Annotated in this window: 55 protein-coding genes and 1 pseudogene (2 of these 56 cut by a window edge); 28 read left to right on the top strand and 28 right to left on the bottom strand. The window is 65.0% G+C overall.

The genetic code is table 11. From position 1 onward, the window contains the following. Positions 1-707: the 3' portion of a tetratricopeptide repeat protein gene (locus CSQ99_RS13610; protein ID WP_141562668.1), read on the top strand. 196 nt of this gene lie to the left of the window's left edge; 707 of the gene's 903 nt are visible here — the last part of the coding sequence; its start codon lies beyond the left edge, outside the window; its stop codon occupies positions 705-707. A gap of 9 nt (positions 708-716) precedes the next feature. Here CSQ99_RS13610 and CSQ99_RS13605 read toward each other — a convergent pair whose 3' ends face one another. Further along, the gene (locus CSQ99_RS13605; protein ID WP_099039561.1) at positions 717-1,223 is read right to left on the bottom strand and encodes an NUDIX hydrolase; all 507 of its coding nucleotides are present in this window, start codon (positions 1,221-1,223) and stop codon (positions 717-719) included. A 120-nt stretch (positions 1,224-1,343) separates the two neighbouring features. On the opposite strand from CSQ99_RS13605, the gene glnX reads away from it, so the two are divergent. The 4 genes from glnX to CSQ99_RS13585 all read left to right on the top strand — a co-directional run bounded on the left by glnX (position 1,344) and on the right by CSQ99_RS13585 (position 6,489). Beyond that, positions 1,344-2,663, top strand: coding sequence for a protein kinase G-activating protein GlnX (gene glnX / locus CSQ99_RS13600; RefSeq protein ID WP_099039560.1), 1,320 nt, complete (start codon positions 1,344-1,346; stop codon positions 2,661-2,663). After that, entirely contained in the window at positions 2,660-3,631 is a 972-nt protein-coding gene (locus CSQ99_RS13595; RefSeq protein WP_099039559.1) for a glutamate ABC transporter substrate-binding protein, read from the top strand. The genes glnX and CSQ99_RS13595 overlap by 4 nt, the downstream gene beginning before the upstream one ends. After that, a complete protein-coding gene (locus CSQ99_RS13590) occupies positions 3,631-5,904 on the top strand; it encodes a serine/threonine-protein kinase PknG (RefSeq protein ID WP_099039558.1) in 2,274 nt (757 codons plus the stop codon). Before CSQ99_RS13595 ends, CSQ99_RS13590 begins: the two co-directional genes overlap by 1 nt. A 183-nt stretch (positions 5,905-6,087) precedes the next feature. Continuing rightward, entirely contained in the window at positions 6,088-6,489 is a 402-nt protein-coding gene (locus CSQ99_RS13585; protein ID WP_176561017.1) for an STAS domain-containing protein, read from the top strand. Here the strand turns inward: CSQ99_RS13585 and CSQ99_RS13580 are convergent. Continuing rightward, entirely contained in the window at positions 6,473-7,603 is a 1,131-nt protein-coding gene (locus tag CSQ99_RS13580; RefSeq protein WP_099039556.1) for an acetate kinase, read from the bottom strand. The two genes, CSQ99_RS13585 and CSQ99_RS13580, sit on opposite strands and share 17 nt — an antisense overlap. Next, a complete protein-coding gene (pta, locus tag CSQ99_RS13575) occupies positions 7,600-9,672 on the bottom strand; it encodes a phosphate acetyltransferase (RefSeq protein ID WP_099039555.1) in 2,073 nt (690 codons plus the stop codon). The genes CSQ99_RS13580 and pta overlap by 4 nt, the downstream gene beginning before the upstream one ends. 326 nt (positions 9,673-9,998) lie before the next feature. On the opposite strand from pta, the gene CSQ99_RS13570 reads away from it, so the two are divergent. The 4 genes from CSQ99_RS13570 (at position 9,999) to CSQ99_RS13555 (ending at position 16,542) form a co-directional block, all read left to right on the top strand. Then, positions 9,999-11,465 carry a DUF2339 domain-containing protein gene (locus CSQ99_RS13570; protein ID WP_141562667.1) on the top strand — a complete coding sequence of 489 codons (1,467 nt, stop codon included), beginning with the start codon at positions 9,999-10,001 and terminating at the stop codon, positions 11,463-11,465. A gap of 157 nt (positions 11,466-11,622) precedes the next feature. Beyond that, the gene (locus CSQ99_RS13565; protein WP_425437821.1) at positions 11,623-12,885 is read left to right on the top strand and encodes a glycosyltransferase family 2 protein; all 1,263 of its coding nucleotides are present in this window, start codon (positions 11,623-11,625) and stop codon (positions 12,883-12,885) included. Further along, positions 12,885-14,822 (top strand): hypothetical protein, encoded by a 1,938-nt coding sequence (locus CSQ99_RS13560; RefSeq protein ID WP_099039553.1) that lies wholly within the window; start codon positions 12,885-12,887, stop codon positions 14,820-14,822. The genes CSQ99_RS13565 and CSQ99_RS13560 overlap by 1 nt, the downstream gene beginning before the upstream one ends. 127 nt (positions 14,823-14,949) lie before the next feature. Continuing rightward, positions 14,950-16,542 carry a hypothetical protein gene (locus CSQ99_RS13555; RefSeq protein ID WP_245908898.1) on the top strand — a complete coding sequence of 531 codons (1,593 nt, stop codon included), beginning with the start codon at positions 14,950-14,952 and terminating at the stop codon, positions 16,540-16,542. Positions 16,543-16,633: 91 nt separating this feature from the next. Here CSQ99_RS13555 and CSQ99_RS31775 read toward each other — a convergent pair whose 3' ends face one another. Together CSQ99_RS31775 and CSQ99_RS13550 are read right to left on the bottom strand one after the other, a co-directional pair. Then, positions 16,634-16,945 (bottom strand): endonuclease/exonuclease/phosphatase family protein, encoded by a 312-nt coding sequence (locus CSQ99_RS31775; RefSeq protein WP_342746699.1) that lies wholly within the window; start codon positions 16,943-16,945, stop codon positions 16,634-16,636. Beyond that, complete coding sequence (locus tag CSQ99_RS13550) at positions 16,915-17,613, bottom strand: endonuclease/exonuclease/phosphatase family protein (RefSeq protein WP_342746698.1); 699 nt, start codon at positions 17,611-17,613, stop codon at positions 16,915-16,917. Before CSQ99_RS13550 ends, CSQ99_RS31775 begins: the two co-directional genes overlap by 31 nt. Positions 17,614-17,625: 12 nt before the next feature. Between CSQ99_RS13550 and CSQ99_RS30985 the strand changes: the two genes are divergently transcribed. Beyond that, a complete protein-coding gene (locus tag CSQ99_RS30985) occupies positions 17,626-17,985 on the top strand; it encodes a hypothetical protein (RefSeq protein ID WP_176561016.1) in 360 nt (119 codons plus the stop codon). Here CSQ99_RS30985 and CSQ99_RS31360 read toward each other — a convergent pair. The 4 genes and pseudogenes from CSQ99_RS31360 to galE all read right to left on the bottom strand — a co-directional run. Beyond that, a pseudogene (locus tag CSQ99_RS31360) lies at positions 17,931-18,213 on the bottom strand (phosphate acetyltransferase); the annotation flags it as partial. The gene CSQ99_RS30985 and the pseudogene CSQ99_RS31360 overlap by 55 nt on opposite strands. Then, on the bottom strand, positions 18,198-19,559 hold the full coding sequence (locus CSQ99_RS13535) for an RNA-binding protein (RefSeq protein WP_099039551.1): 1,362 nt from the start codon (positions 19,557-19,559) through the stop codon (positions 18,198-18,200). The pseudogene CSQ99_RS31360 and the gene CSQ99_RS13535, both read right to left, overlap by 16 nt. A 104-nt stretch (positions 19,560-19,663) precedes the next feature. Beyond that, complete coding sequence (locus CSQ99_RS13530) at positions 19,664-21,655, bottom strand: hypothetical protein (RefSeq protein WP_141562666.1); 1,992 nt, start codon at positions 21,653-21,655, stop codon at positions 19,664-19,666. 97 nt (positions 21,656-21,752) lie between these two features. Then, complete coding sequence (gene galE / locus CSQ99_RS13525) at positions 21,753-22,721, bottom strand: UDP-glucose 4-epimerase GalE (protein WP_099039549.1); 969 nt, start codon at positions 22,719-22,721, stop codon at positions 21,753-21,755. A gap of 127 nt (positions 22,722-22,848) precedes the next feature. Between galE and CSQ99_RS13520 the strand changes: the two genes are divergently transcribed. The 7 genes from CSQ99_RS13520 (at position 22,849) to CSQ99_RS13490 (ending at position 32,521) form a co-directional block, all read left to right on the top strand. After that, on the top strand, positions 22,849-23,667 hold the full coding sequence (locus CSQ99_RS13520) for an FkbM family methyltransferase (RefSeq protein WP_176561015.1): 819 nt from the start codon (positions 22,849-22,851) through the stop codon (positions 23,665-23,667). A gap of 72 nt (positions 23,668-23,739) precedes the next feature. Then, positions 23,740-25,287 (top strand): lipopolysaccharide biosynthesis protein, encoded by a 1,548-nt coding sequence (locus CSQ99_RS13515; RefSeq protein WP_099039547.1) that lies wholly within the window; start codon positions 23,740-23,742, stop codon positions 25,285-25,287. Next, positions 25,288-25,971, top strand: coding sequence for a YveK family protein (locus CSQ99_RS13510; protein WP_099039546.1), 684 nt, complete (start codon positions 25,288-25,290; stop codon positions 25,969-25,971). Between the two features lie 8 nt (positions 25,972-25,979). Further along, positions 25,980-27,950: an O-antigen ligase family protein gene (locus CSQ99_RS13505; RefSeq protein WP_141562665.1), complete on the top strand. Its 1,971-nt coding sequence runs from the start codon at positions 25,980-25,982 to the stop codon at positions 27,948-27,950. A 33-nt stretch (positions 27,951-27,983) separates the two neighbouring features. Further along, a complete protein-coding gene (locus CSQ99_RS13500; protein ID WP_245908897.1) occupies positions 27,984-28,937 on the top strand; it encodes a hypothetical protein in 954 nt (317 codons plus the stop codon). A gap of 100 nt (positions 28,938-29,037) precedes the next feature. Continuing rightward, positions 29,038-30,150 (top strand): glycosyltransferase, encoded by a 1,113-nt coding sequence (locus CSQ99_RS13495; protein ID WP_245908896.1) that lies wholly within the window; start codon positions 29,038-29,040, stop codon positions 30,148-30,150. Further along, positions 30,140-32,521 (top strand): glycosyltransferase, encoded by a 2,382-nt coding sequence (locus CSQ99_RS13490; RefSeq protein WP_245908895.1) that lies wholly within the window; start codon positions 30,140-30,142, stop codon positions 32,519-32,521. Before CSQ99_RS13495 ends, CSQ99_RS13490 begins: the two co-directional genes overlap by 11 nt. On the opposite strand, the gene CSQ99_RS13485 is transcribed toward CSQ99_RS13490, so the two are convergent. From CSQ99_RS13485 to fgd, 3 genes are all read right to left on the bottom strand, one after another. Continuing rightward, positions 32,494-33,753, bottom strand: a complete 1,260-nt coding sequence (locus CSQ99_RS13485; RefSeq protein ID WP_342746697.1) for a glycosyltransferase — start codon at positions 33,751-33,753, stop codon at positions 32,494-32,496. The two genes, CSQ99_RS13490 and CSQ99_RS13485, sit on opposite strands and share 28 nt — an antisense overlap. A 164-nt stretch (positions 33,754-33,917) precedes the next feature. Next, positions 33,918-34,913: an endonuclease/exonuclease/phosphatase family protein gene (locus CSQ99_RS13480; RefSeq protein ID WP_099039542.1), complete on the bottom strand. Its 996-nt coding sequence runs from the start codon at positions 34,911-34,913 to the stop codon at positions 33,918-33,920. A 30-nt stretch (positions 34,914-34,943) separates the two neighbouring features. Further along, positions 34,944-35,954, bottom strand: coding sequence for a glucose-6-phosphate dehydrogenase (coenzyme-F420) (gene fgd / locus CSQ99_RS13475; RefSeq protein WP_099039541.1), 1,011 nt, complete (start codon positions 35,952-35,954; stop codon positions 34,944-34,946). Between the two features lie 34 nt (positions 35,955-35,988). Between fgd and CSQ99_RS13470 the strand changes: the two genes are divergently transcribed. The 3 genes from CSQ99_RS13470 (at position 35,989) to CSQ99_RS13460 (ending at position 39,118) form a co-directional block, all read left to right on the top strand. Continuing rightward, on the top strand, positions 35,989-36,729 hold the full coding sequence (locus CSQ99_RS13470) for an MBL fold metallo-hydrolase (protein WP_099039540.1): 741 nt from the start codon (positions 35,989-35,991) through the stop codon (positions 36,727-36,729). A gap of 209 nt (positions 36,730-36,938) precedes the next feature. Continuing rightward, positions 36,939-38,063 carry an acyl-CoA dehydrogenase family protein gene (locus CSQ99_RS13465; protein ID WP_099039583.1) on the top strand — a complete coding sequence of 375 codons (1,125 nt, stop codon included), beginning with the start codon at positions 36,939-36,941 and terminating at the stop codon, positions 38,061-38,063. Further along, on the top strand, positions 38,060-39,118 hold the full coding sequence (locus CSQ99_RS13460; RefSeq protein WP_099039539.1) for an LLM class F420-dependent oxidoreductase: 1,059 nt from the start codon (positions 38,060-38,062) through the stop codon (positions 39,116-39,118). The genes CSQ99_RS13465 and CSQ99_RS13460 overlap by 4 nt, the downstream gene beginning before the upstream one ends. Here CSQ99_RS13460 and CSQ99_RS13455 read toward each other — a convergent pair. Together CSQ99_RS13455 and CSQ99_RS13450 are read right to left on the bottom strand one after the other, a co-directional pair. Then, the gene (locus CSQ99_RS13455; RefSeq protein WP_099039538.1) at positions 39,043-39,516 is read right to left on the bottom strand and encodes a winged helix-turn-helix transcriptional regulator; all 474 of its coding nucleotides are present in this window, start codon (positions 39,514-39,516) and stop codon (positions 39,043-39,045) included. The two genes, CSQ99_RS13460 and CSQ99_RS13455, sit on opposite strands and share 76 nt — an antisense overlap. A 165-nt stretch (positions 39,517-39,681) precedes the next feature. Continuing rightward, positions 39,682-40,275 (bottom strand): sigma-70 family RNA polymerase sigma factor, encoded by a 594-nt coding sequence (locus CSQ99_RS13450; RefSeq protein ID WP_176561014.1) that lies wholly within the window; start codon positions 40,273-40,275, stop codon positions 39,682-39,684. Between the two features lie 295 nt (positions 40,276-40,570). Here CSQ99_RS13450 and CSQ99_RS13445 point away from each other — a divergent pair, with 295 nt between their 5' ends. Then, positions 40,571-41,005, top strand: a complete 435-nt coding sequence (locus CSQ99_RS13445; protein WP_099039536.1) for a hypothetical protein — start codon at positions 40,571-40,573, stop codon at positions 41,003-41,005. Positions 41,006-41,052: 47 nt separating this feature from the next. On the opposite strand, the gene CSQ99_RS13440 is transcribed toward CSQ99_RS13445, so the two are convergent. From CSQ99_RS13440 to CSQ99_RS13425, 4 genes are read right to left on the bottom strand one after another with little or no spacing between them, the layout of a single operon-like run. Beyond that, complete coding sequence (locus CSQ99_RS13440) at positions 41,053-41,373, bottom strand: EthD family reductase (protein WP_099039535.1); 321 nt, start codon at positions 41,371-41,373, stop codon at positions 41,053-41,055. A gap of 36 nt (positions 41,374-41,409) precedes the next feature. Next, on the bottom strand, positions 41,410-42,072 hold the full coding sequence (locus CSQ99_RS13435; RefSeq protein ID WP_099039534.1) for a GntR family transcriptional regulator: 663 nt from the start codon (positions 42,070-42,072) through the stop codon (positions 41,410-41,412). A 29-nt stretch (positions 42,073-42,101) separates the two neighbouring features. Continuing rightward, complete coding sequence (locus CSQ99_RS13430; protein WP_099039533.1) at positions 42,102-42,398, bottom strand: hypothetical protein; 297 nt, start codon at positions 42,396-42,398, stop codon at positions 42,102-42,104. Between the two features lie 39 nt (positions 42,399-42,437). After that, the gene (locus tag CSQ99_RS13425) at positions 42,438-42,899 is read right to left on the bottom strand and encodes a GNAT family N-acetyltransferase (protein WP_099039532.1); all 462 of its coding nucleotides are present in this window, start codon (positions 42,897-42,899) and stop codon (positions 42,438-42,440) included. A gap of 69 nt (positions 42,900-42,968) precedes the next feature. Here CSQ99_RS13425 and CSQ99_RS13420 point away from each other — a divergent pair, with 69 nt between their 5' ends. Continuing rightward, a complete protein-coding gene (locus tag CSQ99_RS13420) occupies positions 42,969-43,820 on the top strand; it encodes an SDR family NAD(P)-dependent oxidoreductase (RefSeq protein ID WP_099039531.1) in 852 nt (283 codons plus the stop codon). On the opposite strand, the gene CSQ99_RS13415 is transcribed toward CSQ99_RS13420, so the two are convergent. Further along, positions 43,817-45,325 (bottom strand): HNH endonuclease signature motif containing protein, encoded by a 1,509-nt coding sequence (locus CSQ99_RS13415; protein ID WP_099039530.1) that lies wholly within the window; start codon positions 45,323-45,325, stop codon positions 43,817-43,819. The genes CSQ99_RS13420 and CSQ99_RS13415 overlap by 4 nt on opposite strands. A gap of 93 nt (positions 45,326-45,418) precedes the next feature. Here CSQ99_RS13415 and CSQ99_RS13410 point away from each other — a divergent pair, with 93 nt between their 5' ends. Next, complete coding sequence (locus CSQ99_RS13410; RefSeq protein ID WP_099039529.1) at positions 45,419-46,282, top strand: SDR family oxidoreductase; 864 nt, start codon at positions 45,419-45,421, stop codon at positions 46,280-46,282. Here the strand turns inward: CSQ99_RS13410 and CSQ99_RS13405 are convergent. The 6 genes from CSQ99_RS13405 to CSQ99_RS13380 are packed head-to-tail and all read right to left on the bottom strand — an operon-like array spanning position 46,279 to position 50,407. After that, positions 46,279-46,692, bottom strand: coding sequence for a hypothetical protein (locus CSQ99_RS13405; protein ID WP_099039528.1), 414 nt, complete (start codon positions 46,690-46,692; stop codon positions 46,279-46,281). The two genes, CSQ99_RS13410 and CSQ99_RS13405, sit on opposite strands and share 4 nt — an antisense overlap. A gap of 9 nt (positions 46,693-46,701) precedes the next feature. Continuing rightward, on the bottom strand, positions 46,702-47,916 hold the full coding sequence (locus tag CSQ99_RS13400) for an O-succinylhomoserine sulfhydrylase (RefSeq protein ID WP_099039527.1): 1,215 nt from the start codon (positions 47,914-47,916) through the stop codon (positions 46,702-46,704). After that, entirely contained in the window at positions 47,913-48,326 is a 414-nt protein-coding gene (locus CSQ99_RS13395) for a rhodanese-like domain-containing protein (RefSeq protein WP_099039526.1), read from the bottom strand. Before CSQ99_RS13395 ends, CSQ99_RS13400 begins: the two co-directional genes overlap by 4 nt. Before the next feature lie 19 nt (positions 48,327-48,345). Further along, entirely contained in the window at positions 48,346-48,792 is a 447-nt protein-coding gene (locus tag CSQ99_RS13390; protein ID WP_099039525.1) for an Rv0361 family membrane protein, read from the bottom strand. Positions 48,793-48,795: 3 nt separating this feature from the next. Further along, a complete protein-coding gene (purT, locus tag CSQ99_RS13385; protein ID WP_099039524.1) occupies positions 48,796-50,055 on the bottom strand; it encodes a formate-dependent phosphoribosylglycinamide formyltransferase in 1,260 nt (419 codons plus the stop codon). Positions 50,056-50,077: 22 nt separating this feature from the next. Then, the gene (locus tag CSQ99_RS13380; protein ID WP_099039582.1) at positions 50,078-50,407 is read right to left on the bottom strand and encodes a UBP-type zinc finger domain-containing protein; all 330 of its coding nucleotides are present in this window, start codon (positions 50,405-50,407) and stop codon (positions 50,078-50,080) included. 41 nt (positions 50,408-50,448) lie between these two features. Here CSQ99_RS13380 and CSQ99_RS13375 point away from each other — a divergent pair, with 41 nt between their 5' ends. Next, the gene (locus tag CSQ99_RS13375) at positions 50,449-52,041 is read left to right on the top strand and encodes a Na+/H+ antiporter (protein WP_099039523.1); all 1,593 of its coding nucleotides are present in this window, start codon (positions 50,449-50,451) and stop codon (positions 52,039-52,041) included. Here the strand turns inward: CSQ99_RS13375 and CSQ99_RS13370 are convergent. Next, on the bottom strand, positions 52,028-52,477 hold the full coding sequence (locus CSQ99_RS13370; protein ID WP_425437820.1) for a MarR family winged helix-turn-helix transcriptional regulator: 450 nt from the start codon (positions 52,475-52,477) through the stop codon (positions 52,028-52,030). The two genes, CSQ99_RS13375 and CSQ99_RS13370, sit on opposite strands and share 14 nt — an antisense overlap. A gap of 93 nt (positions 52,478-52,570) precedes the next feature. Here CSQ99_RS13370 and CSQ99_RS13365 point away from each other — a divergent pair, with 93 nt between their 5' ends. From CSQ99_RS13365 to CSQ99_RS13350, 4 genes are read left to right on the top strand one after another with little or no spacing between them, the layout of a single operon-like run. Then, a complete protein-coding gene (locus tag CSQ99_RS13365) occupies positions 52,571-54,616 on the top strand; it encodes an MMPL family transporter (protein WP_099039521.1) in 2,046 nt (681 codons plus the stop codon). Beyond that, the gene (locus CSQ99_RS13360) at positions 54,564-55,370 is read left to right on the top strand and encodes an alpha/beta fold hydrolase (protein ID WP_099039520.1); all 807 of its coding nucleotides are present in this window, start codon (positions 54,564-54,566) and stop codon (positions 55,368-55,370) included. The genes CSQ99_RS13365 and CSQ99_RS13360 overlap by 53 nt, the downstream gene beginning before the upstream one ends. A 9-nt stretch (positions 55,371-55,379) precedes the next feature. Beyond that, positions 55,380-56,603 (top strand): cytochrome P450, encoded by a 1,224-nt coding sequence (locus CSQ99_RS13355; RefSeq protein WP_099039519.1) that lies wholly within the window; start codon positions 55,380-55,382, stop codon positions 56,601-56,603. Then, positions 56,600-56,791, top strand: coding sequence for a ferredoxin (locus tag CSQ99_RS13350; protein WP_099039581.1), 192 nt, complete (start codon positions 56,600-56,602; stop codon positions 56,789-56,791). Before CSQ99_RS13355 ends, CSQ99_RS13350 begins: the two co-directional genes overlap by 4 nt. Here CSQ99_RS13350 and CSQ99_RS13345 read toward each other — a convergent pair. Further along, the gene (locus CSQ99_RS13345; protein ID WP_245908893.1) at positions 56,788-57,432 is read right to left on the bottom strand and encodes a hypothetical protein; all 645 of its coding nucleotides are present in this window, start codon (positions 57,430-57,432) and stop codon (positions 56,788-56,790) included. The genes CSQ99_RS13350 and CSQ99_RS13345 overlap by 4 nt on opposite strands. Before the next feature lie 18 nt (positions 57,433-57,450). Further along, positions 57,451-57,671, bottom strand: the 3' portion of a protein-coding gene (locus CSQ99_RS13340) for a PaaI family thioesterase (RefSeq protein ID WP_099039518.1). The gene runs 415 nt beyond the window's last position; only the last 221 of its 636 coding nucleotides appear in the window; its start codon lies beyond the right edge, outside the window; its stop codon occupies positions 57,451-57,453.

Genomic DNA, 57,671 nt, shown 5'->3' with positions numbered 1-57,671 from the left:
ACCCCGCGGCGATGGGCAAGTACGCGTGGCAGTTGCGATTCGTCGAAAGCGATCCCGCCGCCCGCGAATGGTTCGAACGCGCCGCATCGGCCGGCGACCGAGTGTCGCTGAAGTGGTTGGCGGAGAACACCGCAGGCCAGGACGTCGCGTCCATCGCCCGAACCGAGGGGCTGCTGCGCGCCGACGCCGAAGGCGGTGACGTCGAGGCGGTTTCCGCGCTGGCCGCGTTCTTGTCGGACCAGGATCCCGACGCAGCGGTCGAGGTTCTCGAACGCGCGCACGCGGCCGGCGCTGACGACGCCGCCTACGACCTCGCGCGGCTACTCCAGCGTCGGGAGCGACTCGAAGAGGCCGAACACTGGTATCGGATCGCCGCCGACGGCGAAGGGCCGCTGGCAGATGTGGCGGCCGGACTCCTCGGCTGCATGCTGCTCGAGTCGCGACGTCACGACGAGGCCGAGCCGTTCCTACGCCGGGACATGTCGGGCGATCTGCATCTGGCGTGGCTGCTCGAAGGCCGTGGTGACGACGACGAAGCGTTGGAGGTGTACGGCAATCTCGTTCAGGACGACGACCAATTCGAAGCGAAGGCCGGCCTGGCCCGGATCTACCAGCGGCGGGGCGATGCCGACGAAGCCGCGTTCTGGCGCGAACAGGCCGAGGAGCAAGGCGCCGAGCCCGATTTGCCGCCGTTCGCAGGCCCGTGAAAAACGAGCTCAGGGCTGCTTGTCGACCAGCAGGGGGATCGATGCCGACTCCGTGCGCAACAGGGCCCAGCTGGCGGCGAAGCCGGGGTGCAACGGTAAGTCGGCGACATCGTCCTCGGCGACCCAGCGAAGCTCCGCACTCTCCCGATTCGGTGTGGTCGCCAGCTGCTGCGGCGCGTCGGCGATGACGGTCGTATAGCTCCAGTAGGAGTCGTTCTCGCCGAACACCTCTTTGGTGATGACCTTCGTCCGCACGGTGAGCTGGTCTTCGGACAGCCCGGCTTCCTCGTGTGCCTCCCTGATGGCGGCCTGCTCGACGGTTTCGTGGCTGTCGCGCGCACCGCCCGGCAGACCCCACGTTCCGCCCTGGTGACTCCACGCCGCGCGGTGTTGCAGCAGCACCGCGGCAGAACCGTCATGGTGCGGCGCCCGCAGCATCAGACCCGCCGCTCCGTGCCTGCCCCAGAACCACGAGCCGGAGTCGGATACCACCCAGCCGTCACCATCGCCGCGCACGCGTTCAGAATACGGACGCGCGTCTTCGATGAAGCTCTTAGGATTTTTTTATAGAGTGGAAGCGGTCAGGAAGATAGCCGGAAAGCACAATTCGAAAAAAATGATGGAGCCCGCGCACACGTGACTGTGGAGTTGGCGCACCCGTCGACGGAGCCTCTCGCGTCGCGGTCGCCCGCAACACCAGCGCACCCACGCTGGTGGTTCCTCTGGACCACCCCGGGCCGGATTCTGAGCATCGGTGTCGTGTTGTCCGCGTTGGTGATAGCCAGCGCCTTTGCCACCTCGACGACGATCAACGACCGGCAAGCCGCACTGACGACCGTTCTCAACCACACCGAACCACTGGCGTTCGCCGCCGGACGGCTCTACACGACGCTGTCGGTTGCCGACGCCGCGGCGGCGACGGCGTTCATCGCCGGCGCGGAACCGCGTGACGTCCGGCAGCGCTACGAGCAGGCAATCACCGATGCCTCGGTGGCCGTCACCCGGGCGTCGAGTGGGCTCACCGACGAGCCGATGGTGCAACTGCTCGGCCGGGTCAACGCCGAACTCGCCGTGTACACCGGGCTGGTCGAGACGGCGCGGACCAACAACCGGGCCGGAAATCCCGTCGGTTCCTCGTACCTGTCCGAGGCGTCGGCGTTGATGCAGACCCGCATCCTGCCCGACGCGCAGCGGCTCTACGAGGAAACCTCGAAGCGGGTGGACGCCGAGACGACAGCATCGACGAGGATTCCCGGTCCGGTGATTCTCATCGTCCTCGCGACGCTGTTGTTCGGCGCGTTCGCCAACCGGTGGCTGGCCCGCCGGACCCGCCGGCGGATCAACATCGGCTTCATCGCCGGAGGGATGGCGGTGCTGATCATGCTGGTGTGGGTGGGAACAGCGCTGATCATCTCGACCGCCGACAGCCGTAGCGCGAAAGACACTGCGGCCGAATCGCTCAAGACCGTCACCAATCTCGCGATCACCGCGCAACAGGCCCGCGCCGACGAGACCCTTTCGCTGATTCGCCGCGGCGACGAGGACGTGCGCAAGCAGTCCTACTATCAGCGCATCGATGTCATGCAGCAGCAGCTCTCGGACTATCTCGCGCGCGACGACGTGATCGACAAGGCCGATTTGGCCGACGCCGAGGCGCTGCTCAAGCGGTGGCGTGCGGCCGATGACCGGATCAACGCCTACATCGCGGTCGGCAACTACCAGGCCGCTACGCAGGTAGCGCTTGGCACGGGTGAAGACGATTCCACCCCCGCCTTCAACAAGCTCGACGACGCGCTCAGCAAGGGCATCGAGGAAAGCCGAAGTCAGCTCCGCAACGACATCGTCAACGCCCACCGCGTGCTGTCCGGCGCTACCGTCGGCGCCGCGGCGCTTTCGGTCGTGGCGGCGCTGGCGGTGGCACTGGGGTTGTGGCCAAGGTTGAGTGAGTACCGGTGACCGGAAAGCTAGGGAAGCTGACCGCCGTCCTCGCCACGACGGTGGTGCTGGCAGGCTGCGCACAGGCGTCGTCGGTGATTCAGACTCCCGGTCTCACGCTTCCTCCACCGACGCCGGCGGGTATGCAGGAAGTACCTCCCGAAATAGTGCGCGTACCAGCTGAGCCCGAAGACGAGTGTGACCGCACCGCGAGCCTGCGGCCGTTCAACAATCGGGCCGACGCCGAAGCCGCGGTCGACAACATCCGGAACCGCGGACGGTTGATCGTCGGCCTCGACATCGGTAGCAACCTGTTCTCCTTTCGCGATCCGATCACCGGTGAGATCACGGGATTCGACGTCGACATCGCAGGCGAGATCGCTCGCGATATCTTCGGCACCCCGTCGCAGGTCGAGTACCGCATCCTGTCCTCGGCCGACCGGATCGCCGGGCTGCAGAACAACCAGGTGGACGTCGTCGTCAAGACGATGACGATCACGTGCGAGCGCAAGAAGCTGGTCAACTTCTCCACGGTGTACTTCAATGCCAACCAGCGGATCCTGGCGCCGCGCGATTCGACGATCTCAGAACCGTCGGACCTGTCCGGCAGGCGGGTGTGCGTCGCGAAGGGCACGACGTCACTGCAGCGGATCCAGGAGATCACGCCGCCGCCGATCATCGTCGGCGTCGTCGCGTGGGCAGACTGCCTGGTGGCGTTGCAGCAGAGGCAGGCCGACGCGGTGAGCACCGACGACTCCATCCTGGCCGGGCTCGTGGCCCAAGACCCCTATCTCCACATCGTCGGGCCCAGCCTCAACGAAGAGCCCTACGGAATCGGGATCAACCTGCAGAACACCGGGCTGGTGCGCTTCGTGAACGGCACGCTGGAACGCATCCGCCGCGACGGCACGTGGAACACGTTGTACCGCAAGTGGTTGACGGTGCTCGGCCCCGCCCCCGCGCCACCAGTGGCAAGGTATTCGGGCTGATGGCCGAGCAGCATTCAGAAGAAATCGACGAAGCCGGACCGGGAACCCAACCGGCCAGCCTCGACGACCTCGATTTCGACAGCGCCGCCACGATGCGGCCGATGGCCACCCAGGCGGTCTACCGCCCGCACTTCGATGACGACTCAGAGGGAACGTCCGTCGGCACCGGCGAGACCGAACCACAGGATCACACGACGGCCACGCGGGCGTTGTCGCCGATGCGCCGCCTCGGCGGCGGCCTCGTCGAGATCCCCCGTGTGCGTGCCAAGGATCCGCTTGAAGCGTTGATGACCAACCCGGTGGTCGCTGAGTCCAAGCGGTTCTGCTGGAACTGCGGCCGCCCGGTCGGCCGATCTTCGGGGGACGGCGACGCGCTCTCCGAGGGCTGGTGCCCCCACTGCGGAAGCGCGTATTCCTTTCTGCCACAGCTGAGCCCGGGTGACATGATCAACGACCAATACGAGATCAAGGGCTGCATCGCCCACGGCGGTCTCGGCTGGGTGTACCTGGCCTTCGATCACAACGTCAACGAGCGCCCGGTCGTCCTCAAGGGTTTGGTGCATTCGGGTGACGCCGAAGCACAGAAGATCGCGATGCTCGAGCGCCAGTTCCTCGCCGAGGTCACCCATCCGGGCATCGTGAAGATCTACAACTTCGTCGAGCACGACGACAAGCACGGCAACCCCGTCGGCTACATCGTGATGGAGTACGTGGGCGGTACCTCACTCAAGCAGGCCAAGGGCGAGAAGGTGCCGGTCGCCCAGGCCATCGGCTACATGCTGGAGATCCTGCCCGCGCTGGGCTATCTGCACTCGATCGGCCTGGCCTACAACGACCTCAAGCCCGAGAACATCATGATCACCGAGGAACAGCTCAAGTTGATCGACCTCGGGGCGGTGTCGACCCTCAACTCGTACGGATACCTTTACGGCACACCGGGTTACCAGGCACCGGAGATCGTGCGCACCGGGCCGACGGTCGCCACCGACATCTACACCGTCGGCCGCACCCTGGCGGCACTGACCCTGAACATGCGCACCCGCAAAGGCCGATACGTCGACGGTCTGCCCGAGGACGATCCGGTGCTCACTGAATACGACTCGTTCGCCCGGCTGTTGCGCCGCGCCATCGATCCGGATCCGCGGCGGCGGTTCGCCAGCTCAGAGGAGATGACGAGTCAACTGCTCGGCGTCCTGCGCGAAGTCGTGGCCCGCGATACCGGCGTGCCGCGCCCCGGCCTGTCGACGGTGTTCTCCGCCTCGCGATCCACGTTCGGGGTCGACCTGCTGGTGGCCCACACCGACGTCTACCTCGATGGGCAGGTGCATTCCGAACGGCTGACCGCACAGGACATCGTCAAGGCGCTGCAGGTACCACTGGTCGATCCGACCGACGTCGGCGCGACCGTGTTGTCGGCGAGCGTGCTGACACAACCCGTGCAGACATTGGACTCGTTGCGCGCCGCCCGCCACGGAGCGCTCGATTCTGAGGGCATCGACCTGTCGGAGTCCGTCGAACTGCCGCTGATGGAGGTGCGCGCCCTGCTCGACCTGGGCGATGTCGCCAAGGCCACCCGCAAGCTCGACGATCTCGCCGAACGGGTCGGCTGGCGGTGGCGGTTGGTGTGGTTCCGCGCCGTGTCGGCGATGCTGACGTCCGACTACGACTCCGCCACAAAGTATTTCACGGAGGTGCTCGACACCCTGCCCGGCGAGTTGGCACCCAAGCTTGCCCTGGCCGCCACCGCTGAGCTGGCCGGCGCCCAGATCGATGAAGCCCCACAGCGCAAGTTCTACGACACGGTGTGGTCCACCGACAACGGCGTCATCTCGGCGGGCTTCGGATTGGCACGTTCGGAGTCGGCGGCGGGGAACCGGGACGCTGCGGTGCGGACGCTGGATCAGGTACCCGTCATGTCGAGGCACTTCACCACCGCGAGGCTGACGAGCGCCGTGACATTGCTGTCCGGACGGTCAATCAACGAGATCACCGAACAACACATCCGCGACGCGGCACGACGCGTTGAGGCGTTACCGGACACCGAACCGCGGGTGCTGCAGATCCGGGCGCTGGTCCTCGGGACCGCGATGGACTGGCTGGCCGACAACACCGCGAGCACCAACCACATCCTCGGCTTCCCGTTCACCGAACACGGACTTCAGCTCGGCGTCGAATCGTCGCTGCGCAGCCTCGCGCGCGCCGCGCCCACCCAGGGACATCGCTATGCGCTGGTGGATCTCGCCAACAGCGTGCGCCCCACCTCGACCTTCTAAGCTATCCACACAACGAAATCCGTAGTACAACGCGTGGAGAAAATGCCTGTTCAGCGGGAATTCCCTCATCAAGCTGCCATAGTCATTGCACGAAATCCGTAGTAGCGTCTACCTCAGGTTGAATTTTCCAACCAGTTCGGCGGCTTTAAGACAAAGGGCCCCATTCCACCTCAGGAGCCCATCGTGACGATAAGTACCTCCCGAATATTCAGACCCGACCCCGAATCCGTCGGCAAGCGCGAGGAGCACCACCGCGCGGCCTTCGAGGCGCACCGTGACGCTCCTTCGACAGTCACCGTCGTGGTCGAGGGCGAGATCGACGCGTCCAACAGTCGTGAACTCGCCGGCTATGTCCAACGCCACATCACGGGCGCGGAGCACGTCGTGCTCGACCTGCGGCTGGTGGATTTTCTGGCCACCGCCGGTTTCGCGGCGCTGCACAACATCAACGTGATCTGTTGCGGTAGCGATGCCACGTGGGAGCTGCAGGCGGGCCGTCAGGTGCGTCGCGTCCTGGCGATCTGCGATCCGGACGGTGCCCTACCTCTCGAGAAGGCACCGCAGCAGCTCACCGCAGCTCACTGACCAGCCGGGCGCAAGCCCTTGCGATCGCCAGCTCCTCGTCGGTGGGTATCACCAAGACGGTCGTTCGCGAGCTGACCGCCGAGATTCGTCGCGCCGCCTTGCTGGGCTCGACGTTGAGCTGCTCGTCGAGCTCGATGCCCAACGCGGACATCCCGCTCAGCGCGTCGCGGCGGACAACTGTGTCGTTCTCACCGACGCCCGCGGTGAACGTGATGACATCGACGGACCCGAGCACGGCGAGGTAGGCGCCGATGTACTTGCGTAGCCGGTGGATGTACACGTCGTAGGCCAATTGAGCTGAGGCGTCGCCGGATTCGATGCGTTCGCGGACCACCCGGAAGTCGATCTCACCGCCGAGGCCGAGCATTCCGGCGCGACGGTTGAGCATCGACTCGATGTCCTCGACGCTCATCTTGGCGGTACGCCACAGATAGGTGATGACGCCCGGGTCGATGTCGCCGGAACGGGTGCCCATCACCAGACCCTCCATCGGGGTCAGACCCATCGAGGTGTCCACCGGGCGCCCGCCGTCGATCGCCGAGGCCGATGCCCCGTTGCCGAGATGCAGCACGATCTGACGCACCGAATCCAAAGGTGCACCGAGGAATACGGCGGCCCGCTCGCTGACGTACCGATGCGACGTGCCGTGAAATCCGTACCGCCGGATATTCCATCGCGTGGCGATGTCGCGATCGATGGCGTATGTCGCAGCAGCGGGCGGCAGGTCGTGAAAGTACGCCGTGTCGAACACCGCGATGTGCGGAAGACCCGGAAGCGCCCTACGGGCCACCTCGATACCCAGCAGTGCAGGCGGATTGTGCAGCGGCGCAAGGGAAGAAAGCTCAACGAGCTTGGCAACGAGCGCGTCGTCGACGAGCGTGGGTTCATAGAGGTCGGGCCCGCCGTGCACCACTCGGTGCCCCACGGCCACCAGTCCGGCCATGTCGTCCGCCAACTCGTCGAACACGACCTGCAATGCCGCGGCGTGGTCGGGGATCTCGCCTTCCCCGATCCGCTCGACGATGCCATCAGCCATCGTGTCACCCGAATCCGCATCCACCACCGCGTATTTCAGCGACGACGAACCCGAGTTCACCACCAGAACGCGACTCACAGCGACTGCGCCTGGATCGCGGTGATCGCGACGGTGTTCACGATGTCCTCGACCAGAGCGCCCCTCGACAGGTCGTTGACCGGTTTCTTCAGGCCCTGCAGCACAGGGCCGATCGCGATCGCGCCGGCGCTTCGCTGGACGGCCTTATAGGTGTTGTTGCCGGTGTTGAGGTCGGGGAAGATCAGCACGGTGGCGCGTCCGGCGACTCTCGAGTCGGGCATCTTCGTCTTGGCCACTGACGGCTCGACCGCCGCGTCGTACTGGATCGGCCCGTCGACCAGCAGGCCCGGCTCCCGCTCACGGACGAGTTCTGTTGCGACCCTGACCTTGTCGACATCAGCGCCCGTTCCGCTGGTTCCCGTCGAATACGACAGCATGGCCACCCGCGGATCGATGCCGAACCTGGCGGCGGTGCGCGCCGACGAGACGGCGATGTCGGCGAGTTGTTCCGATGTCGGATCCGGCACGATCGCACAGTCACCGTAGGCGAGCACCCGATCCGCGAGACACATCAGGAAGATGCTCGACACCGTCGACACGTCGGGCAGCGTCTTGATGATCTCGAACGAGGGTCGCACGGTGTGGGCGGTGGTGTGGCGGGCGCCCGACACCATGCCGTCGACCATGTCGTTGTGCACCAGCATGGTGCCGAAGTACGACACGTCGTGGATGATCTCGCGGGCCTGCTCCACGGTGACGCCCTTGTGTTTGCGCAACTCGGCGTACTGTTGGGCGAACCTGTCACTCAGCTCGCTGGTCTTCGGGTTGATTACCGCCGCCGCCGACAGATCGAGGCCGAGTTCGGCTGCGCGCGCCCGGATCTGAGCTTCCTCGCCGAGGATCGTAAGGTCGGCGACGCCGCGCCGTAGCAGGCGTCCCGCTGCGGTGAGGATGCGATCGTCTTCGCCCTCGGGCAACACGATGTGCTTACGGTCCGAACGCGCCCAATCCAGCAGCTGGTAGGTGAACATCTGCGGAGTGACGACCGATGGGATCGCGATCGTCAACTGCGCCAATAAATCCGCGATATCGACGTGCTTGTCCATCAGAGCAAGTGCGGTGTCGATCTTGCGCAGCGAGGTTGCGGTGACCCGGCCCCGCGCAGAGGCCACCCGGCTGGCGGTCTCGAATGTACCGAATCTCGTGGTGATGATCGGCAACCGCAGGCGCAAGCCGGACACCAGCGATGCAATGGACGGATGCAACTCGTGACCGCCGTTGAGGATGAGGCATGACAGCGATGGAAAGTTTTCCGCGGCATGGGCGCTCACAACCGCCAGGACGACATCGGAGCGGTCGCCCGCCGTGATGACGGCAACGCTTTCGTGCAGCCGCTCCAGCACGTGCTCGGCGGTCATGCCCGCCACCAGCACATGCATCGCCTCGCGTGACAGCAGCGCGGGATCGCCCGCGATCACGGTACCCTCGACGGCCGTCTGCAATTCTTCGACCGAGGGTGCGACCAGCAGCGGCTCCTCGGGCAGGACGTAGCACTTCGGGGTGAAGGGCTCGAGTGCCGCCGCCATGGCCTCCATACCGCCGGGGTCGCAGCGGTTGGCCACCACCGCCGCGGCGTGTGCGTGCTGGGTGCGTATCTCAGTCAGACAGACGTCGACAATCTGGGCGACCTGCTCGGGGCCGCGGTCCTTGGCCTTCACCGCGAGCACGATGGGCGCACCGAGGTTGGCCGCGATGCGCGCGTTGGTCGACAACTCGCTGGGCGCGGCGACGTCGGTGTAATCACTGCCGACGATCAGCACCGCGTCACACTGGTCGGCGACCCGGTGATACCGGTCGACGATTTCGCCGATGGCGGCGTCGGGGCCCTCGTGCAGTTGCTGGTAGCTGACCCCCACGCAATCCTCGTAGGGCAGGCCCGCGGTGGCCTGCGGCAGCAAAAGTTCCAGAATGTAGTCGCGGTCCTCGCCGAGGCGGGTGATGGGACGGAACACGCCGACCTTCGCCACGTTCGCGGCCAGCCGGTGAAGGATGCCGAGGGCGATTGTCGACTTGCCCGTGTCGCCCTCTGGTGACGCGATGTAGATCCCCGAAGTTGGCTCAGCGGGCACGGGACCAGCCTAGGGCACGGCTCAAACCGTTCGCTCGGAGCGCGAGGCCTGCGGGGCCGGGCTCGCCTTTGACGTGGACGTCATCAAGATCGCGTACCATCGCGGGGACGGCCTCGGGGGGCCGGCGAGATAGCTCGCACTGCGTGGAGTACCCGCTGCGAGTGTTTGCCAAAAATTGTCGGTCGTGTGATTTGACTCATATGTCACAGCGAGTTACGTATTTTGCTGGTAGTTTGCATTACGGCATAAACACGTCATCAGTACCGTGGTTGCCTAGCAAACTTCATAACTGACTGTCCGCGGGGGACCGTCCTAGAGGTGAAATCTTGGAAACGTCGAACGTCACTCTCGTGCGCCCACTTGCCTTGGTGGAGGCGCCGCCAGCCAGTTCGATAGCGGTAACGCAGCGATACTGGCCCCGCCTCGCGGTGTTTGCGATTCTGTCTTTTGCCGCCTACGCCTTTGCGATCGCCGACATCCTCGGCGACGCCCTCGCCGGGTCGCGGGCAGTGGTCCTGCTCGTCCTGCCGATCCTGATCGGGGTCATCGCCTCGGGTTACCGCCAGGCGCCCAGGGGCGTCAGCGATACCGAATCGGACTGGATCGTCGCACTCATTGCAGGCATTGTCGGCTTCACCGGCATCTATCTGCTCCGGAATCGCATGCCCACTCTGGCCGTCCAATGGCAGTTGGACCTGCTGGGCGTTCTGCTCTGGATCGCGTGCCTGGTGGCGTTGATGTTCGGCGTCAGACACGTGGTGCGGATGTGGCAATTATGGCTTTTTGCGGTGTGTTGCATCAGCCCGCTGCCCTTCCTGTTGACTGCAGCGGCGTTTGGCGGGTCGGACACGGTGGTCGCACTCCTGACAGCTGCTCTCGGCGCGACGGCGGTTTTTCTAGCCGGCCGCTCTGCATCACGGGGGCGGCGAGTATCAGCGACCCTGGTGTGCCTGGCGAGCTCGAGCGCGCTGACAGCGAGCGTAGGCGATCACCTGAGTCTCGCCGCCACAGTCTTGCTGGTCGCGGGCGTCGTGCCCGTCGTCGTCACCGTGGTCATGCTTCTGCGTGATGCGCACCTGGTGAGCACCGCGACCAGCGCCTGGACGGACATGCCGCACCGTTCACCACTGTCCCTGCTGATGCTGGTGCTGGTAGCGGTGATGCTGCTGCTGATCAACCCGCCGCACGCGAAGAGCCAGTATGCATCAACGGTTTCTGCTGACTGGGAGCAGCGTGCCGGACTGACGTCGCAGGAAGAATTCCCGTTCATCACGAGGTACGTCGGTGCGGACGCCACCTTCGTCCGCTATGTCGTACCTCCCGTCGACGGAATGCCAACTGCGGCCGTCGATGTCATCACCACCGGGCGTCTCGCGACTCTCACCGACTTCGACAACGCCATCTGGTACCCGAGCAGCAGGCCGATCGAATACCAGTCAGTCGCAAGCGAATCGATGCCCTCTGGTGCCAGAGTGATCCACAGTAACGCCGACGCCACAACCGACGCCGCCGCTGTGGACTGGTACGCCGTGACCTGGATGTGGAAGACCGGCGACGAATACCAACGGGTCACCGTGATCGTCAACCAGACGGCCAAGCGCGACGCGCCACCACCAGCCCCCGAGGCGCTTTCGCTTCTCGATACATCGATCAAGCCCGCGCTGTGGTTGGCCCGCCAGCAGCCAGATGGTGTCGGACAGGTCGACCCGTTGGTCGTGGCGCGTGCGGACCGTGTAATCAAGCTGTTGATGGAATCCTCCGACACGGCGCCTGGAGCAACGGCCGGTGACTGAAACCAGCCAACCAGTTGTACTGCCGGCGAACTTATCCGCACGCACGATTCTCGGCCGCAGAGTGTTGTTCGGCTTTGGTTGTGCAACCTTGCTTTTCGTGGGTTCCGCGTTCGCGCTGCCACACCACATTCCGCCCTTGCTTACGCTACTGATCGCGATGCTGTACCTGGTTTCGACGATCGATCGAAACTATCTGGTGCTCAGGGGTTTGAACACGTCTGCGCTGGTCCACATCAGCGACGAAGAAGCCCTAGCGTTGACCGACGACGAACTTCCGGTCTACACCGTGCTGCTGCCTGTCTATGACGAGCCCGCCATCGTGTCCAACCTCATCAACGGCGTGGGCAGGCTCAACTACCCCACCGACAAGCTCGAGATCCTGCTGCTGGTGGAAGAGGACGACCTCGCCACGCAGACGGCGCTCTTCGATGCAGACTTGCAGTCTGTGCGGGTCGTCCTGGTGCCATACAGCTTGCCCCGTACGAAGCCCAAGGCGTGCAACTACGGTATGTCGCTGCCCGATCTCAAGGGCGAGATGGTGACGATCTACGATGCCGAGGACATTCCAGACCCGTTGCAGCTTCGGCGCGCTGTTGCAGCCTTTCGACGGGTGCCGCCTGAAATCGGTTGTCTACAAGCGCGGCTCGCGTACTTCAACGAGCGGCAGAACCTGCTCACCCGATGGTTCTCGCTCGAGTACGACCAGTGGTTCGGCGTCGTGTTGCCCGCAGTCGACGAGTTGAGATGTGTCGTGCCGCTCGGTGGCACGTCCAACCACATGACCACCAAGGTTTGGCGCGAGATTGGCGGCTGGGACGAGTTCAACGTCACCGAGGATGCCGATCTAGGGGTTCGGTTGGCTCGGCATGGCTACCGAACACTGATCCTCGATTCGATCACGTTGGAGGAAGCCAACGCTGATGTGGTCAACTGGATCCGGCAACGGTCCCGTTGGTACAAGGGTTATCTGCAGACGATGCTGGTCCACCTGCGCAGCCCAGCCCAGCTGCGCGATACGATCGGCATCAAGGCCACTCTGCGTCTTATCAACATGACCGGCGGAGTGCCGCTGACAGCCGCTATCAACTTGATCTTCTGGTTCGCGATGTTGGTGTGGGTACTCGGCAGGCCCGCATTCGTGGCGGAAGTCTTTCCGCCGTTGACCTACTACATCTGCTTGGTGCTGTTCATTGTCGGCGCCCCGTTGTCAATCTTCGTTGGCTTGGTCGCCACGCAAGCCCTGGGTAAGCCCTATCTGTGGTGGGCGGCATTGCTGGCGCCGCTGTACTGGTTGCTCCAGTCGATTGCCGCGCTTAAAGCGCTGTACCAATTGGTATTCCGCCCATTCTTCTGGGAGAAGACGGTGCACGGTCTCACCCATTCCACAGCCTCGAGCACAACTATTACTGGAGGTAATTAATGCGCGCCATCGCGCGGGCGCTCATCGTGCCACTCGCCGTCGTCGGAACCGTAGGCGTGCAAACCGTGCTGCCCGCAGGGTCTGTCGCATCTGCCCAGCCATATGAAAGCGTTGCCGTCGAACCGAACGTGACACCGGCGATTGGCTGGAGGCAATTGGGGCTGCCAGACAGACTGGACCTGATCGGCTCCAACCAGACCTTCGACACATCGATCCCGGTACCGGAGGGCATCGGACCTTCAATGCTTACCGGCCAGATCGGATCGGTCGTCAATGTGATCAATGGCCGTGTCGACGTCCTGGATGCACGCGGCATTGTGCTCGGTAGCATCGTCGTGCCCGTGGGGGTGCCAACAGTGCCGTTCAACGTGGACATCAGCGGCGCACTGATAACCAAAGGAAGAGCACCGCTGAGTTTCATTCTGCGGGACAACAACCCGACTTCGAATAGCTGCTCTCAACTTCCTTCACTCACCTTGAGTCAGCTGATGACCACATTCTCCGGTCCGCCCCCGGACCCCACAACGGTCGCAGGATTCCTGCCGCGCTATCTCGACCAGATCACCATCGGAGTAGGTCCCAAACCAAGCCGCGATCAGCAACAGGCAGCGCTCGCACTAGTTGCCAACCTCACCCACTTGAGTCGGCCAATCCCGATCAGGATCGATGTCAACACTTCGTCGTCGCCGGTTGAGGGCGGCGGACCAACGCGGCGAACGATAGCGATACGCGAGGGCGACAAGCCCGGGATCGCCGTCGAGAACCCTGGAACTCAGGCGGCGGTTCTGGCAATCACCGGGAAAGGAGAGGAACTGCTACGACAGGTGGATCTATTCACTGACCGCCGGTTCGAGCTCGCCCAAACACCCACTGCGTCCGTTACTTCAGCGGAGACCGATGTTCCTACTGCGGCATACACACGCAGTTTCGGCGAACTCGACATGGCGGCCGAGGCGGAGATCTTGGGCGTGGACACACTCTACGTCGGATTCGACGCATCAGCCTTTGCCGTTGGCTCAATCGACCACGCACGGGTGCACTTCATCGCCAACTACACTCCCGTGACATCGGCGAACGCTTCCATTTTGATTCGCTCCGGAAGTACCGTGCTCGCATCGCGCAAACTTGACGAGTCCGGCGTACTCGACCTCAACTTTGACCTGCCACCGGAAACCATCTCCTCGAATATTGGACTCTCACTGGAGATTCGCTACAACCCCGAAAGGGACTGCGCTCCACTTACAGACAGAATCACCTTCACGGTAGATCCCAAGTCAACAGTCGCCGTGAGGCCTGGAAGTCGCAATCGCGGCGGATTCCCGGTTCTACCAATGGCATTTGCACCTGAGTTCGATGTGTCGATTGATCAGCCGGAGCACATCAGCTATGCCGCGCAGGCAATCAATCTGATGGGACAACACTCGGCGGGACCGCTGCGGCCACGGCTAACGACTCTCGATGAAGCCTCAGGACGCGGCTCGGGGTTACTGGTCGTCGCCAGTGGCGAGGAGCTCGCGAAAGCGGGCATGCAGCCCCCGATGCTTACTACCGGCGCCAGCGTCGTCGACGTCAACGGTGCCCCGATCACAGACGTTGATGTCCATGGTCCCCTTGGTGTGGTGCAGGCCTTCTCACAGAACGAACGGATGGTGCTCGCGCTGAACAGCACCGGTGAGTGGGGCCTGGTGGACCGAAGTTTCGACTACATCAGGGGACTTGAGAACCGGTGGGCATCTCTGGTCGGCGACACCGTTGCCACCGGCCCTGCAGGGGCCACCGCCAGCCTGGCCGTGCGCGCTGGTGATGCTATGGCGCCGCAACCAGACCTTGGCAACGGCTGGCGATGGTGGGTCTGGGCCTCCATCGCAGCAGGGGCCGTCGCTGTTGTGGCCGCACTTTTGATTGTGGTCCTACGAAGGCGACGCGCGAAGGCATGAGTCCTCGATGAGTGTCGTTGTTGCTGAGACCGTCCCGGCGTCCACAGAGGAGAAGTCGTCGTCACCGAGGCGACGCGTATCGTGGCCCGCGGTCGTACTGTTTTTGGTTCTCACGGCGGGGTACGTCGTGGTCAACGCCGTTCTGATCATGCGTTACAACCTCTTCGACGGCGACGGACCTAGTCGGGTTGCCCACGCAGGCTTTGCACTGATGAGCAGGGATCCCCACCTATCCGCAATTGGCTTTGTGTGGAACCCGTTGCCCAGCATCATTGAGATCCCGCTACTGCCGTTGCACCAATGGTGGCCGGAGCTAAAGACATACGGGCTGGCCGGCGCGATACAGAGCGCAGCCTTTATGGCCGGCGCGGCGCTAATGATCCGACGGATCGCGATGGATCGAGGCGTCGGTCGGGTCTGGCGGTACATCGCGGTAACCGCCTTTGCGCTCCACCCGATGGTCGTCACGTACGGCGGGTCAGGGTTGAGTGAAGCCGCCGAGATATTTTTCATCCTTTGGTGTATTCGCCACTTGCTCAGATGGGTCAACTCCCAGGCCGTGGGAGATCTTGCCTGGGCCGGAATCGCCTTGGGCTTAGGATATCTCGCACGCTACGAAGTCATAGTCGCTGCCGCCGGTGCAGCCGTGTTAGTTGCGGCCATAACGCTGACCCGCTACCGGTCGCGGACACCCATATCGTCGGCGATTCTCAACATGCTGATCGTGCTGTTCCCTCTGGGCGTGGCGTTCGTAGCATGGGCCGTCACCGGATGGATCCTGACAGGCCAGCTATTCGCGACCCTGTCCTCCCAGTACGGCAATACCAGCCAGGTCGCGACATCGCTGTCCCGCGGCGCCGGCGTCGCCGACGTGCCGCAGGAATGGATGGTGCTAGCGATCAGAACGTTGGCCATGCAACCTTTAACGGGGTTCGCTGTTGCCATAGCGGTGGTGATTGTCGTATCGACCAGGCGGATCGACGGACTGCTACCCATTGTGACATTCGGATCAATCTTGGCGTTCTCCCTGTGGGGCGCCTACACGGACACGACGTTCGGGTGGTTCCGTTATTACCTACCGGCGGTTCCGATGGTGATTGTCATCGCGTTGATTTGGTGGACTCCCACTGACGAACCGGTGGGCCGTTGGCGAGTGAACACCGCCCCGAGCCGAATTGGTACGGCGGTCCTGAGCGTCTCACTTCTCGTTGGTGTTCCCTTGTCATCTGTTTCGATGCTTAACAAGGACATCGGCAACCATCAGTTGCAGTTCGGGCTCAATTCGCTCATCGATCCGGATCGTTTTCCGCCCGACGAACAGTGGTATCGTCGAGTTGGCATGGACGACCGAATTCTCGCGGCCCATCTCGACCGGCAGAATTTGCCCGACGGATCGGTACTGATGGACACGTTCATGAACTGGGGAGTTTGGTTGGCGTCCTACGATCCCAAACAGTTCATCATCGACACCGACTTCGACTACACCGCAGCCCTGAATCGTCCGTGGGACTTTGGCGTGCAGTACTTGCTCGTCACCAACCCCAAGTACAACGCCGCGCCGGATACCGTTCTGACCCGCTATCCGACGATGTGGGCGGACGGGGCGGGAATCGGTGTATTAGTGCACTCAGCTCAGGGCGCGTTCGGGCAGGAGCAATGGCGGCTGTACCGAGTCGTCAAGCCCGAGGTTGACGACGACCTTCTCCAAGACTCACCCTAAGGTTCACGCTCGACGACCGGGCGATTGAGCGTCGCCGACAATCTCTTAGCTGACGCGGACTCGTCGAACCTACGCCCGCCGAACCTCGGCCTTAGACCACCGGATAGCTGGCGGTCGGGTCGATCGGAACCTCGATGGTGGTAGCCAGTCCGCGATGGTCGGAGCCGGGCAGTTCGACGGTGCGCACCGACGACCCCACGCAGTTGTAGACGAGCACGTGGTCGATGCCGGTCATCGGCGCGCGCCAGGGCTTACTCGGGTAGGTGCGGGTCAGACCCGCGCCGACCTGCTCCCCCGCGTCGCGGTAACCCTCCGCGAGGAACTTCCGAAACGGCTCCATGTCGAAGGTGGAGTTCAGGTCGCCCGCGACAATTACCGCGCCCGCGCCGGCGTCGCGGGCCACCTCGCGCAAGGTGGCAGGGAAGCGCGAGGTCGTCGCGGAAGTAGTGCAGCGGCTGCACCCACGGCGCGGCGAGGTGCACCGCCAGGACCGTGGGTGCGAACATCACCCGGGACCTCAATCCGCGCCCTCAGCATCGGCATCTGGTAGCCCTCGATGTGCGCCGAATCCACGATCGGATACCGGCTCCACACCCCGATGCCGGACGCCTGCCTCTCCGGATTGAGCACGCTGTGCGGAAACCTCTCGTCCAGCCCCGCCGCGGATAACCGCGCCGCGGCTTCCGACGTCAGCTCCTGGATCACCAGCACATCGGCGGACGAAAGCGCCAACTCGGTGACGGCGCCCGGATGCGCCAGTCCGAAACCGAGATTGGCGGTCACCACCCTGACCGCCACACTCGGCACCCCCGCCCGCTCCGGCCCGACGAAGCGGGGCAGTTGGACGCCGACCATCACCACGCATAACACCGCGGCAAGGATCGTCAGCACCCAGCGTCGCGCAATGGCGAACAGGATCACCGCGATCACGCCCGCTACCGCCAGATACGGCGATGCCGCGGCGACAACGAGGATGACCTCGTTGTCGATAGGCAGATACCGCGACACCAATCCGGCGGCACCGACGGCGAACGCGAGCACGCCGAGGACGGTCGCGAACACTCGAATCATGCGGCGCTCGCTATGCTTCAGCGCGAATTGAACTGCTTGCCAACCAATTCGACCGCTTCGGCAGAGTCTGATGCCACGATTCAGTGGCTGACGACCTGCTCGATGGCAGCGGCCGAACTGGGGCAATTGACCACGTACTCCAAGGAATACACGGCTGCGGCAAGGGAAGAACTGCAGATTTTCGGTGACCGCTCACCGAGGCAGCCCTCCGCCGGATTCGCGACGCCAATCGGCAAAAGCCTCGAGCAGCGAATACTGCTGGGTGAAACCGATATCGGCAAGGCGGCCGGAGCTGATGTTGGTATCCAGATGCAGTTTCTGGATACGTCTCGGATGAACGCCGGGGCGGTGTCCTCATGCAGCTGCTGGTAGCTGACACCTACCCAATCCTCATACGGCAGGCCCGCGGTTGCTTGCGACGGCAACAACTCGAGGATGTAGTCGCGATCTCGCCGAGGCGGGTGATTGGGGGAAGACGCCAACCTTTGCGACGTTGGCCGCGAGCCGATGAAGGACGCCCTGAGCGATTGTCGACTTACCCGTATCGCCCTCTGAAGAAGCGATGGGCAACTTGGGCTGGGGAGTCAGGCCGCCTGACAGGCAAGCTCGACCGCCGGCTCGGTCATATAGGCGGGTGGATCGACGCCGAAGAGCCGGAGGATCGTCGGCGCCACCGACGTCAGCGGAATCCGCTCGCCGATATTGCGAGGCGTGGGAGATTGCACCCAGAAGCAACCGTCGGGATGATGTCGGCCGCTGCGGATGGTGTGTATCCGGGCGAACAGATCGTCGAAAGGCACCCGTGAACCGTCAGGCATGGTGACCGCACCCTGATCCGGGGTCCACTCGTTGACCGCACATCCGACCTTGACCCTAAGCGGGTCGGACTGCTCGTACCGAAACAGCGGTTCGTTCCCGATCCGGGAGTCGTTGAGCCGCGTCAAAGCCTCATCCGCCGCTGCGGTGTCGGAAAACGACAACATGAACTCCTCGGCCATCACCGGCGCGAACGAGACCCGAGATGGGTTGAGGCCGAGGACGTTCAGCAATCGGCCGAAGTCCTTGGGACGATACGTGCATTTCGTCGTATCCCAAGGCTGCTGGCTCAGCGCAGTGGCGAAAACGAGGCGGTCGTGGGGGAAGTCGGACAGAAAGCGTCCGATCAGCCGGTCGTAGTTGCGGTAGCCGGCGAGCATGGCGTCTGCCAAGGAGGGGTGGTCCTCGGGCGGCGGCGGCGCCGAGAAGCTCTGCGGCCGGAAATTGCGCCAGAAATAATGCTGAAAGTGGGCGGTTGAGTTGGAGAAGAACGTGGCGTAGGCCACCTCGCGGCTGCGCACCAGCTTGCGGAAGACGTCGTAAGACATGGCATCCAGGATGATCGACCGCCGCCATGTGAGACCAGGGTCGCGCCGCTCATCGATCAGCTGCCGCAATGCCAAGGTACACGTAGCCGGCGTCAGGCCGTGGGTGGCGAGGTACGCGAGGAAGGGCAGCGCGGCCTTCTTGTTCAGCGTGTTCGCGGAGTTCTCCTGCACGGCCGAAACCACGAAGTTGGTGAACGCGTTCAGACTGGCGGGGTGCGGAGTCGAGTTCGGGTTCCACGGATCGGGCACCACGAAGCCGTCCAACGGCCCGTAGTCGACGTTCATCGATCCGAACACGCCGACCTTGAATCCTGACCTCGCCAACTCGCGCGCGATACCTCGACCAGCGATTCGATTCCCCTCGCCGAGGTGCTGGATACCGTGGTCGCGGTCTGCGATCCCGGTGTGCAGGGTCGGCCACTGCGTCCAGGGTTCGAGGGTGGCCTCATCAGAAGCGTCGGTGACGAAGACCTCGGAGGATTCCTGCAGTCGCCGGAAGTTCGGCAACTCGCCCGCCGCTATCAAGTCATCGATCAACGTCGGACTCAACTCATTGAATTCGATCTGAAGTGTCCGACGCATAGACCGCTCCCCGCTTCAAGAAATAGTCGAGAAGATACTACGAGTCGGCCGCGCCGGCCGCCGCGATCTGCCCGTTTTGCGCAACCTCACCAGGGCTTTAGTGCTCAGGGCTGAGTTTCCGCGCTGGCGATGGGACGAGATCGCCGTCTCAGCAAGGCAATTGCTCCCCCTATGACGGCCAGCACGACGAGTACTCCCGCGCCGAGCAAGGTCCACTCGTACCAGCCGCGGGAATCCTGGTGAACGTCGACATCCGCGGGGGACGGAACCCCTGCCATCGTCGGACCATCGGACCTCACGGTGAAGTTTTGCGGGTCGGCGCCCTGTCCGACCACCAGTACGTCGCCGGTCAGCTCGCGCCAACCCTCAGGAAGGCCTGCGACATAGCCGAATAGTGGCGCCGCGAGAGTCCACGGACCTGATGCGGTCAGCAGGACGACCGTCCGGTTGTTCTGCGCATAGCTCTGGAGGGCAGCCAGCCCGGTGTCGATGTCGATGACGGTCGAAGACGGGAGATCGACTTGTGACAGGTTGTCGCCTTGTGGAGCAATCGGCGGGTCCAGGTCGTTTCGCTGCACCGACTCAGCACTGGCGATGATGAGTGCGCTGGTGTCGCTCTGGGCGGCCTGTTCGAGACTGACCAGCTCGGGCAGCATCGCGGTCGATGAAAGCCGTTGGATGAGTTCGATGATCGTCGCCGCATGCGCGAGTTCGTCCGGGTCACTTCCATCGAATGCGACTTGGAACTTCGGAATGAAACCTTGGGGCAGCGCCGAAAAGCCTCCCATCGACACCTCACCGCCACGCCGAACTATCGCGGTGGACATCGGGTCGATATCGAAGTTCATCGGCAGGGTCAGCGGGGTACAACCGGGGCCGGGTTCATATCTCACAGTGACGGTCACGTCTTGGTTGCGCGCCGCGAGATCGGCCGGGATGGAGAAGTTGCTGTCCACTCGGCCAGAGGCGTCCAGCCGGACGGTGGTGAGCACCAGGTCGCCCACGGCGACGATCATCGTTCCCTTCTCGTCTTCGTCCAGCGGCGTGTAGTTCGCGAGCAGATGGACGTCGACGATGCCCGGTTTGGTGGCCGCGGCCAGGGCGCGAGCTAAGCTCAGATAGATGTAGTTCTCGCCCAAAACGGTCGTACTGCCGCCTAGGAGAAGCTCCCCGAATGTTGCCTTCGCGGTCTTTTCGTCCGTTTCGGATGCAGCGGATTCGATTGCGAAACTGTTGGCCTGTGCCAGTTTCTGTAGGTCATCCCGGAACAGGCCGGCTTGCCTTGCGAGGGCCTCGCCGCGTCCGGTGAAGACCAGAAACGGCCCACCGGCATCGGTGACCAGTTGCACGCCCGGCTTGGGCTCGTCGACATCACGGATGACGATTCCGCGCGCGGCGCCATCACGATCCGGCGGTGGTCCTGGCGCCGTCCGGGGCAGCGGGCGCACATTCATCGTGACTTTCGCCGGTTGGTAGTACTTGGACACCGCCGCGACCAGGCGCAGTGTCGTGATCTTCTCGGCGTCGGTGGGTGCCGGATCGACGTAGAGGTCGACAACGGGCGCGATGACGGGAAGGAACTGTTCGATGGTCTGGGGCGACTGGGCGCCCCCGGCGTAGGACACACTGATATTTCCCATGACCAGCATCGGTATCGGCCTGCAGACAGTGTCGGCGTCCACCTGCAGGATCAGGTTCAGTTGAATCTCACGGCGAACGACCGGCGCTGAGGCGATGTCGAGACTGAATCCCACGGGCGGCTGACCTGCCGCGAGAATGGGTATCGGGATCGCACCCACCGGCCGACCGTCGGTGGTCTGGGCTTGGATGACTCCCGATGGAATATTGCTGACGGATTCAATCACCCCGGTCATCGCGATCGGCTGAAGTCCCTCAGGTACGGGTATCACGATCTTCTGCGTCATGTCGTCACCCACCAGTGCCACCTGGGGGTTGATGCCAAGTTGTTGCCAGCCGATGGTGATCACCGGGGGGGCATCGCCGGGGGGCTGACCGACCGCCGGACCGACAGGGCCGATGGCGGCTGCCGCAACCATGCACACGACCGCGACGAACGATCGGGATATCCGCCGCATCAACACTGCCTTCCTACAGACGCCGAGTCGACTGATATTAACGGCACCGAGGGTTAAACAGAGGAGTTCGGATGTTCACGTGACGGACCAACTCAGGTTACGGCCTTGAAGTGAGGTCGGTCCATGCTTGCCAGGCACTGTGCACGGTGTCGTGGAGATCGCGGCGAGATTCCCAACCGAGCTCGAGGCGGATCTTCGCCGGATCGGCCACCACGTCCGGCGGATCCCCGGGACGCCGCCCGATGACGTCGTAATCGAAATGCCTGCCGGTGACCTGCCGCACCGCGGCCATGATCTCGAGGACGCTGGTCCCCGTACCTGTTCCGATGTTGTAAACAGCGGTCATGTCGGTGGCCGCCATCTGATTCAGTACGGTCGCGTGGGCGTCGGCAACATCCTCGACATGGATGTAGTCACGAATACACGAACCATCCGGGGTCGGATAGTCGTCGCCGAACACCTTCGGGTGTACATCCGAACTGATCGCCCGAAAGACCTTCGGTATGAGGTTGTTCTCGCCGCGGTCAGCCAGTTCGGATGCCGCCGCACCGGCCACATTGAAGTAACGAAGTGCCGACCAGCTCAATCCGTGCGCCGCCGCGACATCGGAGATGATCTGTTCACCGATCAGTTTCGTCCAACCATAGGGAGACGACGGAATGGTGGGTGTTTCTTCTGTCACCGGACTCGCGACGCGCTCTCCGTACACCGCGGCGCTTGACGAAAACAAGATGCGGCGTGTTCCGGCTCCGACCATCGCCTCGAGCACACTCTGCATACCCGTGACGTTTTCGCGGTAGTAGAAGAGCGGGTTGGCGACGGATTCGTCGACGGCTTTCTTGGCCGCGATGTGCACCACGGCGTCCGCAGCGAAGTCGCGTAGGGACGTCTTGACGAACCCGGTGTCCAGCACAGAGCCTTTGAAGACCTGGGTGTGGGCGGCCAGACGGCGACGCTCGCCTGTAGAGAAGTCGTCGATCACCCCGACGTCGTGCCCACTCCCGTGTAAGGCCCTCGCGACGTGCGCTCCGATATAACCTGCTCCACCCGTAACGAGTACCCTCACTGCGAAACTCCTACGTCAGACGCCGCACTCCTCAAGCATGAAATCACGTGTCCCCGCCACGCACGAAGATTTTGGAGGGTTCAGCAATGGGCCGTGCCACAGGTCGATCGCGATGTATGGTCTCGGGGTGGCGCTCAAGCACGTTGTCTATCGCGCGCTTGACCATAGACCTGGCCGGCCGTTGATCGGCATCATGGCCAACCTGCGCGCGAAAGCCGCTGGGGAGCAGGCACGATTCATCTACGACCGCGCGTGCGGTCTGTGGTCCAAGCGCACGCCCGCGGGTGTCATGCCGTTACCTGAGCGCCTACAGGGTATGAGCATCGAGGAATGCCAGGCTTTCACCCACGACGTGTTCCTGCGTGACTACACAGTCAAACCGGGCGACGTGGTTCTCGACATCGGTGCCGGAATCGGAACGGAGACGCTGCCGTTCTCGCGTTGGGTGGAAGCCTCGGGCAAAGTCATTGTGGTAGAAGCTCATCCCGCGACGTTCGAGACTCTGAAGCGTGCGTGCCAGCTCAATGATGTCCGCAACGTCGAGTTGCTGCACGCGGCCATCATGGATTCCGACACTCCCGTCATGATCAGCGACCTTCCGACAGAGGTCAGTTACGAGAACAGGATCGGCTCCGAGGGCATCGTAGTCCCGGCACTGACGCTCCCGGATCTGGTGCGCAGGTACAACCTGGATCGCATTGACTTCCTCAAGATGAATATCGAAGGCGCGGAGCTGCCGGCACTGCAAGGGGCCTCAGAAGTGCTTCCGCTGATACGCAACGCGGCCATCGGATGTCATGATTTTCTGGCAGAAGAGACCGGTGACGATCAGTACCGAACCAAGGACGCTGTGAACACATTGTTGGTGGACGCGGGGTTCACCGTGCGACGTCGGGATGACGATCCCCGCCCCTGGGCCCGTGACTATCTGTTTGCATCACGCTGAGCCGTCAACTGGCACGGGCGATTTCACGGTGCTGGTGACCTCGCGTCGTCATGACGTGATATCCGGCGCCCGATGAGATTCAGGAGGAAGCCACCGCCGCACGACGAAGGCGTCACGGACGTCGCCGAGTCAGCGTCGTTGGTTGCGCCACCTACCGGGCGCCAGGCCCTCTGGAATTACTTGGTCTTCGGTCTCAGTAAGAGCTCTGCGCTCATCACCACGGTCATCGTGGCCCGGCTGCTTGACCCCGCAGATTTCGGTTTGTTCGCGCTTGCCCTGTTGATCATCAACTTCTTCGACTACCTCAAAGACCTCGGCGTCGGCGCCGCACTCGTGCAGAGCCCCGGTTCGTGGAAGCGATTCGCCCCAACGGGATTGACACTCGTCATCGTGACGGGCCTCCTGGCAGGTGCGGGACTCGCGATTGCGGCGCCCCTGCCGGCATCCATGCTCAACCAGCCCGAACTCACCAACATGGTGCGTGTTCTCGCCATCGCCGTCACCATCTCCGCGTTTGGCGTCCTACCCGCTGCGCTGCTGCGCCGACGGCTGGACTTCAAGAGCAGGCTCTGGCCGGAGTTCATCGCCGCCGTCATCAAGGCAGCCCTGACGATCACGTTGGCCGCCAACGGTTTTGGCGTGTGGAGTCTCGTCTACGGTCAGCTCGTAGGCACCGTGGCGCTCACAGCGCTGTACTGGTGGGTCGCCCGCACGCCTGTGGTCTGTGGCTTCGACCGGCACGAGGCCCGGCAACTCCTCGGCTACGGGTTGTCCGTCACCGGAGTCACCCTTCTTGCATTCGGCATCGCCAACGTCGACTACGCAGTCGTGGGTATCCGGCTCGGCGACACCGCGCTTGGGTTGTACACCCTGGCATTCCGGATCCCCGACTTGCTCGTGCTCAACCTGTGCATCGTGATCAGCGAAGTACTGTTCAGCTCTCTGTCCCGGCTCCAACGGGACCGCCGCCGCGTCGGTGAGCACTATCTGCAGGTCGTGACGATCGTCGTGCCCCTGACCGCGCCGATCTGTGTCGCGCTGGCGGCGGCGGCGCCGGCGGTGATAGGCACCCTCTACGGGCCGGCCTACGCTGATGCCGCTCCGGTGTTGGCCGTCCTGGCCATGTACGGCCTCGTCCATTCCGCCTCCTATCACGCCGGCGACGTGTTCAAGGCCATCGGACGTCCCGGGCTTCTGACAGCGACCGGTGCGGTGAAGCTCGCGCTACTGATTTGGCCGATGTGGTGGGCGGCCGGCCACAGCATCCTGATGGTCGCCGTAGTGCTGCTAATCGTCGAGCTGGTGCCGTTGGTGGCAAACATGGTGTTGGTACGAGCGGTGACGGGGTTGGCGTTGACGCAGTTCGTCCGCGCGACACTGCGTCCGATGCCCGCGGCGGCCGCCATGGCCGTGGTGATGATGGGGGTCACATACGCCACGGGTGGCTGGCCGGCACCCGTTCAGCTGAGCCTTGCCCTCCCCGCAGGGTTAGTGTCCTATCTATTGGTGCTGCGGCTGACCGCGCGCGGGCTCTATGACCAGGGACTATCATCGGTTCGCTCACTGCGGCGGTCGGCTGCGGGTACTGTCGTCGCGCCCGAGTCGGGAAAGGACACATAAGTGGTCAAGTTGCTTTCCGGACGGCGGTGGATGGTCGCGGTCGTCTTCGGGGTCATCGGGATGTTGATCGGTCTGGCGATCGCTTTCGTGCTGCTCGGGCAGTCGAAGAGGTTCGCCGCCCAGACCACGCTTGCGATGTTGCCGGCTTCTTACATACCTACCAGCGAGGCGGCCCAGTTCTGGGAGGTGCTCAACAACGGGCAAGCGACGCGATCCGCGGCGATCGTGTTGGCCCAGGGCACGTGGTTGCAGCCCGCTGCAGCCGCCGCCGGAGTTCCCCCCTCCGAGCTGAGTCTGACCGCAGGTCCCATCCGCGACACGACGCTGATCGAGGTCACACTCGAAGCGAATTCGCCCCAGACCGCAGAGGCGGCCCTGAGTTCGGTCCTCAATGATGCTGTCCCCCCGGCGATCGCTGTCTCCGGTCCATTCCGGCTGGAAGTCATTAGGCCTGCCACCGGCAGTGCGCAGAGACTGGGTCCCGGCGGCGTTCAAACCTACGGCACGGCCGGGATCGCGGGGCTGGCGCTTGGAGTCGGCGTTGCGCTGCTCGCGAGCCGGTGGGCCGAACGCAGGGATCCCGAGCACGTGAACCAGGCAAGTCATGCCGCCAGGCGGCAGCCCCCCGAAGCTGACAAGGCCGCCCACACCGCCCCGATTTCATCCGAGACACCCGCGCGGTGAAACCTGCCGTGGCCGACGACGTAGCCGTGTCGGCACGACCGAGTAGTTATCTCATCGGCGCGGTCATCGGCGCGGCGGTACTCATTGCGTTCTCGCCGGTGCTCGGACTGACTCCGCTCGTTCTCGTCGTCTTACTGCCGGCAGCCATGGTCGCGATGGTCTACCTCGTGCGGCGACCGCACTGGACCGTGGTCGCGATGGTCGTGTGCGAGGTGGCCAACATCAGCGGGGTGGTCGGTGCCCGGGGGCCCATCTCGCTGTTCCGTATCTCGCTCCTGCTCGGGCTGGTCGCCCTGGGCATTGCTTTGTTCGATCCGGTCGCCAGGAGCCGCCTCAATCGGTGGACACTCGTTTTCATCGGGCTCGTGGGGACCTTCTTGACGACCCAGTTCGTGGCCTCGATCGGCGCTCAGGACGTCGCTGCGGCGTTCAGCCTCATGACGAAACAGGGCACCGACTTCGTGTTCATCGTTGTCGTCATGATCTTGATACAGGTGACTCAACGCCGATGGACAGTCGCGGCTGCGGTCGTGATACCTCTTGCCACGATCGGTGTGCTCACCCTGTTGAACCAGGTCATCTTCAACGGAGCGATGTCATTTGGCGGGTTCGCGACGGTAACCGAGGCCAAAGGTGAGCTGGTCACCACCCTGCGATTCGGGGGTCCGCTGCCGGACTCGAACTTCTGGGGCCGCCACCTCATCATGGGCTTACCGTTGGCCGGCGCACTGATGGTGCGTGCCTCGCGGGCGGGCCGAGGACGAGCCGTGATCGGCTGGGCCGCGGCGCTGCTGGGGCTGCTGGTCGGCATCTACCTCACGCAGTCCCGCGGAACGTTCATCGCCACTCTGGTCGTGCTGACCGTTTGGACCCTGGCCAGTGGCCCATCGGCCTGGCGCGTGGCGGTCAGAATGCTGCCGGCCGTGGTGCTGTTGTTGCTTGTGCCCGGCATAGGTAACCGGCTGATCGCCTTGGTCGTCGACGTATGGGGATCGCGACCGTCTTACAGCATCGATCTGTCCGTGGCATCACGAATGGCTGCGGGCGAGGTCGCTTGGACGATGTTCGATGACCGACCCGTATTCGGTTTCGGCCCAGGCGGATTCGAGTTGGAAGTAGCCCGGTATTCGGGCTTAGTACCGACGGCCGTGATCAATCCCGCAACCACCGCCCCACACAACCTGTACGCGCAGTTGGCGAGCGAAAGCGGCGTCGTCGGACTCATCGGGTGGGCGGTGCTGGTCATCGGAGTCACAGGGTGCGTCGCCATCCGAGTGACGCAACTGGCTTTGCGGTCCGACGTCGTAGAGCGTTCGCTGGCGGCCGCGGCGATGGCGGCGGTGGTCGGGTGGTCGGTTGCGAGCATCTTCATCCACCTGTCCTATCTACGGACCTTCGGCATCCTCCTCGCGCTGGCGGGTGCGATCGCGACGGATATCGGCACCCAGTGGCGGGAGCCCCTACGAGAGTGCACCAGGACCGCTGCTCAAGCGAGCGCAGCGGCCCTGGTCGGACTGGTGGTTGTCGCGGGATGCCTCACCGCAACTGCCACCCGGACGCACACCGCGAGTCAGCGCGTCACGGTGCTCCCCACCGGCGCCACCGAATACGCATACGCATATGCCCTCGACGTCCGCAGCTACGACGTTGTCTTACCCACATACGCGGCAATGATGACGTCTGGCACTCCTGGGGTCGCCGCTGTCGCCGACACCGTGCGCGGGATCGTCACGATCACCGCCACCAGCCCTGACCCACAGGCTGCCCGAGGATCCCTCCGCCTCGCGGTGGAGCGCGCGAGAACCAACCTCGCGATGTTCAATGTCGCCTCGTTGTACGACTTACGACCGGTTGGCTCCACGATCCAACGCGACGAGACCAAGCACTCAGCCGCAGCGACGGTATCGGCGTTCGCCGCGGGGGCAGTGGTCGCGGTGGGTGCTTATCTTCTGCTGCGACGTCGCATGCGCAAGAATTGAGACAAGACATCCGCAGGGTGAGGAGTGCTCATCATGGCCTTCTCGCGCAGACTCGGTTCCGCGCTGGCCATCGTGCTCTGCTCATACCTGGTCCTGACGGTATGCGGTCTCAGGGAACCCCCGAACGCGCGCCATCGGATTCAGCCTTTCGCAACGGACAGTCCCTTCCGGACGCCCGTGGCGCACGACGCGCCAGTCGACGTCAACAGCCCGCAGATTGTCGCTCGGCTGTCACGTGATGACGGGCTGTACGCCAACCTGGTCGAATTCGCCATTCCGATCTATGAAGCAGACGACGACGCGCCTCGCACGTCCGTTTCGTGCAGGATCACCGACTGGGGTCCCTGCCCCTTCGCCGGATATTCGGTGCCCATTCCCGAAGACGCTGAACCGTCACCGGGGTCGGATGGGGCAATGGTCGTGGTCGACAATGACAGACGTCTGATCTTCGAATTCTGGCAGGCACGACGTGAGGGTACGAGGTGGACGACCAGTTTCGGCGCGGTCAACGATCTCGACGGCTCCGGCTGGGGCACCCATGACAACGGGTTCAGTACGGGCTCCGGAGCATCGCGGCTCGGCGGCGTCATCCGTATCGACGAGATGCGTCGCGGCGTGATTCCGCATGCGCTGGCCCTGCAGAGTGACAGCGTCTGCGCCGGCGTGTTCCGGCCGCCGGCGGTCAAGACGGACGGGACGTATCGCGGGTCGGACTGCATACCCGAGGGTGCTCGCATTCGCCTGGACCCAGACGTCGACATTTCCGCGCTCGATCTGACCCTGGCGGGACTGGCGGTCGCCCAGGCATTGCAGACCTATGGCGCCTACATCGTCGACTACGGCGGCGCCCCGCTGAGCGTGGCGTTCGAGCGCGACACCGCGGCCTCCGACCACTCGCCTGGCGCGATCTACCAGCATCGCGAACTGCTGTGGGATTACAGCCGAATCGACGGCATCCCGTGGGAACGCATTGAGGTCCTGGCATGAGGCCAGAGTCGATCACCGGCCGATGAATCCTCCGCGGAAGAGGGCTGGTGCTGGCTAGCATTCTCGTCGCGGGGAAATGGCACACCACAGGAGGTTGACGTTGTCGGAACCGACACGGGTGCTGATGGTGTTGGATTCCTTCAGCTTCGGGGGTGCAGAGAACCTCGTCGCCGAGCTCGGGTTGCGCGCGCCGGCATCGATGAGAATCTCGGCAGCGAGCCTGGCGCCGGCCGTCGGCACTCGCACCGCGCTTTTCGGTCGCATCGCCGAGGCTGGACTCGAGCCGACCTACCTCGGCGTGAAGAAGCTCACCGACATCGCCGGCTTCGTACGCCTGGTTCGAACCCTGCGGCGAGCATCCGTCGACGTCGTGCACGCCCACCTCGGCTACTCGGCCATTCTGGTGACCCTGGCGGGCTTCCTCGCTCGCAAACCCGTAGTCGCCACCCTTCACCTCATTCCACAACGGCACACCAGTCGGCGGGAGTGGCTCAAAGAGCGGCTCTCGGTACGGATTCCGGGACGCCTGGGGCGGCTGGTCCTGGTGTCTCAGTATGCCTTCGACGAGTACGCCAGGCTGCACGGACCGGCACGAGACACCTGGCGGATGATCCCGAACGGCGTTGACACCGAACGCTTCTCGGTTGCGTGCTCCGATAACGACGTCGATGGACCCGTCTGGGCGTGTGTGGCGGCGCTGCGCCCCGACAAGAACCACGCGGATCTGCTGAGGGCATGGACAGAGGTGGTGGCCAAACATCCAGCCGCACGACTTCTGGTCGTCGGTGACGGCCCTGCCCGCCCGGAGATCGAGCGCACGGTTGCCGAACTCGGCCTTGGTGGCTCGGTGGAACTCCTGGGCCGTCGCGAGGATGTGGCCGCCATTCTCGCCACGGCAGACGGTGTCGTCTCGGCGTCGGTAGAGGAAGCTCTCCCGACGGCGATCATCGAAGCCGCCGCCTGCGGGCTGCCGGTCGTCGCCGCCGACGCCGGGGGCACCCGGGAGATAGTCATCGACGATGTCACCGGACGCCTCGTTCCGGTACGCGATGTCCCCGCTCTCGCCGAGGCCTTGCTGAGCACGATCGGGAATCCGGTGCGCGCCGCTGAGTATGGGCGCGCCGGAAGGGATCTGGTCGAGCAGAAATATTCGCTGACCCGCTGGATCGAGAACCTGAACCACCTGTACGCAGAGGTGACCCGTGGCGTCTGACAGCGGTCCACTCACGGTGGCCCATGTCATCCACTCGCTGGGCGCCGGTGGGGCGGAGGCGGTTCTCGTCGAACTGGCTCGGGTGGCGCTGGGGGCCGGCCTGCGGATGGTGGTGATCGGCCTGTCGGATTTCCACACCCCCGAGGGTGTCGACAATCGGGTCGTCCCTCTACTTCGGGAGCAGGGTGTCGTGGTGTATGAACTGCACTCATCGCGATACGACCCGTTCACCGCGTTACGCGTCGCACGGATCCTGCGCGCAGAACGGGTCGACATCGTCCATACCCACTTGAAGCACGCCGACGTGGTGGGCGGCGTCGCGGCCCGGTTGGCCGGAGTTCCTGCGATCTCCACCCTGCACGTGATCGACAAGGCGACGTCGCGGGCACACCGCCTGCGCGTCCGGGCGGCGTTGAGCGCCCGTCGCCGATTGGCACAGACCGTGATCGCGCTGTCGGGGGCACAGCGACTCTGGTACACCGGGTTGGCCGGGGGGCAGGCCCCGATCACTGTGTTGCCCAACGGAATCAACGAACCCGAGCCGATGACGGATCGACCGGCGGTCCGCGCCGAGCTCGGTGTCCCTCCCCATGGGTTGCTCGCGCTGTGCGTCAGCCTCCTGCGCCCGGAAAAGGGCCACGCCGACCTCCTCGAAGCCATGCGGTCAGTGCCCGACGACCTGCCGCTGACGGTGGCGTTGGCCGGCGACGGTCCTCTGCTCGACGAGATCTCCGCAACCGTGCAGGCCGACCCCGCGCTCAGGGACCGGGTGCGCATACTCGGGTTCCGCGATGACGTCGCCGATCTCATCGCCGCGTGCGACTTCGTCGTCCACCCGTCCCGTGAGGACGCGCTGCCCACTGCGCTGATCTCCGCGTTGGCCGCGGCGCGACCGATCGTCGCGACAACCGCGGGCGGAATCCCAGACATCGTCACGCCCGAGTGCGGGCTGCTCGTCGAGCCCGGTGTGCCCGCGGCCCTGGGCGCGGCCATCACCGAGATGGCAACCACGGTGGGCGGGGGCGGGCCGCAGCTGCACCGCCTCGAGGAGAATGCCCGGCACCGATACGAGACGACCTTCAGTGCTCAGCGGTGGGCGCACCAACTGCGAGCCTTGTACGACCAGACCATCGATCACGGCGACCAGGCCCCCGCCGGGCGACGACACATCGCGCTGGTGCAGTTCCAGCCGTCCGGTGGGCTCTTCCATTTCGCACTTCAGCTCGGCGAGGGACTGGCGCGCGCCGGTACGGACGTCGAGGTCATCACTGGGCCCACACCGGAATTCGGATCTCGGGAACCTGCGTGCCGCGTCCGCAGCATCCTGCCCACGTGGCATCCCACCGCGGGTGCCGATGCACCCGAGTGGTGGCGCCGGGCCCGGCGTGGAGTACGCGCCGTTCAGCATTCGGCCGCCTGGGTCGTCCTGATCGGCTATCTGATGATCAAGCGACCAGACGTCGTCGTGTGGTCGTACTGGCAGTTCCCGCTCGACGGCCTGGGCGTACACATCGTGCGAAGCGTCCTTCCGCACGCGGTACTTGCTTTGATCTCGCACGAGCCACGCCCCTTGGTCAAGCGCCGCGAGCAGGAGGGGATGTACCACATCGCGGCCGTCGCCCGCAGGACGCTCAATTGGGCGTATACCGACCTCGACGTGGCCTTCGTGCTCGGCGAGACGGCACGAGCCGCATTGCTCGAGACATGGCCGGTCAGCGCGCCGGTTCATATCATCCCGCACGGTGACGAGGGACTGCTGGCGAGCAAGGTTCCACCCGCCGACAGCACCGCTCGGGTGGCGCTCTCGTTCGGCGTCATCACTCGATACAAGGGCACGGACACGTTGTGCGAGGCGTGGCCGCTGGTGTTGCAAGAGCTTCCCGACGCCGAGCTCGTCATCGCGGGTGTCGCTGATAGCGATGTCGACAAACATCAACTGCGCGAACGAATCTCGCGCCTTAACAGCGCGCAGCTGCACCTCGGCTATGTCTCCGGACCCGACGTACCGGGGTACTTTTCCCGGGCCCGATGCGTCGTGCTGCCCTACAAGCGCAGCAGCCAGTCCGGTGTCGCGCATCTGGCGCACAGTTTCGCCCGTCCAGTGGTCGCGTCCCGCGTCGGCGACATCCCGTCCGCCGTCGACGACGGCATCTCCGGCCTGTTGGTACCGCCGGAGGATCCCCCGGCGCTGGCAGAGGCTATGGTCCGACTGCTATCCGACCCGCAGGAGGCGCGTCGGATGGGCGATGCAGGCGCGCGGACGCTCTCCACGAGGGGTTCCTGGGACGAGGTCGCAACCCGCTTCCTGCGGGGCGTCCCCGGTCGCGGCGGTAGCTCCTTCGGTCAGCCCAGACCGAATACCGCGTCGTAGCGGTCAAACACTGCGCGGCGCGAGTAGGTGTTCTCGAAATGCTCCCCTGCCGCAGCAGACAGTTCGGCGTTGCGCGTCGGGTCCACGGTTTCGAGCATGAGACGGGTGAAATCGGACGCCGAATCACCCACGATGACACCGTATTCCGCGCCCGTCGCCACCCCGCCGGCACCAACCGAGGTCGACACCACCGGTACTCCTGCGCCGAGCGCCTCGATGATCTTCAACTTCACACCCGAGCCGAACCGAAGCGGATTGACCAGCGCGACGCAGCGCGACAGGATGCTCGCCAGTTCCGGCACGTAGCCCTCGAGTTTCACACTGTCGGCGAATCGGGCCGCCAGCGCTGTCAGACCCGGGTGTGGGTCGCGGCCCACGACGACCAAGCTGGCGCCTGGCCGCTGCGCCAACACGAGCGGCCAGATTTCGGCGAGGAAGTGCCGAAGGCCGTCGTCGTTGTGAGTCAGCGAGAGTTGGCCCAGAAAAATGAATTCCGGGTGCCCCCGGTAGTTGCGAGCGGACGGGGGACGACGACCCAGCAACGGCGGTATCGCATGTATACGGGCGTCGTCCACGCCCGTGCGTGCCCGCAGTGACGCTGCTTCCTGCGCGTTGATCAGCAACGTGGCGTCGAACCGGCGCGCGACCCGGTCCTCACTGCGCCGAACGAGGTGCTGCTCCATTTTCAGCAACAGATGCTGGCTGGGCCGCCAGTCGGCGATCGGACGCACGACGCGGGGCACATGAACGCCGAAGTTGCCCATCGGGTGGAGATCGACGTCCGGATATCGCCTCGCCGCTTCGAGCATTCCGCGATATCGCTCGGAGAACAGGTCGTCCAGGTAACAGACTGCGCGAACATCGGTGACGCGGGCATGCTGAGCCATCCGGACCGTGTCGTAAATCTCGAGGTCCGGCCGGATGTCAGAGAGCGTGCAATGGATGGCGTCGCGCAGACCGCGGGTATTCAGGAGGGCCTCTTGCATGCTGGACCGCCCGGTGAGGGTACGGGTGATCAGGCTGGCGATCGCCTGGCGGCCGCGGGGCTTTTCTACGTGGCGCAGTGTGACCGGAAACCGATTGCCGCCATGGCCACCCACCATCAGGTAATGCACGTTGCGTGCGCCGACCCGTTCGGCCAGATATTCGACGAATCCGGCGAGAACCACCTTCTTGCCGGCGTCGGTCGGATACGGGTCCACTGCGCTGATGAGAGCGACGGACGTCGGCATCATCTACTCCGATGCGTTTGGACGGATCACGAACAATAGCCGAGCACGCGGGTTTGCTTTTGGTTCGGCAGTCGGTCGGAGACGACCATTGCGTGAACATACGTCCACCATCGCCGCGGCACAAATGGACCGGTTCCCGCACATGCCAGCGGCGCACTGGCCCGTTAGACGTCCGGATAACTGGCGGTCGGGTCGACCGGAATTTCGATAGTCGTGAGCAGTCCACGGTGGTCGGAGCCCGGCACCGATACCGTGCCCGCACTGGTGGCGACGCAACTGCGCACGAGCACGTGGTCGATGCCGACCACGGGACGTCGCCACGGCTGGCCCGGGACCGTGCTCGGGAAGCTGCGAGTCATCCCTGCCCCGACCTGCTCGGCGGCATCGCGATAGCCCTCGTCGAGCAGTCGCCGGAACGGCCGCATGTCATAGGTGGCGTTGAGATCCCCTGCAACGATCACCGCACCCGAGCCCGCCTGCTTGGCGACCTCGCGCAGCGTGCCCGGGAACCGCTCGTAATCATTGGTGAAGTCGTCGAGCGGCTGTACCAGAGGCGCGGCGAGGTGCACAGCTAGCACCGTCGGGTCGAAGCGCACGTCTGGAACGCGGATACGCGCGCTCAGCATCGGCATCTGGTAGCCCTCGATGGGCGCCGACGACACGATCGGGTATCGGCTCCACACGCCGATACCTGCCGCCTGCGGACGCGGGTCGATCACCCGATGCGGAAACGTCGCGTCCAGGCCTGCCCCCGACATCGCCGCAGCCAGCCCAGCCGTCATCTCCTGGAGGACCACGACGTCCGCCGAGTTGCGCGCAGACTGCACAACCGCAACCGGATCAGCTTCTCCGAGGCCGAGATTGGCGCTCAGCACCCTGACGGCGACACTCGGCACGCCCGCGTTCTCCGGCCCGATGAAGCGCGGCAGTTGGACGCCGACCATCACCACGCATAACACTGCGGCAAGGATCGTCAGCACCCAGCGTCGCGCGAGGGCGAACAGGATCATCGCGATCACGCCCGCGATCGCGAGGTACGGCGATGCCGCGGCGACAACGAGGATGAACTCGTTGTCGATAGGCAGATACCGCGACACCAATCCGGCCGCACCGACGGCGAACGCGAGCACGCCGAGGACGCTCGCGAACACTCGAATCATGCGGTGCTCGTTATGCTTCGGCGTGTCGGCTCAGCCGAGCTTACGAAGCCGAGGCTCCAAGTCTTTCTGAAACAGTTCCAGGAAGCGGCGCTGATCATGGCGTGGGTCGTGGAACACCAGGTGGTTCAGCCCCCACTTGACGTACTGGCCGACCATTTCGACCGCCTCGTCGGGATCCGATGCGACGATCCAGCGCTTGGCGACCTGCTCGATGGGCAGCGCGTCGGCCGCTTTCTCCATCTCGATCGGGTCGTTGATGCTGTGCTTCTGCTCGGCGGTCAGCGACAGCGGAGCCCAGAACCGGGTGTTCTCCAGCGCCAGCTTCGGATCCGGATCGTAGGAGATCTTGATCTCGATCATCCGGTCGATGCTGTCGGGGTCGCGGTCGGCGGCCTCCGCCCCCTCTTTAACGGCGGGGATCAGCTTGTCCTTGTAGAGCTCCTCGCCCTTGCCGGAGGTGCAGATGAACCCGTCGCCCGCGCGGCCCGCGTACTTGGCGACCTGCGGCCCGCCTGCGGCGATGTAGATCGGGATGCCACCCTCGGGAACGTCGTAGATCGATGCGCCCTTGGTGTTGTAGTACTCGCCCTCGAAGTCGACGCGGTCGCCCAGCCACAGCTCGCGCATCAGCCTGATCGACTCGCGCAGGCGGGCGTAGCGCTCCTTGAATTCGGGCCAGTCACCCTCGTACCCCGTCGCGATCTCGTTGAGGGCCTCACCGGTGCCCACACCGAGGAAGATCCGGTCCGGGTAGAGGCAGCCCATGGTCGCGAAGGCCTGCGCGATGACGGCCGGGTTGTAGCGGAACGTCGGCGTCAGCACCGACGTACCGAGGATCAGCCGCTCCGTGCGCTCGCCCACCGCGGTCATCCAGGCGAGCGAGAACGGCGCGTGGCCACCCTCGTGACGCCACGGCTGGAAGTGGTCGCTGACGGTCGCGCTGTCCATGCCGTGGGCTTCGGCGGCGACGCCGAGCTCGACGAGTTCCCGCGGGGCGAATTGCTCCGCCGACGCCTTGTATCCGAGTTTCAATTGAGGCACGCCTCATTTCTACCCTCCTGCCTAGACTCGCGACATGGCAGCAGCGCTGGACCGCATTACCGACCGCGTCCACTTCGCCTTCACCGACCTCGTCAACTGGACCCTGGTCACCGACGGTGACGGCGTGGTCCTGATCGACACGGGGTTCCCCGGCAATCGTGAGGACGTACTGGACTCACTGCGTCAGCTCGGCTTCGGCGTCGACGACCTACGCGCGATCCTGTTGACACACGCCCACATCGATCACTTCGGATCGGCCATCTGGTTCGCGAAAACCCATGGCACACCGGTGTATTGCCACGCTGCGGAGGTCGGCCACTCCAAGCGGGAGTACCTGGAGCAGGTCTCCCCGGTCGACATCGCCAAACACATCTGGCAGCCGCGCTATCTCAAGTGGTCCGTGGCGATCACCCGGAAGGGCGGGATGACCCACGACGGCATCCCGACCACGCAGGCGCTGGCCGAAGACGTCGCCGCCAGTCTGCCCGGCGCGCCGGTCGCGATCCCCACCCCGGGACACACCGGCGGGCACTGCTCGTACGTGGTGGATGGCGTACTTGTCGCCGGCGACGCCCTGGTGACAGGCCACCCGCTGGCATCGCACACCGGCCCGCAGCTGCTGCCGAAGCTGTTCAACCACGACCAGGACGGCTGCGTGCGCAGCCTGGCCGCGCTCGGGCTGCTGGACACCGAGGTCCTACTCCCGGGGCATGGCCCCGTCTGGCGGGGTTCGATCCGCGAGGCCGCCGAGAAAGCCGCGGCCGCCGCGCGCTAACACCCACGACATTCACTTTCGGCCGAACCATTTGACGACTGCCGTCGTCGTACCCCAGTAGAGCCACCAACGGCGGTGGCTCAACTCGTCCCATTTCATGGTTCAATAATTGAACCAGTTCATTAAGTGAATCGTTACGGCGGTTCAGACGATTGCTGATTAGCGAGGCTCCGATGACCACGACGTACCCCCATTCCGCGGTACTGCCCATGAACGGCCCTGAGCACCTGGACGCCACGGCGAAGCGGATCGCCGACACGGCGGCCGGCCTCGCCGCCGAAATCGACGCTCACCGACGGCTACCCGTCAAGCTGCTCAACGAACTGGCCGTATCGAAGATGCTTCGCGCAGGCGCACCGGTGGAGACCGACGGGCTCGAACTCGACCCCGTCACCTCCCTGCAGTGCGCCGAAACAGTGGCCCGCGGCAACGCTTCGGCGGGGTGGTGCCTGTCGATCGCGACCACGAGCAGCCTCCTGCAGGCGTACATGCCCGAGAGCAGCCGAATGGCATTCTTCGGCAACGGGATCGGGGTGGCTGCCGGCGTCTGGGCGCCGCGCGGCAGGGCACAGCGCGTACCCGGCGGCGTGAAGGTCACCGGCCGTTGGCAGTTTTGCAGCGGGATCACCCACGCGGACATGTTCTTCGGCGGTTGCTTCATCGGTGACGGGCCAGAGCACTACATCGTGGCGATTCCCGTCGCAGAGCTGGAGATCATCGACACCTGGCACACGCTCGGGCTGCGCGGAACCGGCAGCCACGACGCGGTGGCGAATGAGGTGACCGTCCCCGACGATCGGGTGCTGTCGCTGACCGACGGGCCGATGATCGATCGTGCGCTGTACCGCTTCCCGATCTTCGGGTACTTCGCGAGCAGCATCGCCGCGGCGGCGCTGGGCAACGCACGTGCGGCGGTCGACACCTTCATCCACCTGGCAGCCACGAAGAAGTCTGCAGGATCGTCGCGCCCCCTCAGCGAGCGGCAGACGGTGCAGAGCGCCGTCGCCGGCGCTGAGGCTGCTCTGCGGTCGGCGCGCGCGCTCTATTACCAGGCGATCGAAAAGGCCTGGACGGCAAGTCAGGTCGACGCACTCACGACCGATGATCGACTGCAGTTGCGACTGGCGGCCACCCACGCCGCACGGACTTCCACCGACGTTGTGCGCACCGTCTACGACCTCTCCGGTGGCAGCGCGATCTATGACGACGCGCCGATGCAACGACACCTGCGCGACGCGTTCACGGCGTCGGCGCATTTCCAGGTCAGCGAATCGTCCTTGGAACTGTCCGGTCGCATCCTCGTGGGCCAGCCTACGAACGTGGTGACGTTATGAGTCGCCGGATCGAGGCGGCGCTGCCCTTCTGGCTCGACCGCCCCGACGCCGAGGCGGTCGACGTGGCCCACGAAGCCTGGCGGGCCGGTCTGCGCGGACTCTGGGTGGGTGAGATGGCCACCTACGACGCGTTTGCCTTGGCCACGGCGATCGCCGCACAGGCACCCGGGATGCGAATGAACATCGGCCCGCTGCCTATCAGTGCGCGTGCTCCGGCCGGAATCGCACTGGGCGCCAGCACCATCGCGTCGTTGACAGGGGCGCAGGTGAGCGTTGCACTCGGCGCCTCGAGCCCGATGATCGTGACCGGATGGCATGGCCGGGACTGGGGCCGCAGCGTGGCGCGGATGCGCGAGACGATTGACGTGCTGCGGCCAATGCTGGCCGGTCAACGCAGCAGCTACAACGGAGATCTGTTGTCCAGCCACGGTTTCCGATTGCGTCATCCGTTGCCGAGTGCTCGCATCGCCGTGGGCGCCTTCGGCGACGACATGGTGCGGCTGGCCGCCGTGCACGCCGACGAGCTTGTCCTGAACTTGGCCACCCCGGCACGGGTGGCACAGATTCGTGAACGCATCGACGGGTACGCGAGAGCCGCGGACCGCCAACCCCTGCACCTGACGGTGTGGGTGCCGGCCGCGGTGGACCCGGCCGAACAGACGTGGCGACAGGTCGCCGGCCAGATCGCCGTCTACCTGCGGCCACCCGGCTACGGCGAGATGTTCACCGACCTCGGTTTCGGCTCGCTGGTCGCCGACGCCCGCCGCGGCACGCACCGCTCGGAACTGACGGCGGCCATTCCCTCCGAGTTGTCCCGGCTTCTCGGCGCCTTCGGCACGGCTTCCGAAGTCACCGGCAGGCTCGCCGAGTTCATGGCCGCCGGCGCCGATACCGTTGCCGTGATTCCGGCGACCGCGAACGACCCGGGAGGACGCGAGACTCTAAGGTGTGCGTCCGATTTCCTCAGCGTGCACGGGGTTCACTCCTGTGCTCCGCCGAAACCGGAACCGGGTTCGGGTGTCACGTTGCGAGCCGTGAGCTCCTCGTTGCAGTGATTGCAGACCAGGCGAGCCTCGGCGAGATGTCCGCATAACTTGTGCCTCAACACCAGCGGTGGCCCCTGCGGGACTGGCAGATGCTTGTCACCCCACTGCATCAGGGTCACGACGGCGGGAAACAGGTCGCGGCCCGAGTCGGTCAGCCGGTACTCGAAGCGCTCCCCGTTCTGCCCATAGGGCACCTTGACCAACAGGCCGTTCTCGACAAGGGAGCGCAGGCGCGCCGCCAGGGTCGGACGAGGGATGTTGAGGTTGCGCGCGATCTGACCGAAACGGCGCACGCCCAGAAAGATCTCGCGAAGGATGACGAAGGTCCACCGCTCGCCGACGAGCGCGAGGGTGCGCTCGACGGACTCCACCTCGAAGCGGTGCGACAGATTGTCGGGGCTCGTCATGACCCCACCACTCTATCGGTTCACATACTGAACCCAAAGCTATCCCGCGAGCGCCTCTTCCAGCGCCGCGACCACACCGTCCAGGAACGCCGCAGTGACATGTGATCCGCTCCGCGATGATGTCGAGTTGGTCTGCAGTGAAAGCGAAACCGGCGGTCACGCCCGTCATCCGATCTCCCGGCGGTCCGGTTGCCCGGCGGATGCGCAACCGAAAGCACTGCGCTGCAACAGTTCCCGCATCCGTCGGTGTGCACGATGCAAACGGGACGCCACGGTCCCGACCGGAATGCCGAGGATGGCAGCGATCTCCACGTTGCGGTATTCCAGGACGTGCGCATAGAAGACGGTGAGCTTGAGATCCTCAGGAAGCGCCCGAACCGCACTGGCGACGTCCCCCGACAGCGGCTCCAGAGCGTGCACCTCGGCCGACCTGGCGTCGGGTCGGGTCGCTGCCGCCTCCGAATGCTCGACTTCGAGCGCCACGTCGCCGGTCAGCCGCGTCGGTGGCCGCCGCTTCGCGCTTCGATAGTTGTCGACGAAGACGTTGGACATGATGCGGTGCAGCCAGGCCCGCATGTTGCCACCGGGCCGGAAGCTCTGCAGACCGACGTACGCCTTGAGCATGGTGTCCTGCACCAGGTCTTCGGCGTCCGCGCGGCAGCCCGTCATCGCCCGCGCATTGGTGTGCAGGTAGTCGAAGTGGGGCATGACGTCGCGGACGAATTGCACTTGTTCGTCCTCGTCGTGGGTCAGGTTCATCGGAAATCCTCGATTCGAGCGTGCAACGTGATCTACGGATGCTCGAATGAACACTGGCGACATCCAATATATTGCACTTTGCATTCTTCTGCGGCGGCATGCTCCTCGCAGACGACCCGATCCATACGGCAAATCGTCATGGGTGAGGGCCGCGCTAACCAGGACCTCTGAGTGCCTGGAAGCCTGGGCTTCCTCGCCGGAGGCACCGGAATGTGAACCGCCTCACAGGGACGAACGCCGAGCATGAATTCGGCCGTCTTCGAAGGTGTTACAGGCCTTCAATCCAGGAGAAACAATGAATTATCCGACCGCTGCCGGGGTTCCGACCATCGGTGCGCACCTCGTGGCCCGGCTTTTCACCAGCAGACTGGATCATCAGCTCGCGGTCGGGGTTATCCCCCACGCCGGCACCGCGCTCGCCCTTCATGCCGAACGTCTACGGTCCGATCGCGAGCGCCATGCGATCGCCCGGGCGCTGCGCAGAGCCGTCGAGCAGGCGCACTCGGGTCGCGCGCCGGGCAGCTCGATGGTCGCCGTTCACCGTCGCAACGTCAGAGCCTCGACAGAACTGATCGACGCGATCACCCTGCAGCTACATGCGCCGCGCCGCATCAACGCCATGGGCATGGCTAGGCTGCGGCGAATACTGGCCGACGGCCAGGGTCCGATGTATGACGGCGGCGCAGGCGATCTCGTCGGTCGACTCTCGGCAGCACTCGCGGCACTGTGATGGCCAGCCGTCGCCTGGGGTGCTCCGCGACCGACGGTGAGCCGGGCTCAGTGCGAACTGACTTCGACGTCTGACATCAGCACCCGAACACCGCCGGTGGACAACCGCGCCATCGCCTCGAAGAAGGCGCCGGCTTCGGGCGTGATGACGGCGTCGCAGGCGGTGTCGTAGTCGGGGTAGTACAGATCGATCATTCGGTAGGCCGGCGTCGGGCTGCCGTCCTCCTTCGGCCACACTTTGGACGTTTCGAGCCGGAGGTACCCCGGGATCCGACGGAAGGCCTCCAACTGCTCGTCCTGGTAACCCGCTTCGAATGCCGCCGGGTCGGTCGGGTTGTCATAGATGACAGTGATCTTTGTTTCGGACATGGGATCCTTCTGTTCGGACGTGGCCAGCGGCCGACGTCAATTCGTGTCGAAATCGACGAGAGACGCCAATGTCTCCCAATTCTGTTGTGCCGCCAGTGCTGCCGCTTCGGCATCACCTCGACGGCAGCAGTCGATGATTCGCTTGTGCTGCGCGATCGACTGCCGGCCGGTCAACGACGAGAAGCGCAGGAATTCGAGCCTGCGCAACACCGGGGTGACCTGTTCGAGTACCGATCGGATGGTCTCGTTCCGACTCGCGTCGACGGCCACGCCGTGAAACTCGTCGTCGCTGCGCATGGCGGCGTCGGCGTCACCGTTGGCGAACGCAGCGGCGAACTCCTTGTTGGCTTTCGTCATCGCCTTGATCTCGGCGCTTCCCATCAGCGGCACCGCGGTCCGGACCGCGAGCGCGTGCATCGCGGCCGCGACCGCCTGGGCATCCAGCACGGTCTTGCGCTCGATCGTCGACACCACGGTGGACCGGCCCGGGGTGGTGTGAACAAGCCCGGCCACCTCGAGCCGCCCGACGGCCTCACGGATGGGGGTACGGCTCACACCGAGCCATTCCTCTAGCTCCGAGTCGCGCAGCTTCTCGCCCGGGAGGAAGGTTCCGTGGATGATCGCGTCCCGGAGGGACTCATAGGCCTTCTCCCGCAGCAGGGACCGTGCGTGCTTTCCACTCTCCGTAGGAACCGGCATGCAATATATCGTATCTTAGGCGCCGCGGCTCAGGCCAGCGTGTTGTAGCCCAGCAAGAACAGCGCCGTCAGACAGAGGCCGCAGGCCACCACGACGGTGGGCATCAGGATCATGCTGTCCAGTTCGTCGTCGTCGAGTACTTCACTCTCGAAGCGACCGAACAGCACCCGCGCGATCCCGGTCCTGCGGAAGGTTCGCACCATCGCCCGCACGGGCTTGGTGCCGCGCCTGCGACCGATGAAGACCCGCGACGCCAGGCCGAAGACCGCCGTCAGCGCGGCGGCGGCGAGAAGCAGCCACCCGACCGCCGTCTGTGACAAGGACATTTCCACCCCCGGTGTCGCCACGACACCCTGCGGGCAAGCCTATCTGCCGAGAGACTTTTCGAAGGCGACCGGATAGCCGCCACTCGCGGCGGGGAGCGGCCCGGTGAGGCGCGTGTACCCCGACGACAGGTAGAGCGCCTCGGCCTCGGGCTGGCGATCACCGGTCGTGAGGTAGACGCGGCGATACCCTCGTGCAGCGATTTCGCGCTCGAGTTCGGCCAGTGCCGCCTTCGCGTAGCCGCGCTGCCGATGCCTGCTGTCGGTCCATATCCGTTTGAGTTCGGCCCTGGTGGCGTCGAATCGCCTGAATGCACCGCCGGTAACGGGACGGCCGTCGAGAAGGCCGATCAGCAGAGTGCCGTCCGGTGGGGTGAAGTCTTCGGCGGGATATTCCTCGAGCAGCCATTTCATGACCCGCTGCTCGGTGCCGCCGTACCGGCTGGCGTACTCGACGGCCAACTCGGCCAGCAGCGGCGCGGCCAGCGGATCGTCCTGGCTCACCGCGACGAAGCGAGCTCATCGTCTGCCGGCATGCCCATCACTTAACTGTTTAACGCCTATCCTTTCGCAATGCCATCGAGCCTGTCAGGAAAGGTCGCATTCGTCACCGGAGGCGCGTCGGGTATCGGCGCCGCACTCAGTACCGAGTTGTCGAACGGCGGCGCGGAGGTCTGGATCGCCGACCGTCAGATCGGCCGGGCACAGGAGTTGGCGCAGCGCCTTCGCGATGGCGGCGCCAAGGCGCATGCGATCGAACTCGATGTGCGCGACGCCGCCGCTTTCGAAAGCGCCGCGGCGGAGGCGGTGCAGGAATCGGGGCGGCTCGACTACCTGTTCAACAATGCCGGCATCGGGGTTTCCGGTGAGATCGACTCGTACACGCTCGACGATTGGAACGATGTCTTCGACGTGAACCTGCGCGGCGTGGTGCATGGAATCCAGGCCGTCTACCCGGTGATGATCCGCCAGGGTTCCGGCCACATCGTGAACACGGCGTCGATGGCCGGGCTGAACACCACCGTGGGCCAGGCGAGCTACACCGCCACCAAACATGCCGTCGTCGCGATCTCGAGAACGATGCGGGTCGAAGCCGAGCGTCACGGAGTGCGCGTCTCGGCCCTGTGCCCGGGCGTGATCCGGACCCCGATCCTCACCGGGGGCGAGTACGGGCGAATCAATGCGCCTGGCCTCACCAGCGAGGAGTTCCAGAAATCCTGGGAACGGTTGCGGCCCATGGACGCCGACAAGTTCGCCGAGCGTGTTTTGCGTGCGGTGCTACGCAACGACGCCATGATCATCGTGCCCGGGTGGTGGAAGGTGTGGTGGTACCTGGAGCGCCTCTCACCCGCGTTGGCACTGCGAGTCTCGAAGATGTTACTCAAGGAACTCCGCAAAATGGAGTCGGCGCCTGGCACCGCTTAAAACGGTGGCGGCGAGTTGTTTTGTTCGCGTTCAGCTTTGATGCGTGCGGCGCGAACTTGGGCGCGGGTGCGTTTACGTTGGGGCATCATCAAGCCCCGGTCGGTGCTGAACGTCTCCACCGGTGGTGGGGACGGCAGGTCGCCGGTGTTGGTATCCCAGTCGGGAAAGAAACTTCGACACCCCGGATAGGTCGTATAGGTGTGCCCGGTCGGTGCTGTCCACACCGCCGCACCATCGGGCAGCAGCTTCAGTTCCCAATCCCCGGCCCAAAATGTCTTGAGAAGATGATGTTTTCGGCACAAACACGCCAGATTCGACGGATGTGTCGCCCCGAGCGGATATGGGATCACATGATCGATGTCGCAAGACTCCGCCGGCGACGTGCACCCCGGGAACCGGCACGTCAAATCACGGGCCTGCACGAAGCGAGCCAACTTCGCCGACGGCCGATACCCAGACTCCGGCTCGCAGTCCTGCTCGGGCGTGCATATCGGTCGCAGCTTGGCGCCGGCGCGCACCAACTCGGTCAGCAGCGGTGTCGGCATCGCTTCAGTACCGGACAACAGTGCCGTGCCCGCCGACGGGGGACGTGAAGCGGCGGCAGCCGAACTCGGCACCGCGCGAGTCTCTGGCGCGGGAGCCGCGGGTGTGGATGTGTGTGGCGCCGGAGTGGTGGGTGCGGTGTTCTGTAAACCGTCGAGAGTGGCTTGGTCGGTGTAGACGTTGACAACCACCGAGGACTTGGGCGTCGGCTTGCTCTGCCGGGCGGGGCAGTTCGGTGATTCGCACGCACACGGCAGATGATCATTGCCGTTGCTCAACGCGCCCAACGCATCCGCGCGGCGCTCGTTGGCCGACCGCGGATCGTTCTCGCACACCGTGGCCACCATCGCAGCCACCTTCTTCTTCAACACCGCGGCGTCAGCAGCCGACAGCCGGCCCCACACCGCCGTCGTCCCGGCCTCATCCTCGATATCGCCGATCACGAAATCGCGGGTACGCGCCACCGCCTTGCTCGCCATCACCGCAGCGGCATCGAACTCCAACACCAACGCGTCCACCGCGGATGTCAGCTTGTCCTCCCCGAGCGGACCCCACCTCGTGGCCCGCTTGGCGATAGCGCGATCGATGAGCGCCCACACCGCGGCATCGGTGATCAACTGCGTACGCCAGGTGATCGCCCCCACCACCCGCGCACTCAACTCCCCGCGCCCGAACAACTCGGCCACCGCGGGCAGATGATCACCCAAGGCCACCGCGATGCGCATCTGACCCGATGCCTTCCGCGAGCTGATATTCATCGCCGCGGCCACCTCGGCGGCCGCGCAATCCCACCAATCACACGCCCACCGCGCACGCTCATCATCGTCAAGGACGCGGCGGCGTTTGAGTTCACCGATCGCGGCCAGCCGACGGGCCCCAGCCGCAGCCTCGGCCCGCGCACCGTCCTCGATGGCAGCGACGACCGCGGCGTCGTCGGCCCCCGCGAACTCCAATTCGAACATGTGTTCGACACTACATCGCACCACCGACGAGTTGAATCCGCGTCCGGCGACGCACCTATTCACCAAAACTTGACAGGTGTAAAGTTCGGCCGCATGGACAACATCCGGGGCAAGACGATCGCGATCACCGGCGCCGCCCGCGGCATCGGGTACGCCACCGCCAAGGCACTCCTTGAGCGCGGCGCGCGGGTGGTCATCGGCGACCGCGAGGTGGCCCTGCAGGAATCGGCCGTCGCCAAGTTGACCACCCTCGGGTCGGTCTCGGGCTATCCGCTGGATGTCACCGATCGCGAGTCCTTCGCGGCATTCCTCGACAAGGCGCGCACCGACGGCGGCGGCCGCATCGACGTGTTGATCAACAACGCCGGCGTGATGCCGATCGGACCGTTTCTGGAGCAATCGGAACAGACCATCCGCTCCACCATCGAGGTGAACCTGTACGGCGTCATCACCGGATGCCAGCTGGTGTTGCCCGAGATGGTCGCCCGCCGCAGCGGCCACATCATCAATATCGCCTCACTTGCCGGCATGCTGGCCGTCCCGGGACAGGTTGTCTACGCGGGCAGCAAGTTCGCGGTGGTCGGACTGTCCTCGGGGCTCGCCGACGAGTTCGCCTCGCAGGGTGTCGAAGTGAGTTGCGTGATGCCGACATTCACCAACACCGAGTTGATCACCGGGACCCATACCTCAGCGGCGCAGAAACCGGTGGAGCCTGAGGATATCGCGGCCGCCGTGGTCAAGGTGCTCGACAAACCAATCACGCTGGCCTCGGTGCCGGCGTGGGGTCGTTTCTTCGCCGCGATCACCCCGGTGATGTCAGCGAAACGTCGCCGGTGGCTGTCGCGCAAGATGGGCAACGACACGGTCTTCATGTCCTTCGACGCCAAGGCGCGGCAGGCATACGAACAGCGGGCGCAGCACGCGCAGGGGGTCGTCGAGGGCCCCGAGAAAGGCTAGCCGAAATCCGGGATCGGGTTCCCCATCCGGTAACCCTCGATCACATCGAGATTGTCGAACAACTCCTCGAGCCCGAACTGGTAGTCGTCGGCCGTACCCACAAATACGACATGGACGACGTCGGCGTCGTCGGAGGTCATCGCGATCGTGGTGACCGGTACGACCTCCCCGTCATCGGGCACCTCGGCCGTCGACGGAATGAAGTACCAAAGCGCCGACTCCTCATCGGAGAGCTCTTCGTCGAAAACCCAGCCGCGCTCGGTGATTCGCTCGTCGAGCTGTTCCAGGACCGCAGCGAGTTCGATGTCACCGGAGAGGCCATCGAGAACGGTGTCGGGGAGCCATCGCGAATTCTGGGCCGACTGCCGCTTCTTGCGTCGAGCCTGCTTAGCCTGGGACTTGCGCGACACCTAAGACACCTAGGCCAGCGCCTGATCGAGATCGCCGATGAGATCCTCGGTTCCCTCCAGTCCCACCGAGATTCGCACGACTCCGTCACCGAGGCCGATCGCGGCGCGCCCCTCCGGCCCCATGGCCCGGTGCGTGGTGGTGGCCGGATGTGTGATCAACGACTTGGAGTCGCCGAGGTTGTTGGAGATGTCGACGATCCGCAGCTTATCGAGCACCTCGAATGCTCGATCCTTGCTGCCGCCTTTGAGTTCGAACGTGACAACCGTTCCGCCCCCGGTCATCTGGCGCTTCGCCAGGTCGAACTGCGGATGCGATTCCAGGAAGGGATAACGCACCCAGCTCACCGCGGGGTGGTTCTCGAGGAACTCTGCGACGCGGTGCGCCGACGCATTCTGGTGCTCGACGCGCACCGCAAGCGTCTCCAGGCCCTTGAGCAACGTCCACGCGTTGAACGGACTCAGCGCGGGACCGGTGTGCCGCATCAGCTTCTGCACGGGCTCATCGATGTACTGCTTGTCACCGAGGATCGCGCCGCCGAGCACTCTGCCCTGCCCGTCGATGTGCTTTGTACCCGAATACACCACGACGTCGGCGCCCAGCGGCATACCCTGCTGGAGAATCGGCGTGGCAAACACGTTGTCCAGAACCACTTTTGCCCCGGCGGCGTGGGATATCTCGCACACCGCGGCGATGTCCACCAACTGCTGCATCGGATTCGACGGCGTCTCGAAGAACACTGCCTGGGTCGGCACCGAAAGAGCCTCTTCCCACTGCGAGAGGTCATCGCCGTCGACGAACACCGTCTCCACACCCCAGCGCGGAAGAATCTCGTTACACACCACGAAGCACGAACCGAAAAGGCTACGCGCGGCGACCAATCGGTCGCCCGCGGCGAGTAGCGCGCCCAGCGACGTGAACACCGCCGCCATACCCGTCGCCGTGGCAAAGCATGCGGGCGCGCCCTCGATCAGTCGGAGCCGCTCCTCGAACATCGAGATGGTCGGGTTGCCGTAACGGGAGTAGACGTAACGGTCGATTTCACCCGTGAACGCCTTCTCCGCCTCGGCCGCAGAGGAATACACGTACCCCGACGTGAGGTACATCGCCTCTGCCGTCTCCTCGAAGCCGGACCGCAGCAGGCCGCCGCGCACACCGATGGTCGCCTGGCTCACGCCCTCGGGCAGTTCTGCGGGCTTACGGACCGACGGCACTTCTGGACTCATGACTGCCTCCACGGCAGGCCGACGGCCTTCCAGCCGGTACCACCACGGTGCTTGTTTTCGTCCAGATTGCCCTCGAACCCGTCGAGGATGTTGTAGGACGGTGCGATGCCCGCCTCGGTTGCGGCCTCGGCAGCGCCGATCGAGCGGTTGCCGGAACGGCAGAGGAACACCACCGGCCTTTCCCCCGGCGTGACGCCTGCGGCCAAGAGATCGTCGACGAAACCGTCGTTGTGCTTGCCGTCCGAACTGGTCCACTCGACGTAGACGACCTCGCGATCGAGACTCGACAGATCGGCCACCCCGACGAACCGCCATTCGGCGTCGGTACGACAGTCGACCAGCACGGCGTCGGGGTCATCGGTCAGCAGTTTCCACGCCTCCTCAGGCGTGATGTCTCCGGCGTAACTCACGGACGTGAGTGTCCCACAGCTAGCTGGAGACAGGTGTACAGACCTTCCATGCCCCGTCCTCGCGCACGAACGTTGTTTCGACATCGGTTTTGGTGTCCGGTGTCTTGTCGAATTGGTACGTCACCTTTGCGGTCGCCTGATCACCATCGACCACCACGTCGGTGACGTCATCGATGAGTCGCCGGCCCTGCTTCTCTTTCGAATCACGTTGACCGGCAATAACTTCGGCCTCGGTCCCCTGCTCCGACCGGCAGGTATTGGTCGCAAAATCGGCGTAGTTCTCCTTTTGCAGCGCGTCGTTCTGCGCCACCGCGGCCCGCACCACCTGCTGCTCGGGGGTCAGCTCGTCATTGCCGAAGTAATTCACCAACCCAATTGCAATCACGACGATCCCAATGATTGCCAGCGCGGCCAGAAACGGCGTCGCGGTGCGCCGGTCCTGCGGCGTCGGCTCGGGGCTGTCCACGGGCTACAAGAGTTTGCGCAGCGTCGTGGAAACGCGGCGGGCGCGGTCCCGCGCGATGATCGGGTCGGGGGCCGTCGCGAGGGCCACCCCGAGGCGCCGGCGCCCCTCGGTCTCGTCCGGCCTGCCGAACAGGCGCACGTCGCTTTCCGCTACGGCGAGCGCCTCGGTGAGCACCGCGTTCAGATCGGCGTCGCCGCTTTCGGTGGCGTCGGCCCCGGCGTAGCTGATCTCCGCAGCAGCCGGCGAGACCATGATGGTGTCCACCGACAGTCCGAGGATCGCCCGCGCGTGCAGTTCGAACTGCGAAAGCCGTTGCGAGCGCAGGGTAACCAGGCCGCTATCATAGGGCCGCGGCCGTACGTTGTCGAAGTAGACCTCATCGCCACGAACGAGCACCTCGACGCCGAACACGCCTCGCCCACCCAGTGAGTTGACGATCCTCGCGCCGATCGACTTCGCGGCGTCCAGCGCGGCGGGTGACAACTGCTGGGGCTGCCACGACTCGAGCACGTCGCCGCCGAGCTGTCGGTGTCCGATCGGCTCGCAGAACTGAACCACCGGACCGGTCGGCCCGATGGTGCGGATGGTCAGCAGCGTCACCTCGAAGTCGACCTCGACGACCGTCTCGGCCATCACCCGATTGTTCGGAATCCGGCCCGCGGCGATCGCACGTTGCCAGGCGGGCGCCACGTCTTCGGGACGCACCAGCACCGACTCACCCTCACCGGGGGCCGCCGCGATCGGCTTGACGACGAGCGGGAAACCGGCGTGTTGGGCGACGGCGGTCAGCTCCTCGGCGGAACCCGCGAACCAGAACGGCGCGGTCGGCAGGCCGAGTTCGTCGGCCGCGAGGCGACGCAGCCCTTCGCGGTCCAGCGACAGCCGGGTGCTGCGCGGCGTCGGGAACACCTCGATGTCGCCGCGCTCGGCAACCGCGATCAGCGCGTCCGCGGCGATCAGGTTCGCCTCGGCAACCACATAGCGCGGGTGCTCCTTCTCGATCACGGCACTCAGCGCGTCGGCGTCGTTCAGCTTGACGACTGCGGAGCGATCGGCCACGCCGTGCGCGGGCGCATCGGCGTAACGGTCCACCGCGATGACAGAGGCTCCCAGGCGCTGGAACGCCAGCGTCAACTCCCGGCTCAACTCACCGGAACCGAGCAACATCACCGTGGTCCCCGCGGGGGCAGGTTCGGGCCCCGTCTCGGCCTCGTCGGAGTCGACTTGGGCGTTCAGCTCGGCACTGTCGGTCGTTTCATTCATCGAGGGTCCAGCCTGCCAGATATCAACCGACGCGGGCGTCGATGTAGCACCAGCGCCAGTTCTCGCCGGGTTCGACGGAGCGCATCACCGGATGACCGGTCTGCTCGAAGTGTCCACTGGCGTGCTGGTGCGGGCTGGAATCGCAGCACCCGACGTGCCCACATGTCAGGCACATGCGCAGGTGCGCCCACGCGTCCTTTCCGTCCTCTTTGCAGTCCTCGCAATGTCCCGGCGTGCTCGGATTCGGCTCGGCGGCATCAATCGCGGCTTCGAGGTGTTCGCATGTTTCGGGGACCTTCGTTTTGGGGACCTCCGAGGTTCTCGCCTCACGCTCGCGTGATCTCCTCAGCATGCTGATCACGATACTGATCACGACACAGGAGGCTTGACGACGTGGGTGCATCACTGCTGGCGGTTCTGATGCTGTCGATCCTGTTGGCTGCCGTGGCCCGTCGCTTCGACGTCTCCGCCCCGTTGGCCCTCGTCATCGCGGGACTGCTGGCGAGCAATCTGCCCGGTTTGCACGACGTCGTGCTCGAACCCGAGCTCGTGCTGTACGTGATTCTGCCGCCGCTGCTGTGGTCGGCGGGGACCGAGAGCAGCTACGTCGCGCTGAGGAAGAACCTCCGTCCCATCAGCCTGCTGGCAGTCGGCCTTCCGTTGGCAACGACGTTCGCGGTCGGGTTCGTCGCATACAAGACGGTTCCCGAGCTCACCATCGCGGCGGCGCTGACCCTCGGCGCGATCGTGGCGCCGCCCGACGCGGTGTCGGCGACGGCGATCGGCAGGCGGTTGGGCCTCCCGCGACGAACCATGGTCCTGCTCGGCGGCGAGAGCCTGCTCAACGATGCGACGGCGTTGACCGCCTACAAGGTGGCCCTCGCGGCCGCGATAGGTACCGCGGCGACGTGGGGTTCTGCCATCGGCACGTTCGCGCTGGCGGCGGTCGGCGGCGTCGCCGTCGGCATCGCGTTCGGTGCCCTCATCTCATACGTCCGGTCCCGGCTCGACGATCCGGTGGTGGAGAGCGCGATCGGATTGATCGCCCCGTTCGTCATCTACTTCGTCGCGGAGCTGATCCACGGTTCCGGCGTGATCGCGGTGGTGGTGGCCGCCCTGATCCTGGGCCAGCGCTCGGCGCACGCCGGCTACGCGACGCGCTTGCAGGATTTCGCGCTGTGGCAATCCGTTGTGCTGACTCTGGAGTCGTTCGCGTTCCTGTTGATCGGATTGCAACTGCCCGAGGTCATCAGTGAGCTGGAAGGCATCCGAGCGTCGGTACTCATCTGGTCGTCCGCCGCGGTGTTCGCCACCGTGATCGGAGTCAGGATCGCGTGGGTCTTCATGTTCGCGTATCTGCCTCCCCTGCTGTCCCGACGCGTCCGGGAACGCGAACCCACACCGCCCCCAGCTCAGGTGTTCGTCGTGGCATGGGCAGGCATGCGTGGGGTGGTCTCGCTGGCCGCCGCGGCGGGCGTCCCGCTGGTCACCCTGTCGGGGGATCCGTTCCCGGGCCGGCCGCACCTGGTGTTCCTCACGTTCGTCGTCGTGGTCGGCACGCTCCTACTCCACGGTCTGACCCTGCCCTGGGTCATCCGGCTGCTGCACGTGCAGGGCGACGACCCCCAACAGGATCGGCTCGCTGCGGTTCAGGCACAGGACCGGGCGGCGCGCGCCGCGGCCGACCGCCTCGACGAGCTGCTGGCCGACTCGCAGGACACCACCGACACTCCGGAGCGCGCCGCCGAGGTGCTGCGGACCTGGAATACGCGCCGCCTCAACAGCGCGTGGGAGCGGTTGGGACGCACCGACGAGGAGATCGGTGAGAGCCCGGCAGCGGCGTTTCGCCGACTGCGACTGGAAATGCTTGCCGCCGAACGTAAGACGTTCATCGAGGAACGTGACGCGGGGCGTATCAACGACGAGGTGTTGCGTACGATGCTGCACGGGCTCGACCTCGAAGAGGCGACGCTCAACCGGACGTAGCGTCGAGTTGGGTGCGGAATGCGTCCATCGCGTCGATGAGTGCGGTGAAGGTCCGGTGCGCGGCGCGCAGGTCAGCGTCGGACAACCCCGCCATGGCGATGCGGGTCTGCTCGGCCAGTGGCGTGAAAAAGCCTCGTGCGACGTGCATTCCATGCTCGGCGACGCGCAGGATCACCTTGCGCCGGTCGGTGGGATCGGACTCCCTGCGCAGGTGCTCCGAGGCGATCATCCGCTCGACGAGGTAGGTGATCGCCGCGCCGGACATGCCCATCCGTTTACGGAGCTCGCCTGCGGTCAACGGAGTTCCGGCGGATTCGGCGACCATGATGTGCAGTAGGGCACGAAAATCGTTGGCCCCGACATCGTGCCGACCCGCGAAGTGCCTGCCGATCTGGTCCGATTCGGCATTCATCGCCCGCACGTCGGCCGCGATCATCGACTCCAGCGCGTCGCGGTCGTCGGTCACAGGGGAAGCATAGGCCGCGAATCTTCATTTGATTAATAGTTAAGTATCTGAAATATTAGGAGCATGTCCCACCGCTGGTCATGGGTTCTGGCATTGCTTGTGGTCGCAGTGTCGGGCGCCCTCATGGGTCTTCTCGGTGGTGACGACTCAAGCCAGCGATCGCCGGTTCCCGTGCCCGACACTGCCGAATCCGCGCGCGCCGCCGAACTGCGTGCCCAGTTCCCCGGCGGTGACGAGGTCCCGGCGATCATCGTCATCACCCGAGACGACGGCGCGCGCCTGAACCCCGCCGATCTCTCCGCCATCGAAAAGAAGTGGCGCGCGCAGGTGTCCGAGGATGGTGAAGCCGCGCTGACGGTGGTGCCCTTGAACGCCGACCTCACCGGGTTCGCGCTCAACGATGCCGTCAAGGAGCTTCGGAAGACGGCACCCGCGGGGCTGCCCGGCGATCTGCGAACAGAGGTCACCGGCGGGCCCGCATTCGGCGCCGATATCGCGAACTCGTTCTCGGGAGCCAACATCACGCTGCTCGCGGTCACCGCCGCGGTGGTGGCGCTGCTACTGATCGCCACCTACCGGTCCCCGGTGCTTTGGCTGGTGCCGCTGGCAGTCATCGGGTTCGCCGACCGGGTGGCCGCCGTGGTGGGTACCGCGGTCGCCGGCGGGCTCGGGATGAATCCCGACGGCTCGACGTCCGGTATCACCAGCGTGCTGGTATTCGGCGCCGGTACCAACTACGCATTGCTGCTGATCTCCCGCTACCGGGAGGAGTTGGGCCGAAACGACAACGCGCGCGATGCACTGGACATCGCGGTGCGACGGGCCGGGCCCGCGATCCTCGCGAGCAATGCGACGGTGGTGCTGGCGCTACTGACACTGCTCTTCGCGTCGTCGCCGAGCGTGCGCAGTCTAGGTGTGCAGGCCGCCGCGGGTCTTGTCGTTGCCGCGGTGTTCGTTCTACTGGTACTGCCGCCGCTGCTCGCCTTGTTCGGCAAGCGATTGTTCTGGCCCTTCATCCCGCGGGCGGGCGCGAAACCCCTTACCGACAGCGGAATCTGGCACAGGATCGCCGAGTCGGTGGCGCGACGGCCCGGCCGAGTCGCGATCGTGTCCATCGCAGGACTGGCGCTGCTGTGCACCGGCTTGCTTTCCACACCCGTCGGCCTATCGCAGACCGAACAGTTCCGCGTGCAGGCCGAATCCGTCAGCGGCTACGAGACTTTGGCCAAGCACTTCCCGAGCGGACTCACCGATCCGACGCAAGTCATCGCGCCGACCAATCGTGCCGCCGACATCCAAAAGGCGATCACCGACACCCCCGGCGTCCTATCCGCCACACCCGCAGGGCAGAGCCCCGGCGGCCTGTCGAAGTGGTCGGTCGTGCTCAACGCCGAACCCGCGTCCGAAGAGGCATTTGAAACCATTGACGCCCTGCGCGATTCGGTGCATTCCGTAGATCCGGGCGCCTTGGTCGGTGGGTCCGATGCGTCGGCGCGCGATGCCGGCGCGGCCGCCGAACGGGACCGGCTCGTCGTGATCCCCGCGATTCTGGTCGTGGTGCTCGCGGTTCTCTACATTCTGCTGCGATCGGCGCTGGCCCCGCTGGTCCTGGTCGCGGTGACGGTGCTCAGCGCGCTGGCGGCGCTTGGGCTCGGCGGCTGGGCCAGCGTGCACCTGTTCGGCTTCCCGGCATTGGACAACACCGCCCCGCTGTTCGCATTCCTGTTCCTGGTGGCGCTCGGGGTGGATTACACGATCTTCCTGGTCACCCGCGCCCGCGAGGAGACCCCGGATCACGGGACCCGCGACGGGATCGTCCGCGCCGTCTCGGCGACGGGCGCCGTCATCACCAGTGCAGGCATCGTGCTGGCCGCGGTGTTCTGCGTCCTTGGCGTGCTTCCGCTGATCGTCCTCACCCAGGTGGGCATCATCGTCGGCCTCGGCATCCTGCTGGACACCTTCGTCGTGCGGACGGTGATCATTTCAGCGCTGTTCACGCTGATCGGCCCAGCGATCTGGTGGCCCGCTCTCAGAACCGACGACTACCGTTCACCAGGTGGAGGAACAGGCGGTCGACACCGTGCTCGGGAAGGTGCGGATCCGCACTAGCGGAACCGGGCCGGCCATCATGTTCTGGCCGAGCCTGCTGATGACGGGCGACATGTGGTCCGCCGCAGCCGATCACTTCGGCGCGACGCAGCGGGTCATCCTCGTGGACCCGCCCGGCCACGGCGGCAGCGAAAAGCTCACGGCCCCCTTCACGTTCGACGACTGCGCCCGCGTCATCGTCGACATCATCGACAGCCTGGGGCTGCAGCGCACACACTTCGTCGGCAACTCATGGGGCGGGATGATCGGCGGCACCTTCGCCGCGACGTATCCCGACCGCATCGGCCACGCGGTACTGATGAACTGCACCGGGTCGGCTGCGGGCGCGCGCCAGAGGCTGGAGTACGGGTTCCTGCTGCGCATGGCCAAGCTCCTCGGCGGAGTCCGACCGCCGCTGACCCGGTCGGTACTCAAGGCGTTCCTCGGACCGACGACGTTCGCAACCCGTCCCGACGTCGTCACCTACGTGCGGGACGCCGTGCAAGCGGTCGACATCTCGTCCGGATCCTGGGCGGTGCGCAGCGTCGTGCCCCTCCGACCGGACCAACGTTCGCTCTTCGCGAAAATTCCGACACCGGTTCTGGTGGTGGCCGGCGCCGAGGATGCGACGTTCGGCCTGCAGGAGACGGCCGCAATGGCCGAGGCCATCCCGGGTGCACAGTTGGCCGTGCTGGACGGGGTCGCACACCTTGCCGGGCTGGAGAACCCGTCGCTGGTCAACAAGCTGATCGAGGACTTCGTCTTTCACGGGTAGCGTCGAAAGATGACCGGCACCTCCGGAACCCAGGCCCCGCAGTTGCCGCTGCACATGCGGCGCAACACGTTCGACCCGACTCCGGAGCTACGGGAGATCCGTGAGGCCGCAGGGGTCCGCACCGCGACCAACTCTTTCGGTATGACGGTGTATCTCGTCACCAGGTACGAGGACGTCAGGGCCGTGCTTTCCGACCACGAGCGGTTCTCCAACATGCGCCCGCCAGGGTTCATCATGCCCGGGGCTCCGGTCCTTTCCGACGAGGAACTGGCGAGTGCGCGGGCGGGCAATCTGCTCGGACTCGACCCGCCGGAGCATCAGCGGCTGCGTCGCATGCTCACACCGGAGTTCACCATCCGCCGGATGAAGCGGTTGGAGCCGCGCATCGCCGAGATCGTCGATCAGCACCTCGATGCGATGGAAAGTGCCGGGCCGCCCGTCGATCTGGTGGACAGCTTCGCCCTCCCGATTCCCTCGCTGGTGATCTGTGAGCTGCTCGGGGTGCCTTACGACGACCGCGACGACTTCCAGCGGCGCAGCGCACGCCAGCTGGATCTGTCCATCCCGATTGCCGAACGCATCGACCTGCAGCTGCAAGGTCGCGCCTACATGCATTCGTTGGTGCAGCGCGCACGTCGAGCGCCGGGCGACGACATCCTCGGCATGCTGGTCCGCCAACACGGCGACGAGCTCACCGACGACGAGCTCGTCGGCATCGCGGGCCTGCTGTTGATCGCCGGACACGAGACCACGTCGAACATGCTGGGCCTGGGCACGTTGGCCCTACTGCGACACCCTGAGCAACTCGCGGCGGTCCGTGACAATCCCGACGCCGTCGGGCCCGCCGTCGAAGAACTGATGCGCTGGCTGTCGATCGTGCACAGCGCAATCCCACGGTTCACCACCACCGAAGTGCAGGTCGCCGGCGTCACGATTCCAGCGGGTGAACTCGTCTTCGTGTCGCTGCCGTCGGGCAACCGAGACCCGGACTTCATCGCCTCGCCGGAGGCATTCGACATCGGTCGCGGTGCAGCCGGACATCTGGCGTTCGGCCACGGCGTCCACCACTGCCTCGGCGCCCCGCTGGCGCGGATGGAGATGCGGATCGCGTTCCCCGCGCTCCTGCGCCGCTTCCCCACCCTGGCGCTCGCCGAGGACTTCGGCGACGTGCAGTTCAGGTCGTTTCATTTCATCTACGGCCTGAAATCATTACAGGTGGGATGGACGACATGAAAGCGCTTGCCGATCGCGACGTGTGCATTCAGGCGGGCAACTGCGTGATGGCTGCCGACGCCGTTTTCGATCAGGACGACGACGGCATCGTGGTGGTTCTCGTCGACGAGATTCCAGAAGACGAACTGGACCGTGCCCGCGAGGCCGTCAAGCTCTGCCCCTCACAGGCCCTGCGATTGTCTGACTAGGGCCCGTCGCGTTTGAGGTCGATGACTCCCGCCCGGCTCAGCAACAGCAGACTGACGACCAGCACCCAGGTGGGAAAAGCCATCGTCAACCACATGGTGAGGTCGGCGGACACGATGAGCCCAACGGCGACAAGATAAGTGACGACGACCAGCCACTTCGGCATCAGGCCGGTCTTCAGCCAGATGGTGGCCAGCGAGATCATGAAGACCGCCGCCATCCGCAGCGCATAGGTCTTACTCAGTGCCAGCAATAGCGCCTGCCCGAACACCGCGTCCTCGAGCCCGCTGTGGGTTAGCGCCACGCCCACCGCTGATGAGACGAAAATCATTGCCAGAAAAAGCAATCCGCTGCCGATGAAAACCGATGAGAAGAACTTGTCCTCGAAGCCGCCGAAGCCGTCGCGAACCACGCCGATGAACCAGAGGAAGGCGATGCCCGCGAACGGAATCAGAACCGCCGATGTCCTGATGCCGTGGCCACCGTCCGCCCACTGCGAGCCGGGTTCGGCACCCTCGGGGAGGGAAATGCGGATCATCACCAGTGCGGTGCCGAACAACAGCGCGAACAACACCCCGGCGAAGGCGGCCGCCCGCGGGGTCGACAACACGTGCAGCTGACGGTCGATCGGTTGGGAGGTCACGCCGCCATCGTGACACCTCTAGGGCTGGCCGGGGAGCAATCTGATCATCAGACCGTGCGCCTCGGCGAGAAGTTTCTCATCACGGTCGCGCAACTCGGCGTTGACGAAGGCCTTGCGTCCCTCGACTTCCCGCACCCAGCCACGTGCAACGAGCGGGGTGTCGATCGGCGTCACGTTGCGGTAGTCGACATGCAGGAAGGCGGTGCGGCTGATCGGCCGGCCGGCCGCGTGGATGACCA

The sequence above is a fragment of the Mycobacterium neglectum genome (genome assembly GCF_002591975.1).
GTDB lineage: Bacteria > Actinomycetota > Actinomycetes > Mycobacteriales > Mycobacteriaceae > Mycobacterium > Mycobacterium neglectum.
This window is presented reverse-complemented; position numbering and strand designations above follow the sequence as displayed.

Bases quoted from the DNA above. Each gene is read 5' to 3' on its own strand.
- CSQ99_RS13590 (WP_099039558.1), top strand. From the start codon at position 3,631: ATGGCCGAGCAGCATTCAGAAGAAATCGACGAAGCCGGACCGGGAACC.
- CSQ99_RS13565 (WP_425437821.1), top strand. From the start codon at position 11,623: ATGCTGTACCTGGTTTCGACGATCGATCGAAACTATCTGGTGCTCAGG.
- CSQ99_RS13560 (WP_099039553.1), top strand. From the start codon at position 12,885: ATGCGCGCCATCGCGCGGGCGCTCATCGTGCCACTCGCCGTCGTCGGA.
- CSQ99_RS13550 (WP_342746698.1), bottom strand. From the start codon at position 17,613: ATGATTCGAGTGTTCGCGACCGTCCTCGGCGTGCTCGCGTTCGCCGTC.
- CSQ99_RS30985 (WP_176561016.1), top strand. From the start codon at position 17,626: ATGCTTCAGCGCGAATTGAACTGCTTGCCAACCAATTCGACCGCTTCG.
- CSQ99_RS13535 (WP_099039551.1), bottom strand. From the start codon at position 19,559: ATGCGTCGGACACTTCAGATCGAATTCAATGAGTTGAGTCCGACGTTG.
- CSQ99_RS13530 (WP_141562666.1), bottom strand. From the start codon at position 21,655: ATGCGGCGGATATCCCGATCGTTCGTCGCGGTCGTGTGCATGGTTGCG.
- CSQ99_RS13515 (WP_099039547.1), top strand. From the start codon at position 23,740: ATGAGATTCAGGAGGAAGCCACCGCCGCACGACGAAGGCGTCACGGAC.
- CSQ99_RS13500 (WP_245908897.1), top strand. From the start codon at position 27,984: ATGGCCTTCTCGCGCAGACTCGGTTCCGCGCTGGCCATCGTGCTCTGC.
- CSQ99_RS13485 (WP_342746697.1), bottom strand. From the start codon at position 33,753: ATGCCGACGTCCGTCGCTCTCATCAGCGCAGTGGACCCGTATCCGACC.
- CSQ99_RS13480 (WP_099039542.1), bottom strand. From the start codon at position 34,913: ATGATTCGAGTGTTCGCGAGCGTCCTCGGCGTGCTCGCGTTCGCCGTC.
- CSQ99_RS13470 (WP_099039540.1), top strand. From the start codon at position 35,989: ATGGCAGCAGCGCTGGACCGCATTACCGACCGCGTCCACTTCGCCTTC.
- CSQ99_RS13465 (WP_099039583.1), top strand. From the start codon at position 36,939: ATGAACGGCCCTGAGCACCTGGACGCCACGGCGAAGCGGATCGCCGAC.
- CSQ99_RS13460 (WP_099039539.1), top strand. From the start codon at position 38,060: ATGAGTCGCCGGATCGAGGCGGCGCTGCCCTTCTGGCTCGACCGCCCC.
- CSQ99_RS13455 (WP_099039538.1), bottom strand. From the start codon at position 39,516: ATGACGAGCCCCGACAATCTGTCGCACCGCTTCGAGGTGGAGTCCGTC.
- CSQ99_RS13450 (WP_176561014.1), bottom strand. From the start codon at position 40,275: ATGAACCTGACCCACGACGAGGACGAACAAGTGCAATTCGTCCGCGAC.
- CSQ99_RS13445 (WP_099039536.1), top strand. From the start codon at position 40,571: ATGAATTATCCGACCGCTGCCGGGGTTCCGACCATCGGTGCGCACCTC.
- CSQ99_RS13440 (WP_099039535.1), bottom strand. From the start codon at position 41,373: ATGTCCGAAACAAAGATCACTGTCATCTATGACAACCCGACCGACCCG.
- CSQ99_RS13435 (WP_099039534.1), bottom strand. From the start codon at position 42,072: ATGCCGGTTCCTACGGAGAGTGGAAAGCACGCACGGTCCCTGCTGCGG.
- CSQ99_RS13430 (WP_099039533.1), bottom strand. From the start codon at position 42,398: ATGTCCTTGTCACAGACGGCGGTCGGGTGGCTGCTTCTCGCCGCCGCC.
- CSQ99_RS13420 (WP_099039531.1), top strand. From the start codon at position 42,969: ATGCCATCGAGCCTGTCAGGAAAGGTCGCATTCGTCACCGGAGGCGCG.
- CSQ99_RS13415 (WP_099039530.1), bottom strand. From the start codon at position 45,325: ATGTTCGAATTGGAGTTCGCGGGGGCCGACGACGCCGCGGTCGTCGCT.
- CSQ99_RS13410 (WP_099039529.1), top strand. From the start codon at position 45,419: ATGGACAACATCCGGGGCAAGACGATCGCGATCACCGGCGCCGCCCGC.
- CSQ99_RS13400 (WP_099039527.1), bottom strand. From the start codon at position 47,916: ATGAGTCCAGAAGTGCCGTCGGTCCGTAAGCCCGCAGAACTGCCCGAG.
- purT (WP_099039524.1), bottom strand. From the start codon at position 50,055: ATGAATGAAACGACCGACAGTGCCGAGCTGAACGCCCAAGTCGACTCC.
- CSQ99_RS13380 (WP_099039582.1), bottom strand. From the start codon at position 50,407: ATGCTGAGGAGATCACGCGAGCGTGAGGCGAGAACCTCGGAGGTCCCC.
- CSQ99_RS13370 (WP_425437820.1), bottom strand. From the start codon at position 52,477: ATGATCGCGGCCGACGTGCGGGCGATGAATGCCGAATCGGACCAGATC.
- CSQ99_RS13365 (WP_099039521.1), top strand. From the start codon at position 52,571: ATGTCCCACCGCTGGTCATGGGTTCTGGCATTGCTTGTGGTCGCAGTG.
- CSQ99_RS13355 (WP_099039519.1), top strand. From the start codon at position 55,380: ATGACCGGCACCTCCGGAACCCAGGCCCCGCAGTTGCCGCTGCACATG.
- CSQ99_RS13350 (WP_099039581.1), top strand. From the start codon at position 56,600: ATGAAAGCGCTTGCCGATCGCGACGTGTGCATTCAGGCGGGCAACTGC.